Source organism: Dysgonomonas sp. GY75, from assembly GCF_015234155.1.
Lineage (GTDB): Bacteria > Bacteroidota > Bacteroidia > Bacteroidales > Dysgonomonadaceae > Dysgonomonas > Dysgonomonas gadei.
This window is the reverse complement of record NZ_JADCLQ010000012.1, coordinates 701,989-759,659: the sequence shown is the minus strand read 5'-3', so window position 1 is coordinate 759,659 and position 57,671 is coordinate 701,989. Positions and strand designations below refer to the sequence as shown.

Genomic DNA, 57,671 nt, shown 5'->3' with positions numbered 1-57,671 from the left:
GGAACTGACATTGTTGTAATAAAAGAACTCATCGAACTTATATTGAAGAATGAGTTTTTATTTGTAGGAAAATAAATAACATCATTTGGCTTAATATAATAATATTCGGACTGAATTACATCCTGGCTCCTCAGGTCGAATGTTTTTACCTGTGTGTTTCCATCGGGTCCTTTTCGCACTATACTCACCCTGGTAAGATCCATCAGGCCGGTGGTCTGTTGTGATATAGCCAATGCCTGATAAATAGTCATATTATCTTTATATACCTGATAAGACCCTCTTTTATCGTTGGCATAAATATAGAAAAAATTATTGGCCATAGTTACTTTTACCTGTACATCTTTTACTGATTGTTGCATCAGGTTTTGTATAATGATTTCGGCTTCTTGTACGGTATGTCCGGCAACTTTGGCTGTACCGAAAAACGGAAGTATAACAGTGCTGTCTTCGTAGATCGTATATGTTTTCAATACATTCTGGTTGTTGGTAATTACCGTATTGAAAGTGCTTACCAGTTCCTGGTCACTGGATGAAATAGCACATGATATCATATCTCCGACATCCAGTTTGTATTCCTTAAATTCTTGAAGGGGGTACTGTTTGTCAATAGCCTGAAGATAGTTTATCTCTTCGCTCGATATACAAGAGGAGAAAATACCTGAGATGGATATGCAGAATAACAGAAAATATAACGTGTATTTCATATTAAAAAATTCTGAGTATTAATATTATAACTCCGGCTAGTGATGTTATCATGCCGAAAACTCCTGTAAATGATGTGGTTGCCCCCAGGAATTTTCCTTTAGTTTGAGGTACATATATAACATCGTTTGGCTGTATATAATAAAATTCAGTGTCGATAATATCTTTGCTTCTCAGGTCGAATGTTTTGGTGAGTGACCCACTCGCGTTCTGTCTGATAATAGTCACTTTAGAACGGTCACCGTAAGGCCCTATATTAGTCGCTATGGATAGAGCCTGATATATTGTCATGGAAGTACTGGTCATCGTTATTCTGTTTGCTCCGGCTTCTCCCAGTACACTGAAATACCTGTTAGCTAGTGTAACATCAGCCATAGTTCCTTCCGAGAAGGTATTCAGTTTCTGACTGATAGCAGTTTTTATTTGTAGGAGGGTAAGTCCCTGGACATATATTTTTCCAACATAAGGAAAGTTGATAGTACCATCTGCATAAACAGTTGTAGGTCTTATGTTCCATGTGTTTTCCAGACTTCTGATTTCGGAGCCTACACTAACACCTGTCGATTCGTTCATGCCTCTGAATGTATATTGGGGGCTATAACCGGCAAACATATTTGCGGTTTCACGATCCCATGCATATACAATGATGCTTAACTGATCTCCGGGGATGACTTTGTATTCTTCTGCTTTGACCATCAACTGAGGATAATTCAGTTTTATATCTTGCAGCAGGTCTGTTTGCTTGTTGGTTACACAAGAACTGAGACTGGAGATAATACAAAACAGTATTAAAAGTACTTTTGTTAGGCTTTTCATAAATTATATATCCGGTTTCTCAATTTTTATTATCCGAAGGTTTTACTTTGTAATGACAATTTGTCCGCCCTTTTATTAAATTGTTCAGTTTACTCTTTATTAGTTGTTTACGTATGCCTGATATCTTGTCTATAAACAATATTCCCTCTATATGATCGTATTCATGCTGTATGCAACGTGCAAAAAAAGCATCGTATACTTCATCGTGAGAAACAAAATTTTCGTCGAGATATTGTATCCGGATTTTTTCATTCCTGTCTACACCCTCATTGATACCCGGAATACTTAGGCAACCCTCTTCCATTTTTACTACCTCACCTGTTTCTTCAATAATAACCGGATTGATAAATACTTTCTTGAATCCTGAGTAGATTGGATTATCTTCGGCTAAAGGCTCTAAATCGATAACAAAGAGGCGTATGTCCAGCCCTATCTGGGGAGCGGCTAATCCGATACCATCAGCATTGTACATGGTTTCGAACATATTTTCGATAAGTTCTTTCAGATTGGGGTAATCGGATGAGATCTCTCTGCTTTTTTTTCTTAGCACCGAATGACCATACAGATATATGGGTAGTATCATATTTTTTTATTGTTCATTTGTTTTGTAATCGCAGGCTCTCCATATAGCTTTGCAGTATAATGACCGCACTGATTTCGTCTACAAGAGCTTTGTTTTGCCTGTCTTTCTTTCTTAGACCCGCATCAATCATTGTTTTTTGAGCTAAGGCTGATGTAAAGCGTTCGTCGTACATTTCAACAGGGATATCCGGATAAAGATTTTGCAACTTTTTCACAAACGGGCGAATATGCTTCATGTTCTCGGAATATTCGTTATTCATTTGCTTTGGCAGGCCTACTATGATGCACTCTACATCTTCTCTTTCCAAATAGGTCTTAAGATAATCGAACAGAGTATGAGTAGGAACAGTAGTCAAGCCGTTAGCAATAATTTTAAGCGTATCGGAAACCGCTATGCCTGTTCGCTTTGTCCCATAATCTAAAGCCAAAAATCTTCCCATATTAAAAAACAAAGGTAGATAAAAATCTTTATTTATCTCTAATCTAATTAAGTAAATAGTATGAATCTATTCTATTTTGTTTTTTATAACAAGAATAAGAATAGGATTGGCTGTATATCGGGGCGATATCCTGTCTTTCTATCAGTTGTGTCTGTAAAGTTAATTTGTAATAATAGTTTCCGGAGTGTTGATATATTACTCTCTCAGATGTTCAAAGTTACGGCGTTTCAGTTCGAAGTCGCGTCCGAGGTATTTTTCTCTTACTATCTCATTGTTAGCAAGCTGTTCGGCTGTTCCCTGAAACAAAACCTTTCCTTCGAATAGCAGGTATGCCCGGTCGGTAATACTGAGTGTTTCATCCACATTATGGTCGGTAATAAGTATTCCGATGTTCTTATATTTGAGCTTGGCTACAATTTCCTGTATATCCTGCACGGCAATGGGGTCTACTCCTGCGAAAGGCTCATCGAGCATTATAAATTTAGGGTCTATAGCCAGACAGCGGGCTATTTCAGAACGTCGGCGTTCGCCCCCGGAGAGCCTGTCCCCCAAGTTTTTCCTTACTTTTTGTAATCCGAATTCTTCAATGAGGCTTTCCAGCTTCTCCTTCTGATAAGCGGCTGAAGTTTTGGTCATTTCCAGAATAGATCGTATATTATCTTCCACAGTCATTTTCCGGAAGATGGATGCTTCCTGGGCCAGGTATCCGATTCCGTTCTGTGCACGCTTGTATACGGGGAATTTTGTGATCTCCTGTTCGTTGAGGAAGATTTTACCCTCATTTGGCATTACAAGTCCTACAGTCATGTAGAAAGTAGTGGTCTTGCCCGCCCCGTTAGGGCCGAGCAAACCTACGATCTCACCTTGTTTCACGTCTATAGAAACGTGATTGACAACTGTTCTCGATTTGTATCGTTTAACCAGATTTTCGGTACGCAGCACCATGTGCTTCTCCTCCGGTACAGTAATTTCTTCTATTTTTTCCTCCATGCCTGCTTGTAGAGATGCTTAGTCTAATACGGTAACCCAACCGTGAGTGTCGGGTTCATCACCGAGTTGAATTCCTCTCAGTTTGTTATATAATTTTGTGCTCACAGGGCCTGCATTCCCATCTTTGGATATTACATATGATTTGTTTTCGTCTATGTCGTCCACCCTTAGTATAGGGCTTATAACGGCAGCGGTACCCACCTGTCCGGCTTCTTCGAATGTCGCCAGTTCTTCTTCGGTTACTTGTCTGCGCTCCACTTTCATCCCCATGTCTTCTGCCAGTTGCATCAGGCTTTTATTGGTGATGGATGGCAATATGGATGAAGAAAGAGGGGTGATGTATGTATTATTTTTAATACCGAAGAAATTGGCAGGACCACATTCGTCCAGATATTTCTTTTCTTTTGCGTCCAGATATAATACGGCAGAATAACCCATTTCGTGAGCTTTGTTTCCGGCCACAAGGCTGGCTGCGTAGTTTCCCCCTATTTTTATTGTACCTGTACCCAGCGGAGCAGCACGGTCAAATCCGCGAAGAATGGCTACAGGAGTAGGTTTGAATCCTTCCTTGAAGTAAGGCCCTACGGGTGTTACGAATACAAGGAACAGGTATTCGCTAGCTGGTTTTACACCTACTTGTGCACCCATACCCAGTAGTAACGGGCGTATATATAACGAAGCTCCGCTACCATATGGAGGTATGAAGCGTTCGTTTAGTTTTACAGCTTTCAGAACAGTTTCTTCGAATACTTCTACAGGGAGTTCGGCCATCATAATACCATGACACGAAGATTGCATGCGTAAAGCATTGTCGCGCATTCTGAATATGCGGATTTTTCCATCTTTACCCCTGAATGCTTTTAATCCTTCAAATGCTTCTTGTCCGTAATGGAGGCAGGTTGCGGCCATATGAATGTCAATGGATTCGGATGTTGTCTCGGCAGGTGTACTCCATTTCCCATCTTTGTAATAACTTCTTACATTGTAGTCTGTCTTCATATATCCGAAAGACAAATTTGACCAGTCTATAGCATTCATATCAGTAAAAGTTTTAGCATCAATAATAATTGATAGGATTGTTTATTCTCACAAAAATACAATTTTCGGTGATATAAGGATTAAAAATTACTCATTAAGTTTGGCTTTTAATGAAAGAAAGTATTTTATATCATTCATTAAGCCTGCAACTGTCGGTTATGTATTTTCCTGGATGGGCTGTAAGTAGTTTGGGATATGTATCCGGATATTTCCTGCTATTTGCTTCTCTGAAGACTAACGGTGCCGTCGAATAGCCTGTCAATAAATAAGATACCTTGCAGGTGGTCGAATTCATGCTGAAAGATAATTCCGGTGAAATCACTGCCTCGCGACTGTCCCGACAATCTTTCTTTTATCAGTTCTCCTTTTTCGTTGTAATATTCTACATCTATCCATGCATAACGTTTGGTGCTTCCCGACAAATCGGGAACGGAAAGGCATCCGTCACCTTCAAAACAGATGGTTTCGTCGGAGTGATTTACGATGCGCGGATTAATAGCTACCTGGATAGCTTTATCCGAGCGGTCTATTCGTGTAAATAAAAATAAATTCCTGCCTGCTCCGACTTGAGGGGCGGCAATTCCCACACCTGATTCGACAGCCAAAGTGAGTTTTAATCGTTGTATAAAATGCTGCCAGTCTTTGTCGGATGCAATATTTTTTATATTTATATCAATACTTTTTTTTCTCAAAAAAAGAGAATCATCAATGTTGTCCGTCCGGAGTACTCTGAATGGGGTGCCGATACCATGGCTGTTAGTTAATGTTTTTTCTTTAGTCGTCATATTTTTTATTGAGTTACACGCAGAAAGGGCAATGCTTATAAGAAGCATGTATATAATTTTTTTCACTGCATTATTTGTTGAGATTTGATACAAAGATAATAAAATGTCAGTTAATAATATAGATCAGGCTTGAAAAAGCATGTGTTACCTTTTTTGTAAAAAATTATCTATATAATGCAGATAGCAAGTGTATTATATAGGGAAGATGCAGCAAGATGAAAACATTGTAAACGTTGTAACCTTTGTTACTTTCTAATAAGATATTTGCTGATTACCAGTGGCGTATATCTCTCTTGAAAAATAAGCAATTGTAAAAAACATACAATACATATTGAAATATAGACTGAAATAAGAAAAATATATATTATTTTGTGATAATACGGACTATATGACGACATATATAGAAATGAATTACTGATAGATGAAACAAACGGTAAATGTAGACGTGCAGTTTTTGGAAATGATACGCCAGAATGAAGGTATCATTTACAAAGTCACCTCTTTTTATACCGATACAGAGCATCCGTTGGGAGACTTATACCAGGAAGTGGTATTAAACTTATGGAAAGCCTTCCCCTCTTTCAGGGGCGACAGTAAATATTCTACATGGATATACCGGATTGCCCTGAATACATGTGTTTCTTTTTACCGGAGGAGTAAAAAGAATATCAGTTATGTGGATATATCAATGGATATACCCGATGTGGTGGATAATAATGAGGAAATACAGGAGTTGTATAAACTTATAAATCGTCTGGGAAAAATAGAACGGGCATTAGTCTTACTTTATCTTGATGATAAATCTTATAAAGAAATTGCCGAGATAACAGGGCTGACAGTTACCAATGTGGCTACAAAAATAAGCCGCATCAAAGACAAGCTGAGAGATATGTCGAACGAATAAAACGAATCATTATGGATTTGGATAATATAAAGAAAACATGGCAGGAGACGGAGATAAAGCCTTCCATAGATAATGAAAAAATACAAAAAATGATTTCTAATGAAGGCCGGAGCGCATTCAATAGCCTTATCAGATATGAAAAAATAGGTATAATACTGCTTGTTTTATGTATTCCTATGATATTTGCGCTTTCGCTTCGCCACACACCTGTTATTGTGTTTTATTTATTTAGTGTGGTCATCTTCCTGATGTGGCAGGTTTATAAGTTCAAAAAGTTGAGACGGATTAGTTTGTCGGAAATGAGCATTACGGAAATTTCCGGCCATTTCTATTGGTATAGGAAAGCCATACTAAAAGAATTTGTAGCCGGTTTGGTTTGGATAATATTTTTCTTTATTCTGTTTGGCTATTTCGAATTACTTGATGATACGGATTATTTTTACAAACATCTTACTGTACTGATTATTTCAGTATCAATAGGGCTGGTCTTGGCTATAACGATATATAAAATAGTTTATTGGAATAATATAAAGAAGATGGACCTTTCTATAAGGGAAGTACAGGAGTTTGAGAAAGATAATAAATAGGGTATACAAACCGTCAGAAAAGATATTTGCAACCTTTCTATATTGTTTTATCTATATATGGCAGATAACATGGTATGAAGGTTTCCAAAAAGCTAACGGCTATCAGCTAAAAGCTGAAATGGATGTTACCTTTGTTGCTTTTTATAGGCTATAGTCTGATTATAAACCAAATAGGCCTTCGGCTTAATTAATCATAAATATATTACGGATGAGAACTATTACTTCAGCCATTCTTGCAATTATACTGATTATTTCAGTATCCTTCACGGCCTCGGCACAGGCCGGAGATAAATATACAGGGGCTCTCTTGTGGAAAGTGTCGGGTAACGGGCTTAGCGAACCGTCTTATATTCTCGGCACACATCACCTTGCCCATGTGAGTTTTGTTGATAACATTCCGGGCTTGAGGGATGCGATGGCAAAAACACAGCAAACAGCAGGTGAGTTATTGCTGTCGGATGAGGCAGCGATGCAGCAAAAAGTGCAGGCTGCAGCAATGATGCCGGCCGGGGAATCTTATTCAAAGCTACTTTCGGCAGAAGATATTCAAACTCTGGATGAGGGGCTGAAATCTTTAATAGGAGCAGGCCTGGATCAATTCGGGCAATTCAATCCGGGTATGATCTCGATGATATATACCATCACGCTTTATACGAAACTTTATCCTGAGTTTAATCCGATGGCACATGAAGCTATCGACTCTTATGTGCAACGGATAGCAAGAGAGAATGGTAAATCAGTTTTAGGTTTGGAGTCAGTGGATGATCAGATTTATGCTTTATTTGAAGCCGAACCGCTAAAAGATCAGGCGGAGTCTCTGGTTTGTAGTATAAAGAATAGTCATTCAGCTAAGGAGCAATTGGATAAATTGAATGCTTATTATAAAAACGGCGATTTAACAGGTATGTATAATCTGGCTTTCAATAATCCGGATGAACCATGTGAAATTTCACAAACTATGCAAAATGCCATAAATAAAGACCGGAATAATAAGTGGGTGGAGAAACTGCCTGCAATAATGAAAGAAAAATCGAATCTGATTGCTGTAGGAGCCTTACATCTTGCCGGTGAAGAGGGTATACTGAACCAGTTGGCGACAAAAGGTTATACGGTAGAGCCTGTGAAATAATGTCAAATGAGATTGCGTCCTATCCAAAACAGGATAATGACAAGTAGTACTGCATATATCGCCTTCCGGCGATAAAGTGATTGTCTGATGTGGGGATATCTTTCTTTTCCTCCGAAATATTCCAGATATATGCATATCAGAATATAGGGAATTGCTAAGATCAGTAAGGGGTTGGAATTGAATGCTTCTTTGATTTGCAAGTGAAGCAAATGGTGCGCAGCCCGTTGTGAGCCGCATCCCGGACAGTCTAACCCGGTAACCGCATGAAACGGGCATTGAGGAAAAAGGGATGATTCCTCGGGACTGAACAGATAGTAAAGAATGCCTCCGGCAATCAATAATATCACTATCCCCAGCAACCGCCGGATATATGTATATTTTCCTGCGGGTAGTGTTTTTCTATCCATATGTACAGAGTATTACAGCCAGGAAAATACTGATCCTACTATTGCTCCGAATATTACAAGCAGCACATAGCAGGCAGGCAAAAATAAGATTCCGGCCAAAGCCCATTTTTTTGCATTTTCGGCAGCCTGTGTCGCACGATCATATTCTTTGGCATAATAGAGGGATTCCACTTTGGCCGCATAAAATATACCGACAACACTGATCGGTGAGCAACAGAATATAGATAATAGTATTGATTCCACTAACCAGTTCTTAGGCATGGGGAGTATGTCGTCCCATCTCCGGGTATTGTTGTCCTGCCTATAATTTGTTTGTTGGTAGTTGTTTGCAGGTTGAGGGGAGGCAAGGGGTTGCGATTGAGGCTTTGGCTCAGCGGCTACAGTTTCTGCGGGACTTGTTTTTATAGCTGCAGCTTCCGGTTTCCTTTCTTCGGGAAGAGGTATCTTAGTATCGAATAGGAAAGACAATTCGGGTACACTTCCCGCATTTATCCAGTCGGGCATTCCCGAACGCCAAACCAGTGTTTCGGGGCGGATTCTTTTTGAAGGTAAATCATTCGAGGGAAACGGCCCGCACTGTTGTTTCGAGATATCATCTATATAATAATATTTTACCATAATAACTATATCGCTGGTATTGAGTAGTAAGTAATAAGTTTGAGTTTGCCTGTGCCTATTTGAATATTTTGTCAATGCCTACAGTTGGTGCTGCATCCGGAATATCTTCATCAGTTCCTTTGTCGCATACACCGTATCCAGGGGCAGGAGCGAACTGATCCGTTTGTTTGTAGCCCAGTTTAGGATTAGCATAGACCTTCTTCATAAACAAGCCGAATATAGGAAGCGCCATTGCAGCACCCTGTCCGTCGCTTGTACGGTCGAAATGTATGGAACGGTCTTCGCCGCCGACCCAGCATCCGGCTGAAAGCTTAGGACTGAAGCCCATAAACCAACCGTCGGAATTGTTCTGCGTTGTTCCGGTTTTGCCACCCAATGGGGCGGTAATACCATAGTTGCGTCTTACGCGACCTCCTGTTCCTCCGTCGATTACACCACGAAGCATATCCAGCATTTTTACATAGGTGCCCTCACTGAACACTTCGTCGAGTTTGGCTGTGAAGTTTGCCACTACATTACCAGAACGGTCTTCTATATGTGTGACATAAACAGGATTAGCTCTTACTCCTTTGTTCGCAAAGGCTGAATAAGCCGCCACCATTTCGGCAACAGTAACTTCCGGTGTTCCCAGGCACATAGCAGGTACGGGATCGATATGTCCGGTAAGCCCGAATGAACGCAGGAAGCGTGCAAATGCATAAGGAGAAGTCCTGTTCATCAGGTATGCAGTTACCATATTGTCGGAGTTTTGCAACCCCCATTTTATAGTTACCATTTCGCCTATCTTGGCTGTTCTTATTCCTCTTGGCGGATGTTGGCGTCCCATTTCGTCGATTAGCACTTGCTGTTCATATTGCATTTGGTCGCAAGGGGTTACGCCTTCTTGCATGGATAATGCATACAGATATGGTTTTATAGTGGAACCGACCTGACGGCGTCCCATATTTACCATATCATATTGGAAGAAACGGTAGTCGATGCCGCCTACATATGCTTTTACATAGCCGGTATGTGTATCCATAGCCATAAATCCGGCTCGCATAAATCCTTTATGATAACGGACCGAATCCCACGGAGTCATGATAGTATCTATTTCTCCCCTCCACGAGAAGACTTTCATATCTACCGGCTTCTTAAATTCAGCTAATATCTCTTTCTCCGAAGCCCCTGCCTTCTTCATATTCCGGTAGCGGTCGGTTTGCTTCATCGCTCTATATAGTAACGAATCTACTTGCTTAGATACAGAGTATGAGTATGGAGCATAAGAACGTCCTTTCTTTTCTTTATCGAAATCCGGTTGCAGTTCTTTGCTCATATGTTCGGTCATTGCTTCCTCTGCGTATTGCTGCATGCGGGAGTCTATAGTAGCATATATCTTAAGTCCGTCAGTTGCCAGATTGTAAGTACTGCCATCCGGCTTTTTGTTTTTGCTGCACCAGCCATACAGTGGGTTTGTTTCCCAGCTAAGTGAATCTATCGCAAACTGTTCCTGTTGCCATGAGGCATAATTGGACCTGTCGGGTTTTTTAGCATTTAGCGTCAGACGCAGATATTCCCTGAAATAAGGAGCTAATCCATCTTTATGGTCTACCCGTCTGAAATCCAGTTTTAGTGGTATCTGTTTGAGTGAATCGTATTGCTGTTCTGTTATGTAATCGTTTTTGCGCATCTGATCCAGTACGACATCCCTTCGGCCTTTTGTACGCTCGGGTTGCCTTTTCGGATTGAAGTAAGACGGATTTTTACACATGCCGATAAGGGTGGCTGCCTCTTCTATTTTCAGGTCTTTCGGCGTCTTGTTGAAATATACCTGAGCTGCCGATTGGATACCCACGGCATTATTTAGAAAGTCGAACTGATTGAGATAAAGATTTATGATCTCGTCTTTTGTGTAATAGCGTTCGAGCTTTGCTGCAATTACCCATTCGATAGGTTTGCGTAGAAATACACGTACCATCCAGTTTTCTGCCGGAGGAGAGTATAGTTGTTTTGCCAACTGTTGCGTGATGGTGCTACCGCCACCTCCGCTCGATTGCTGAAGTATAACTGTCTTTACTACTGCACGGGTCAATGCATAGGCATCGACTCCCGAATGTGAATAGAATCGCGCGTCTTCAGTGGCAATAAGAGCTTGCACCAAATATGGCGACAGGTCACTATAGTTTGAGTAGATGCGATTGTTTTTAGCTTGTGAATATGTCCCCAGTAATACGGCGTCGGAAGAATATATCTGGGAAGCATATTTGTCTATGGGGTTCTCTAGTTCTTCCACATCAGGCATATAGCCGACGATGCCTGTGGCAATACAGGTGAATAGAATGATAATCAGCGCAATGACGCAGCCGAAAGCTACCCATAGTTTTTTTACTATTTGTTGAGGTGTGTATTTGCCAAGAAACTTCTTTTTCTTCGATTTCGCTTTCTTATCCATATAGTGAGTCTAGGTCTAATCAGTTTGCAAATTTAAGTAAAACGTTTTTAATATTGGAGATAAAAATCCTTAAATGGTTAAATATAGTAATTAGTAAACAGTTAGTAGCAAACAGTAGTCTCGCGTAGAGAGGCCAAGGAGAAAAAAGGTAACAAAGGTAACACGGAAAACAATTAGTAATTAAGAATGAAAAATTAAGAACCAACGGTCAGCAGAGCCAATTAGCTTTTATCAATTAGGAGACTAATGACTTACTACCTAAAGCCCATTACCTGCTAAAAAGGTAACAACCGTAACAGTTTTTTTATGGTTTTTGTAGGGGCGAAACATTTTTCGCCCGCAATGATCAACGGGCGGAAGATATTTGACTCCGTCGATTTGCAATTCGCCCCTACAGTTTTCTCAAAAGGTAACACATGTAACACCTTTTGCTATCTTTCGTAGGGGTGCCCCTTGTGGGTACCCGCTAACCGCAATACCGGGCAACCACAAGGGATTGCCTCTACAGTTTTCAAAAAGGTAACAAAGGTTACACTATTTCTACCTGTTACTTTTTACTCTCTCGGTAAGTCCCTAGGGGATTGAGGGGGTTATCAATACTTCAAAGAACAAGCTAACAGCTAAAGGCTACCAGCTATCCATATAGATAAACTTTCAGCATAAAAACACATGTTTCGAGCGTTTGCCCTTATTACAAAAAAACAAAGCCGGCAAGTCGATTATTATCCGCAGGTCGGAAAAGTATTATTGAAGAGAGGGAGGTATCAATGGCTAGCTAACTGTTCTCTATTACACCGGATCTACATCGTAGTGCAGGAGAATGGCTTTAAACTCTGTATTTGCGAATACAGCCGATTGGTGAAAGAGGATTGTTTCCCTTACTTTCTGTATAGACGCGTTGTTTTCTATCTTCAGCAGAATATTCCGGATATATAAGGACTGAATGCGGGATACCGGTGGTTTGCCGGGGCCGAGTATCCGTCCGCCGAACGATTGCCTTAACGCATGGGCAAATTGGGAGGCAGCATTCTCTGTGAGTTTTTCGTCCCGTCCCCTTACAACGATAGATATAAGCCTGAAAAAAGGGGGGTAGCGAAACAGCTTGCGTTCTTCTGTCTGTGTCTGATAGAACGATTCGTAGTCGTTGTGCTTTACAAAGTTGATAATGGGATGGGAGGGATGCGCCGTTTGCAGCATGACAAGCCCTTGCTTATTCTTACGCCCTGCGCGTCCACTGACCTGAGTAATGAGTTGATATGCTTTTTCATAAGCACGGAAGTCCGGATAATTCAGCAAGTTGTCAGCATTCAGTATCCCAACAATAGACACATTGCCGAAATCCAGCCCTTTCGATACCATCTGTGTACCGATCAGTATATTTGTCCTGTTATCTTCGAATCGGGAAATAATATGTTCGTAAGATTTTTTTCCCCGTGTCGTATCCAGATCCATACGTGCGACAGCCGCTTCCGGGAAAAGAGAGTTCACTTCCTCTTCGATACGTTCCGTGCCATAACCCAGAAATTCAAGTGTCGGCGTTTTACATTCCTCGCAAACATCCGGTACCCGGTATGTAGACCCGCAATAGTGACAGACAAGCATTCGCTGCCCCTTGTGGTAAGTAAGGCTTACATCGCAATGGGAGCAACGCGGTGTCCATGAACAGTTTTTACATTCAAGCAAAGAAGCGAAACCGCGCCTGTTTTGGAACAGTATAACCTGCTCTTTCTTTTCCAAGGCTTCCTTTACTTTGTCTATCAGGGGAGGGGATAGAACCGATTTCATCTGCTTCTTGCGTCTCAGCTCCTTGGTGTTGACAACAGCTATCTGAGGGAGTTCTATGTCCTCATGCCTTTTGGTTAGTTTTACCAAGCCATATCTTCCCGAAAGGGCATTGTGATACGTCTCTATGGAAGGTGTGGCGGTGCCGAGCAATACTTTGGCGTTATACATATTTGCCAATACAATGGCGGCATTGCGGGCATGGTAGCGTGGAGCTGGGTCTTGCTGCTTGTATGAGCCTTCGTGTTCTTCATCTACGATGATAAGTCCAAGATTGGTGAACGGCAGGAAAATGGCAGAGCGTGCACCCAGTATGACCTGCGTTTCTCTGTCTTTTAGTAACTTGTTCCATGTTTCGGCCCGTTCGTTGTCGTTAAACCGGGAATGATAGACGGCGAGCTTATTGCCAAATACCGTTTTCAAGCGGTTGGTGATCTGCGTTGTCAGCGCTATTTCGGGTAACAGGTATAATACCTGTTTGCCTTTGCTTATAGCATCTCTGATAAGCCGGATATATATTTCGGTCTTACCGCTGGAGGTTACTCCATAAAGCAAGGTAGTGTCTTGTTCTTCGAATGATTTTATAATTTCCTCGTATGCCTGTTTCTGATAGTTATTGAGTTCGTAGGCGGATTCGATATTGGTCTCTCCGTAATCGAAGCGGCTGATCTCAATGTCATACACTTCCAGTATCTTCTTCTTTACCAACTCGGATAATACGGCGGGTGATGCGTCGGCATCTTCCAATAGCTGCTTTTTGGGGATAATCTGGCTGTTTTCGTTCAGATGGAGAAAAGCAGTCAATAAATGCTGTTGTTTTTTTGCTCTTCCCAACTCATTGAGTATATCATTGAGTTCGTTATCGGTATATGAATATGGAAGCCTTACTGCAGAAAGAGTTTTTGCGGAATAGGTATTTTGGATATCTTCATTTATATATGCCGCCCCTTTATCCACCAGAGATTTGATGGCGGAGATGGCGTTTGTCAATCCTGCACGCTTTTCTACTTCTGCGATTGTAGACGCTTTTTCAGGCGACAACAAATAGAATACCTTCTGCTCATTTGGAGTAAAAGGTTCTGCCGCTTCAAAGTCGGGATTGAGGAAGACATGAGTCTCACTTTCCAGTTTCAGGGCTGATGGTAGGGCTGCACGGTACACATCACCCAGCGAACACATATAATAAAAGGAAACCCACTCCCAGAATTTCAACTGGAAGGGGGTTACTATAGGGTAGTCCTCCAAAGTGGAGACTATATCTTTGATCGGTGTTTGTTTTTCTACCGATTCGTATGTGCGGAAAACTATCGCCGTGTAAAATTTCTTCTTTCCGAACTGTACAATTACCCTGCTGCCTTCGTAGACCGTATCGGCCAGTTCCGGCGGAATAATGTATGTGTATAGTCCCTGTAAAGGAAGCGGTAATATTACGTCGGCGTATAATGTCATTCGTTAGAATAAGTATGCAAGACTGACTGTCCAGGTTTGTCTATCTACCTTTTTGAAATCTTTAGCAGCTTCCTGATCGTAGGTATCGGTGAACTTATAACGGTAGTTCATTCCCAGATCGAGGTGGCTTAATAAGCTAACACCTGCACCTGCAATAAACCCTGTCTGGAATCCTTTTTGGTCGTATGTCTGATTGTCAAATTTCAGTTCGCCGCCGCCTACTTTCAGATTACCGTATACACCGGCTGAGAAATATATACCGGCAATGCCGAAAATAGAGAATCTTTTCTTCAGACTGATAGGCACAGTCAGATAACTAAGGTTTGATATATCTCCTTGTTTTTCATTGTTTTCTACATTATAACCTTTGTTTCCGTAGGCTAATCCTGTTTCTACGCCAAAACCTGTTAGTGGTACGTTTAGTTCAAGTGTTCCGCCGACTTGAAATCCGACACGGTTTTTTACGTTCAGTATGCTAGAGTTTACTTTATGATCTGCAACATCGATTCCCCCTTTTAGTCCATATCTGATTATTTGGGCAGAAGATGGATTGATGCTAGTTATAAATAAGAGTAATAACAGGCCTAAAGGCAAAAAATACTTAGTTTTCATAATGAATTTCATTTTTAATTATACTATATACTATAACAAATCGGAATATATATAGTTTTATTGTGGCGCAAATATAGGAAAAAGAAAGAGATTTTGATTTCCTCCTTATTTGCGAATGATATGGATATTGAATTAATTTATATCTCGTGATATGTTATTTTGGAATAAGTTGAAAATTACTCTAAAGCATTTGTGAAAACAATTTTATTTTTTGTGTTGTTCTAACTTTATATAGAATATATTGCTAACCCTAAAAAAACTCTATTATGTCCAATCATGATGAAAACTCAAACAATGACTCCTATTTGGATAAAAGGTTAGGAGCACCGATGAAGAAAATCGACGGACTGAGCAGTGATAAGAAGAAAGCTGAGTCAGAGCATCTTCATGCTTTTAGAGAAGATGTAGATAAAGACGAAAATAACCCGGAAAAAAAAGAATAACTTAATAGAATAATTAAATATCATGGATGTATTAAAATATTTTTTTATATCAGTTGGTGTTATATCAATATTGTTGTTTCTTACTTTGTTGATTATAGGCGTAAAGGTTGTTTCTGCTATACTTTTATATATTGTTGGCGCAATAGCCGTAATATCGGCGATCGGATTCATTATTTTCTATATCGGAAAATGGACGGGTAAAAATGAATCAAAATAGGTTCACTCCTACTCAATTGCTTCACCGAACTTGGTTGTATGGAATGGCGAAAAAAAACTCATTTCATAGAGTTTGCTCTGTCCTTGAAGGTAATTCGGTTTGGTTTTGTATATAAGTTAGGCCTTATCAATGCGTGAAGCTAAAAACTAAATAATAAAATAGAGGATAGATTAAATGTTTATCTCTCTTTATTACTAAAATAAAATCGACCGAATATCTGTTTGATAATCAGTCGATCTTTTGGCTTTATTTGTAGCACAGCCGGGAATCGAACCCGAATCTAAAGTTTAGGAAACTTCTATTCTATCCATTGAACTACTGCGCCAACATATTTGCTATTTGCAAATCAGATGCAAAAATAAGAGATTTTCCGACATATGGCAAATAGAATCTATAATTTCACGTTCTTAAAATGAAAACGTATTATGTGAAACCGTACTAATTGAAGATGGATTTAACTATAAAGCTTTATTAACAGGTGTGAATATATGGCAATTGGATACAAAAACGTATCTTTATACCCAAATATCAAATAATATCGACAGCGAAATACATAAGTAGAAACAAAGTTGATTAAAGCGTTGTCTCAATCTACTTACTAGCTATTTATAAACTTAACGGAATAGTAAATAGGTCTGTGACCTAAAAAATAAAAGATAAATGTTTCAAATAAATGATACGATAGTCGCATCGGATATAATAGAAGAGAATTTTTTATGCGACTTATCGGTATGTAAGGGAGAATGTTGCGTGGAAGGAGACTCTGGTGCTCCCCTCGAAGATGAAGAAGTAAAGATAATTGAAGACCTGTTGCCCCAGGTTTGGAATGATTTGTCTCCCGCAGCTCAGGAAGTAATCAAAAAACAAGGTGTAGCATATAAAGATACTGATGGCGATATGGTAACTTCCATCGTCAATGGGAAGGACTGTGTGTTTACTTATTATGACGAGAAAGGAATTTGTAAATGTGCCATAGAAAAAGCCCATCGCGAAGGACGGGTAGACTTTTACAAACCCATCTCCTGCCATCTATACCCTATCCGTTTAGATAAATACAGGGATTTTACGGCGGTGAATTATCATCGCTGGCGGGTATGTAAGGCTGCTGTCCTGCTTGGGAATAAAGAAGGTCTGAAGATCTACCAGTTTCTGAAAGAGCCTCTTATCCGGCGGTTCGGTGAAGACTGGTACAATGAACTTACTTTGGTTGCAGAAGAATATGAAAAGTCAGTTAACAAAATGTGATGGTGTAATTCTTAATTATTCATTCTTAATTCTTAATTAAAACAATGCATCCCCTTTCACAATTTAAATATTGCCCGAAATGCGGTTCAATCCGTTTTGTAGAAAATAACTTCAAGTCGAAGCGATGCGAAGATTGCGGTTTTATCTATTATTTCAACTCTTGTTCGTCTACTATTGCCATTATAATAAATGATGATAAAGAATTACTCGTCGCTACACGGGCGCATGAACCGGTTAAAGGCACGTTGGATCTGCCGGGTGGTTTTGTGGATATGGAGGAAACCGGCGAAGAGGCTGTGGCCCGTGAAGTGAAGGAAGAAACGGGGCTCGATGTGGACACTGTAAGTTACCTGTTTTCCATACCCAATAAATATGTGTATTCAGGTTTCGAGGTGCAAACATTGGATCTTGTATATAGATGCTTTGTGAAGAATACGGAGAATCTGAAAGCCGAGGACGATGTAGCTAGACTCGAATTTATAAAGATATCAGAACTGGACCCCGAATTATTCGGATTGTTATCAGTAAAGGAAGTAATAAAGGAAATACAAAAAATGAATATATGAAAAAACTACTAGTAGCTTTAGGTCTTGCATTAAGTATGCAATTTGCTTATGCACAGAAATCCGTATATACGGAGTTGCCCGGCAGGCTCTTTACTCAGGGTAAGGAGATGTTTCTGGATAATAATTATGTAGGTTGTATTAATTCATTGGAGGAGTTCATGAAGCAATCGAAAGATGCCGAACTTCTGCCTGAGGCCGAGTATATGATCGTCAGTTCCATGTATTATCAGGGAAAGGCCGGGGATGGGACAATGTTGAAAGATTATCTTGAAAAATACCCGTCTACATATCATCGCAACCAAATATGTTTTTTCATAGGATCTACTCATTTTGCCGGAAAGGAATGGCAAAAAGCATTGTACTGGCTTTCGCAGGCAGACATGGATTATCTGGATGTAAAAGAACAGGAAGACTATAGCTATAGAACTGCCTATGCCAACTTACAGGCCGGTAACAGGAATGAGGCAAAACGCCTGTTCGGATTACTTACCCGCAATAGTAGTAAATATGCCGAACCTGCTTCCTATTATCTGGCATACGCTAATTTTCAGGATGGAGAATACGAGCAGGCTATCCCGATTTTCCGTAAGTTGAAAAACAAGGGAGAATATAAAGAAAGCGCTACCTTCTTTTTGGTGCAGACTTCATATTTGCAAGGTAATCTGAGTGAAACCATTGCCGAAGGACGCGATTATATTGCGACTTACCCGGGTAGTACGAATACGGCAGAGGTGTACCGTCTGTTGGGAAACAGTTATTACCGTCAGGGAGATGCCCGGAACTCGATTGTTAGTTATGAGAAATATCTGGAAAGTGCGACTTCTACCTTCCGGGATGATATGTATCAACTGGCAGAAGCCTACTATCAGACAAGTGCTCATGGCAATGCCATAAATGCATTGAAACGGGATGTGGCTTCGACGGATGACTTACTCGGACAAGCAGGTTATATGCTCTTAGGACAATCGTACCTGAAAGTAAATGATACGCCGAATGCTATTATGGCGTTCGATGCTGCTGCACGTACCCGGTTTGATAAAACAATAAGTGAAGAAGCCTTATATAATTATGTAATGTTGATGAATCGTGGCGGCGGCTCTGCTTTCGGGCAGGCTATAACAGCTTCTCAACGCTTTCTTACAGAATATCCGTCATCGAAATATACAGATGAGGTGAATGAAGCACTGGCAAGCACGTTGCTGTCTACAAAGAATTACAATACAGCGCTTTCTGCAATCAATAGTATACAAACTCCGGGCAGGCAGATTCTGGACGCAAAACAATTGATCCTTTTCCAATTAGGTGTGCAGGAATCTATCGACGGACAATATGATGCTTCCGAGCGTGACCTGAACGCTGCCATCAATATGGGTAATTATAATGCCGAAGCACGGAACGAAGCTTACTTCTGGCGTGGCGATCTGGCTTATCGTAAAGGTGACTATCCTGCTGCCGCCCGCGATTATTCTTCTTATATTGCACAGGCATCCACCAAACAACAGAACTATCCGCTCGCTTTATATAATCTGGCATATACTGATTTTCAGCAAAAGAATTACAGCAAGGCACTGACTAATTTCAAGAAATATATATCTGCGGAAACCAATCGCCAGTCACCAAACTATCCGGATGCATTGAACCGTATAGGAGACTGCTACTTATATAACCGTAATTTCTCTGATGCCGAAAGCTATTATTCGCAGGCAGTAAATGTAAATCCTGCAAATGCGGATTATTCCGAATTCCAGAAAGCATTTGTGCTTGGTTTGCAACGGAACTATAACGGAAAAGTTTCTGCTCTGAATAATATGATGACAAAATATCCTAATTCTCAATATTATGACAATGCATTATTTGAAAAAAGCCGTGCATTGGTGATGCTGAATAAAGAGCCGGAAGCAATCTCCGTCCTTGAAAAGCTGCTGAAAGAATATCCTAAATCAAATCTGGCACAAAAAGCAGGAGTGCAATTGGGACAATTGTATTTCAATACAAATAACCCTCAGAAGTCGATAGCTGCATATAAGGAAGTTGTAAATAATTATCCTAACTCGGAGGAGGCCCGTACAGCCATACAGAGTATGGAAGGGGTATATAAAGATATAAACGATATCGGTTCTTACGCATCTTATGTAAACTCTCTGGGTAAAGGTACTATCTTATCTGCAAGCCGTCAGGATTCGCTAACCTATCTTGCCGCGGAAAACGTATATATGAAAGGTCGTAAAGACGAATCTAAAACTGCATTGAACAGATACCTGCAAACGTATCCGAATGGTGTGTTTGCGAGTGATGCCCACTTCTATCTGGGAAGTATGGCATTCGAAGCCAAAGACTTTACTTCGGCATTGGGTAACTTCAAGGAAGTGATAAACAGTAATAATCCGAAATACATTGATGACGCATTGATATATGCTTCGGGGATCGAGTTTGACAGAAAAAATTACGAAGCGGCATATGGCGCATACGAACACCTGAACATGGTAGCCTCGAAGAGTGAAAATAAGGATGTTGCCCAACTGGGTATGTTGCGTTGCGCTTACCTGATGAAGAAGGACAAGGATGTTGTCGCTGCTGCCGATAAGTTGTTACAGAATAAAGCGTCCGGAAATGTAGCTAACGAAGCCCGCTTCTACAGAGGTCAGTCGTTGAAGAATCTGGGGCAGTCCGAAAAGGCTATTGCGGATTTACAGGAAGTGGCAAAAGATACCCGTAGCGCATTTGGAGCAGAATCCCAATATCTGTTGGCTGATATATACTATCAGGCCAAATCGTACGACAAAGCAGAAAAGCAGATACAGTCTTTTATGAAAGAGGGTACCCCGCACGAATACTGGATGGCCCGTGCTATTGTGGTATTGTCGGATGTATATGCGGCTAAAGGCGATAAATTTCAGGCTCGTCAGTATCTCGAAAGTTTGCAGGCAAACTATAAGGGACAGGAGACTGATTTGACAGAAATGATTTCATCACGTCTGGCAGCTTTGAAGTAATTATGAAAATGTACAAAATTGAAAAACGAAGAACAATGAAAACATTATATAAATCTGTTTTTGTCATAGCATTAGGTATTATAAGCCTGACCGCAACAGCCCAAAAAGATTCGACCCTGATCCGTCAGGTACTGCTCGAACGCGATTATAATCCGACATTACAGGATGCATCGAAGGTAAATACACAACCTTCTATTTATTCTCCGGTAATAAAAGCAAAAGAACTGAAATTTGTGAGTACTGTGCCGCAAATAACACTGACAAATAATAAATTGGGAAGTGCTGCTCCAAGTGATATAAACACAGGAGTAGATTATAGTAAGAAACGCGGTTACCTTATATTGGGAGCAGGGAATAATTCGAATCTGGAAGGTGCATTCGGATACAGACTTGTCAATGGAGATAGAGATCGTTTGGATATATCTGCAACTCATAGCTCTACTAGTGCAAATGTAGACTATATAAATGCCGATCCGTATACAATGGATGAGGCAAAAGCAAAATATTCGGCAAGTAAAGTAAACCTGAAGTATCAGCATATGTTTGATCCTTCGGTATTGTGGTTCGACGCATCATTTTATAATACTTCGTATAATTATTACGGCAATCCGTTTATTCCCAATGCTCCTTATCCATATGGCTACGGCTCTGGTTACGGCTCCGGCTACAATCCATACGACTCCTATATCGCAACATATCCGTTCGATATGGATTCTCGTCAGAATGTAGATGTATTCATCATCGGAGCGGGACTTAAGTCCAGTGATAAGAACGAGGGTATATTGAAATATAAGGGAGGAGTGCGTTATCAGAATTTTAAAAGTAAATATGGTATTTTTACATCTGAAAAAGGGTCGAAAGGTGGGCAACTGGATTTGGATGCAGACTTTTATACCGAATTCGGCTCTGACAGGAGTATCGGAGTAAAAGGATTCATTATGAATCAATCGTTCAGCAGTAAGAATGAAATTATAGAGAATGCTTTCCACGACTTTACCAACATTACGGCTACTCCTTACATCAAATTCCAAGGAGGTAACTGGAATGCCGATCTGGGGGTAAATGTGAGCGGAATGTTCGATACCAAGACAAAATTTATGGCAAGTCCGAATGTAAAAGCCGCTATCCATATTAATGATGTGAATACGTTCTACGGAGAGGTGACCGGAGGAGTGAATAACAATACTTACCTTGAGATTTTACAAGAGAACAGGTATGTAAATCCCATTGCGCGAGTAGAATATTCGAAGACTTTATTCGATGCGCGTCTGGGCTTTAAATCGGGAGTTATTAGCGGTTTCGAATTCGATATATTTGCGGGATATAAAAAGACAGATAAAGACCATTTATATATAGCTCAATCTCCATATGACCTGCTGGTTGGAGTGTCTTATCCTTCCGATATGAAGATTTGGGGTAATGTAGGGACGCCTTTATATGCCAATATAGGTACAGGTCATGTGGGCGGACTATTGAAAACAAAGCTCATTCCGTATACAGACTTATCCGCTAAAGTTACAGCTTACTTTTACGATGTGAAGTATGCAAACGGAAATGTGACATTGATAGATAAAGACTTGTATTCGGAGAAGAAAGCGTGGGGACGTCCGACATTTACAGCTGAACTGAATGCTGAGATTAAACCGATCGATAAGCTGACATTCTCTTTGAACTATGTATATGCCGGTGGCCGTAAAACAGTCTATAGCAACTACATGATACCGGTACAGGAAGTCATAAAAATGAAGGATATAAATGAACTTAATTTCAGGGGTGAATATCAGGTGACAGATTGGTTGTCTGTAAATGCAAGAGTAAATAACCTTTTATTCCAGAAGTATGAATTACAATATGGTTATGCACTGCAAGGATTTAATGTTTTGGGAGGATTGAGCTTCAAGTTTTAACGAGACAGCATTCATTCCCCATTAGACAACATTGATAATAAATATGAATCTTTATAACAGAAGAGCCGCAAGATTAATCTTGCGGCTCTTCATTATTTCATGTTCTGAATATTATCAGAACTCAGCATTATTTGGTGTCCGTGGAAAAGGAATCACATCACGAATATTAGCCATACCTGTAATAAACAGGATTAGACGTTCAAATCCTAAACCGAATCCTGCATGAGGAGCTGTTCCGAATTTACGGGTTTCCATATACCACCAGATTGGGTCTGTATTCATATTCAGTTCCTTAGTACGGTTTACCAGCTTGTCATAATCAGCTTCACGTTCCGATCCTCCGATGATTTCACCAATCTTAGGGAATAGTACATCCATACCGCGCACAGTCTTACCGTCTTCATTCTGCTTCATGTAGAACGATTTGATTTCCTTCGGATAATCAGTAAGTATGACAGGGCGTTTGAAATGCTTTTCTACCAGATAGCGTTCGTGCTCCGATTGGAGGTCTGCACCCCAATATACCGGGAACTCAAATTTGTGTCCGCTCTTCTCCAGTATTTCCACACCTTCAGTATAAGTGAGACGGACGAAATCATTAGCAGTAACAAAGTTCAGACGTTCTATAAGTTCTTTGTCAAACATTTCATTAAGGAAAGCAATATCATCCTTGCAATGCTCAAGCGCATAGCGAATCAGATACTTCAGGAAGTCTTCCGCTAAATCCATATTGTCATGGATGTCATAGAATGCAACTTCGGGCTCTATCATCCAAAACTCAGCCAAATGGCGGGGTGTATTCGAATTTTCGGCACGGAATGTAGGGCCAAATGTATAAATAGCGCCCAGAGCCATCGCTCCAAGTTCACCTTCGAGCTGTCCGGATACAGTCAGGTTTGTCTGGCGACCAAAAAAATCTTCTGTATAATCAACTTGTCCGCCTTCTGCGCGGGGAACATTATTGAAATCTAATGTGGTTACCTGAAACATCGAGCCTGCGCCTTCAGCATCTGAAGCTGTTACAATTGGCGTATGGAAATAGAAGAATCCCTTATCGTTGAAATACTTGTGTATAGCATAAGACATATGGTGACGAATACGGAATATTGCTCCAAATGTGTTTGTGCGTGGACGCAGATATGCTATCTCACGTAAAAACTCGAGAGAATGTCCCTTTTTTTGCAAAGGATATGTTTCAGGGTCAGCGGTTCCGTACACTTCAATTGTGTCGGCTTGTATTTCTGCGCTTTGTCCTTTCCCTTGCGATTCTACCAATGTACCTGTGACATGGATACAAGCTCCGGTCGTTACAGGTTTGAAAAAGTCATCTCCAAACTTCTGTACATCAGCTACAATCTGCAGATTATGGATTGTCGATCCATCATTAAGGTGGATAAAGTTTACATATTTATTACCACGGATGGTACGTACCCAACCTTTTACATCAACTACTGACCCAAACTGAGGGTCTTTAAACAAATCTACAATCTTTGTTCTGCGAATACTCTCCATTTTTATACAAGTTACTAGCTACGAGTCACAAATTATGATACGGAGTCATTGATAGTGTATTCCATTCATAATTTATGACTCATAATTTATAATTTATTCAAATGCTCCCATACGAAGCATGTTCACTTCTTTTTCTGACAGGTAGCGCCATTTTCCACGAAGTACATTCTTTTTGGTAAGACCCGCAAAATATACACGGTCCAGTTTCATTACCTGATAACCAAGCTTCTCGAATATGCGACGTACAATACGGTTGCGACCCGAGTGTATTTCTATACCGACCACGTTGAGAACATCTTCTGCCTGATATGCGATTGAATCGGCATGTATTTCACCATCATCAAGTTCTACTCCATCGGCAATAGCCTGCATGTCTTCAATAGCTACATCGCGGTCGAGTGTTACCTGATAGATTTTTTTCTTCTTAAATTTCGGATGCATCAGTTTAGAGGCTAAGTCTCCGTCATTGGTAAGCAAGAGTACACCTGTTGTGTTTCTGTCCAGACGACCAACCGGATAGATACGTTCCGGACAAGCGTTTTTTACCAGGTCCATAACTGTCAGACGGTTTTGAGGGTCATCCGATGTTGTTACACAATTTTTCGGTTTGTTCAGAAGAACATATACTTTGCTTTCGAGACGTACCGGCTTATCCTGGAATGTTACAAGGTCACCACGGGTAACTTTAGCTCCCAGTTGATCCACAACCTCACCGTTAACCTTCACTACACCTGATGTAATATAAGCATCAGCTTCGCGACGGGAACAAACTCCGGCATTAGCAAGATATTTATTTAGTCGTAGAGGAGTATTCGGGTCTATATTTTCCTTGTACTTAACTGGCTTTACCAATTTCTTTACTCCACCGAAAGAAGGGCTGTAGCCACCACCGGCTCCACCTCTGTTGTCACGATTTCCGGCCGGACGACGGTCGTAGCCTCCTCCACCTCTGTTGTCGCGGTTACCATAAGATGAACGGTTGTCTCCGCCTGAATAACCTCCTCTGTTATTAGAGTAGCCACCTCCTCCGCTTCTGTTACCGGAATAGTTACCTCCACCTCTGTTTCCAGAATAGTTGCCTCCACCCCTGTTGTCGGAATATCCACCTCTGTCTCCGGACTGGCGGTTCTGATTTCCATACGAACTATTTCCGTATGAACGGCGTTCTCCGCCTTCATTCCTATCATAAGAAGGCCTGGATGGTCTTTCTGAGTTATAAGAGCTACCTTGGCGATCTTGTCTGTCGCCACCGGTTTTATAAGGATTCCGATCCCTGGAGTCGCGGTCAGTATTCACATCATAAGCTTGTTTGCGAAGATCACCTACACGCGCACGTTTCTTTTTTACAGGTTCTGACCCGTTTTCATTGTTTTCTGATGATGAGTAGCCCTCCCGGCTTTCTCTATCATTTCCATTGTCTGTCACCATTTTTTCCTTTTTGTTTAAATAATATACAAATACTTCTTTTATAACCTCACGGTTAAGTTCATTTTATACACCTGTGTAAGAATGCGGTGTAATTTTTCTCAGTTCATTTTTCACGGTTTCACTTACATTCAGTCCCTCAATAAATTCGGCGATAGATTCTGCCGTAATTGTATTGTTGGTTCTGGTAAGAGCCTTCAGTGCTTCGTAGGGTTTTGGGTATCCCTCCCGGCGTAATATTGTTTGAATTCCTTCAGCGACAACAGCCCAACAGTTTTCCAAATCGTTATATAAGGCATCTTTATTTAATAACAATTTATCCAAACCTTTTTGTGTACTCTGTATAGCTATTACAATATGTCCCATAGGCACACCTACATTGCGCAAGACTGTAGAATCAGTCAGGTCGCGTTGCAGGCGGGATACGGGTAGCTTAGAAGACAAATGCTCTAATATAGCATTTGCAATTCCCAGATTTCCTTCCGCATTTTCAAAATCTATCGGGTTTACCTTATGCGGCATAGCCGATGAACCTATTTCACCTTCTTTAATTTTTTGTTTGAAATATTCCATCGAGATATATTGCCAGAAATCCCTGTTCAAGTCGATCATGATAGTGTCGATTCGTTTCAGAGCATCGAAGACTGCGGCCAGATTGTCATAGTTGGATATTTGTGTTGTCCATTCTTCTCTGACAAGTCCCAGTTTTTCTGATACGAATTTATTTCCGAATGCTTTCCAGTCGTATGACGGGTAAGCTACATTATGTGCGTTGTAATTTCCTGTTGCTCCACCGAATTTAGCAGATAAAGGAATACTTTTTAGTAGTTGTAGTTGGCCTTCGAGCCTACTCGCAAATACCATTATCTCTTTTCCCAAACGGGTAGGAGAGGCCGGCTGTCCATGAGTTTTTGCCAGCATGGCTATATCAGCCCATTCGTTCGCCTGATTTTTTAATTTGGCGATAAGACCCTCAAGCATCGGATAATAAACATCATTCAATGCATCTTTTATCGAAAGCGGGATAGAGGTATTGTTTATATCCTGTGATGTAAGGCCAAAGTGTATAAATTCTTTGTATTGCTGTAAACCTAATTTATCAAATTCTTCTTTGATGAAATATTCGACAGCTTTTACATCATGGTTGGTAATTTTCTCAGTATCCTTGATGCGTGTCGCATCACTTTCTGAAAAACCGGTTACGATATCTTTCAGTTTTCCAAAAACAGCCTTATCTATATTTTCCAGTTGAGGGAGAGGTAATTCACATAGTGCGATAAAATACTCTATCTCTACTAATACACGATATTTAATCAATGCATATTCTGAAAAATAATTAGCTAGTTCTTCTGTTTTATTACGATAACGTCCATCTATCGGTGAAATGGAAGTTAGGGGTGTTAATGTCATTACGTTGCCAGAAATTTTGTGTTTTTAATCAACTTAGAAATTTATTTTCGATATCACTATTTACTTATAATTATTATACAAATATATAACAAATATATATGTGCAAGTGTTTTTACAAAAGGAAAATATTCATTTTTTTATCTTTTTTAAATAGTTTCTTGTTCCTCATCGGTAACCCTTGTTAAAAATCAAGATATTTAGTCATTTCTTGCACTAAATCAGAGGAGAAAAAATCTTGGAACAGGTTTTTCGAAAAAAACGAATATCTCTTTCATCCCCTTTAATAATTGTTCAGAGCCTCTACTATCCGGTGCAGTTCGTCATTCGTCAATGATGCATATAGCGGCAGGCTTAATACTTCATTTTGCAGTTGTTCTGCTACAGGCAGATTTAAACCTGCCTGTCCGGAATACGCAGGCTGTTGATGTATTGCTACGGGATAATGTATCTGAGTCTGGATGCCTTTATTGTATAAGTATAGCTGAAGCCGTTCGCGATCGTTTGTCCGGATTATATATAAATGAAAAACGTGGCTTAAGCTATCTTTATTGTCCGGTAATATAATATTTACATTCTTTATATTTGCAGAGTAATAGGCTGCGATCTCTTTCCGCCTTTGGTTATCTATATCCAGATATTTTAGCTTTACGGATAATATTGCAGCCTGTATCTCATCGAGGCGCGAATTTAGTCCCTTATATTCATGCATATATTTTTTGTCGGAGCCATAATTGGATAGGCTGCGGACGATCCGGGCCAGTTCTTCATCGTCAGTTGTTACAGCCCCTGCATCACCCAAAGCGCCAAGGTTCTTCACCGGATAAAAACTGAATGCTGCTGCATCTGCTAAGCTTCCTGCCTTTTTGCCATTGTATACTGCACCGTGTGCCTGCGCAGCATCTTCTATCAGTTTCAGGTTGTGCTGTATTGCGATTTGTTTCAATTCAGCCATCGCTGCAATTTGCCCGTATAGATGGACTGCTATAATTGCCTTTGTTCTGGATGTAATCTTTTCTATTACAGATTCGGGAGCAATATTGTAAGTCGCGATGTCGCAATCGGCAAAAACCGGTATGAGTCCACACTGAGATATAGCCAAAGCCGTTGCAATGAATGTGTTGGCGGGGATAATTACTTCGTCCCCTTCCTGCATTACGCCTTGCTCCATATAAGCCATTAGTATCAGGCGGATAGCATCAAGTCCATTGCCTACACCTATACAGTGCTTTACTTTGCAATAGGAGGCAAACTCTTTTTCAAAACTGGATTTTTCCTCTCCCAGGATATACCATCCTGAGTCTATCACACGCGATACAGCTTCTCGTATTCCGGATGCGTAGCGCTCGTTTTCCCGTTTTAGGTTGAGAAAAGGAATTTCCATATAGAAACTAATTAATAATGAACAATTAATAATTCGCAGCAATTCAACTTTCAACTCAAAAAGTAACAAAGGTAACACAGAAAACAATTAATAATTAAGAATGAAAAATTAATAATTATCTTGTCTTGCTGAGCAGAGCGAAGCATCTCGTCAGGGAACAGTCATCAGTTAAAAAAAATTATCTCGTATCTTGTTTACTTGTATCTCATTTAACTTTTAACTTACTACTTGTTAAAAGGCAACAAAAGTAACACTGTTTTCGCTTATCTTTTACTCTCTCTGTAAGTTCCCCTTGGGGGATTTAGAGGGCTAAAACCCCAACATTACCTTAGCATTTTGTATTGCCGCATCCGTAACAGTGGAACCACTCAACATCCGCGCTATTTCTTCCAGCCTTTCTGCATTATCCAACCTGTCGAGATGGGTCGTGGTAGATAGTTCATTATCCGATTTATATACCTTATAATGCGTCTTACCTTTGGCTGCTATCTGCGGCAAATGGCTGATCGCAATCACTTGCATCTTTCTTCCAAAGTCGAGCATGATCTGTCCCATTTTATCGGCTATTTCGCCTGATACGCCTGTGTCTATCTCATCGAATATGATAGTCGGCAGGGCTGTTGCACCTGCAATCATCGACTTGAGGCAAAGCATCAGGCGTGATATTTCACCACCCGAAGCTACATCGGCAACCGGTTGTAGTGGCGCATTTTTATTTGCTGAGAACAGAAATAGTATTCTGTCTATTCCGTATATGTTAGGATGTTCTTCGGCAGTAATCTCGCATTTGAACCTGATATTCGGCATGCCCAGATTCGCTACCTTTTCTACCAATCCTTTTTCCAGTTCTGGTGTGATTGCCTTACGATGGTCGCTCAACTTTTTGGCGAGGGTGAGCATTTTATCATATTTTTCAGAAACTTCTTTCTCCAAAGTTTCAACCTGCTGGTCCGATGATTCTATTTTTTCCAGTTTCTGCGCCAGTTCTTCATATAATTCCAGTAAGCCCGAAACTAAAGATACATGATGTTTCTTTTGCAATGAATAAATCAAATCGAGCCGCGATTCGATGTAAGCCAGTCGTTCAGGATTGAATTCTACATCGTTAGCCGACCGTTCCAACTCGGAAGACAGATCTTTGAGGTCTAAATAAGAAGTCTCCAAACGTTGGTGAATTTCGTCCGCTTTCGGATATACTTTAGCCAGCGGGTGTGATGTATTCAGGCTTTCTTTCAAAGCTGCAACAATGCCTCTTTCGTCTTCCGACAGCAATGTATGTATCTTGTACAACGCCGATTTTATATCCTCGGCATGGTTTAGGGTCTCCTGTTCGGCTTCCAGTTCTTCCTGTTCTCCTTGTGTGAGGGCAGCTTCGTGTAGTGCCTGATATTGGAAGCGGAGGTAATCTTCTTCCTCTTTACTCTTTCTGATGGTATCTCGTAGTTCTGCCAGAGCCTTTTCAGTTTGCTTATATTGATGAAAAGCCTGCTGGTATTCTTTCAATAAGGCTTTATTACCTGCTAATGCGTCCACTACCTGCATCTGAAAACGGCTATCCGATAATAACAGGTTCTGATGCTGTGAATGTATATCTATCAGTTGGCTACCCAGCTCTTTCAGATCGTTCAACCCTACAGGTGAATCGTTTATAAAAGCACGTGATTTTCCTGTGGAGAGTATTTCCCGGCGCAGTATATAACTGTGCGGGTCGTATTCGATACCTTTCTCCTCGCAAAAGTCTTTAAGATCATAGGCCGATACATCGAAAGCTCCTTCGATAATACATTTGCTTTCGCCTTGTTTGATGGCTTTTATATCGGCTCTCTGCCCGAGGATAAGCGATAAGGCTCCCAGTATGATTGATTTTCCTGCACCCGTCTCTCCCGTAATGACAGAAAAGCCTGATTCGAAATCTATTTCGAGACTGTCAATCAGGGCATAATTTTTAATATAAAGCGATTTTAGCATGGCTAAAGATAGTTATCATTTATCAAATTTCACATTCAAAACTACAATCTCTGATATAGTGCCTATACGGAACTGAGGCCCTGCAAGGCCTAGCCCTGATGATACATAAATATGTGTATTGTCTTTTTTCTTATATCCGTATGGTATTTCGTACATCGACCTGTATTTCAGGTGTTCAGGTATAGTCCCGGTGTTATATATCGCCGAAGATATGGACATTATCGTGTTTACCGGAAAGAACTGTCCGTTATGTGTATGCCCGAATACAGCTATATCCGCTCCGGCATCGGATTCTTCATACAAACGGTGGGGTTCGTGGTTCATAACAATGATCGGCAAATCTTTGTTTACACCCTGCATGAGTTCGGGTAATTCTTTTCTGGTTGTGCACTTATCGTCTTCGCGGCCCACCAGATAGAACGAATCGGCAATCAGTATTGTTGTATCCCGTAATACTGTAAGTCCTGCGTATTTACTCAACCAAAGTATTTTTTCGTCTTTTTCCTCACCCAAGTCGATATATTCATGGTTCCCCGTTGAAGCATAAACGCCATATGGGGCTTTCAGCCGCAGAAATTCAGTTTCCATCCGTTGTTCGTACAGTGATTTTACGTCATAGTCGATGATATCGCCTACCAGCAGGATAATGTCCGGTTTCTGCTCCATAATCTTATCCACATACATGGATACGATATTTTTATCGATGAGATATCCGGCATGTATATCTGTGGCAACTACGATGCGGAGATCTTTTATATTTGGTGAATGTTTATCGACAGTCAGGTACATTTCTGTTACGACCGGATTGTGGAAACGATAGTTGCCATAACCCATCACACTGCAAACCAATAGGAGAGAGGCACAAAAGTAAATCAGCCGGGGCTTTTTCGCTTTCAGGTCTATTGCGAATATTTTTTTCTTACGATTGATATACTTTACCAAGTCGTATAGTAGCAGTAAAATGGTCATATATATAGTGAAAAGCATCCAGGTAGTCCCTACCCATGCAAAACTATGAAGGGCATCGAAAGGCAACAAACCTGTTCCGGAGGTAAAGAATCCCATGAAATAAATTGCCAGTTCAGCAATATAGATAGATGCATAAGGAATTTTGATGTATTTCTTATCAGGCAATCCTTGCCAGCCACGCCAATAGATATAGGCGCTGAGAAATATCTGAACAATAATTGCATTAAAAAATACTCTCATTCCTTTGTTTTTAAATCGATGACCACATATTCCGATTGTGTTCCGATGCGGAATTTACCACCCCAGATACCGATACCCGAGCTTATATATATGTTGGCATTTCCTTTTTTTACAAAGCCGTGGTCTTTTTCGTATATTGCATTCGTAATAGCAGAGATAGGCCAGACTTGTCCCTGATGTGTATGCCCGGATATTTGCAAATCGATGCCGTATGCTTCAGCTTCTTCGAGATGGTAAGGCTGATGGTCGAGCAGGATAAGGGGCTTTGACTTGTCGAGGCTGTCTACTAATACGTTCAATGGTTTGCGCCATTCGTTCGACCTGTCGTCGCGCCCGATGACGTAAAAACTGTTGTTAACCAATTCGGCCGTGTCGCGTAAGAGATGGATACCTGCTTTCTCATAAAAGTCGAGACTGTTTTTGAGACCGCTGATAAATTCATGATTTCCCAGACAGGCATAAACCCCCATAGGAGCTTTTATTTTATGAAAGCTTTCGGCAAAGTTGCCTTCGTTCAGAGGGCGTACACTATTATCTATAATATCTCCGGCAATGAGAACAATATCCGGATTTTCAGCATTTATTGTATTTACCCATCCCTCAAATTCCTTTTTTCCTATGCCATAACCCAGGTGCAAGTCACTAATGGCTACTATCCGCAAGGGTTTAACAGATGTAGAATCTCCCAGGGTTTTATATATCTGTACAGGCAGTTCTACACGGACTTTCCATTGATATTTCAGGTATCCGCAAATCATCAGTAGGGTAATAAAACCTACCATAAAGCCCAGCCCTACCCAATTTTCTTTTGTATAGCGGGTAATCGCATCGCTCGGCATAAAATGAAATAGCTGATTGGTAAGCCCGAATAAATCTTTTACCAGCATTACGATAAGGAAATACAGGAGGATGAAAAACCAGGCGGTGCCTACTTTGTATAAAAAAGATGTCATCCATACAGGCAATACATCCCCGGCAAGAAAAGATATAAAAAAGGATGAAACGGCTACGACAGCAAACGAAACGAGAGTTACCCGTCCGATGGTATTCGGAGGCATAGCTATCCAGATATGATGGAAGACATAGAAATTTGCTAAGAGGTATATGATGAAGATTATTATGAACATGATCGGTTTCATTCAGACTTTATAGAATAGTTTTGAAATGTACAAAGATATATAATCCTGTTTATTACGGAATATTTATGATAAAAAAAGAGTAGCCGGAAAAGACCACTCTTTTGTAATTTATATACAGTTTCCTTCAGTTAATTACGTCTGCCTCCAAGGGCTATCATAATATAATAAAGTAATGTAGCCAAAGAACCTATTGCGGCAACAACATATGTATAAGCAGCCCATTTCAAAGCATCTTTAGCCATGTCATGGTTATTCATATTAGTTACGCCGGCAGTATTGAGCCATGCTAAAGCTCTCTGACTGGCATTGATTTCTACAGGTAATGTAACAAAACTGAATATGGTAGTCAGGGCAAAAAGACCAATGCCTATCCAGATAAGAGTAGGGAATGTCTGTATGAAAATGATTCCGGCTAGAATAATCCATGTCACCCATGATGAAGCGAAACTGACAACAGGTACAAGAGCCGAGCGCATTTTCAACGGACCATAGGCATGTGCATGCTGTACAGCGTGCCCGCATTCGTGGGCGGCTATCGCGGCGGCGGCTACACTATTGCTGGCATAAACCCCTTCACTCAGGTTTACAGTCTTATTGGCAGGGTTATAGTGGTCGGTAAGCATTCCTTGAGTGGAAACGACTTTAACATCATATATGCCGTTGTCGTGAAGCATCTTTTCAGCTACGTCCCGTCCGGTCATCCCGTTGGTCAAAGGGATTTTAGAATATTTATTAAATTTACTTTTCAGCATTTGCGAAACAGCAAAACTTGCGACCCCAACCAGTATCAATATAATCCAACCTATATACATATTTATATCTTTTTGTGAATATTCTTTTTATGATATATGAAACAAAAAATGTGCCAATAATGTTTGTTGGCACATTCTATATTCTTAAAAAGGGTTTAATTACCTTATTATAGTCTGTTCCCTGTCAGGTCCTAACGAAACTATCTTGATTGGAACCTGCAATTCTTTTTCCAAAAATGAGATATAATGCTTGAACTCGGCCGGAAATTCATCTTCCTTTTGCATTTTAGTCATGTCTGTTTGCCATCCTTTCATATCCACATAGATCGGCTTGATTCTCTCGTCTACTTCGAAAGGGAAATCCGTAACTTTCTCTCCGTTTATTTCGTAGCCGATACATGCTCTGATAGTCTCGAATGTGTCCAGAACATCACTTTTCATCATTATCAGTTGGGTAACACCATCTATCATAATGGCATAGCGCAAAGCTACCAGGTCTATCCATCCGCAACGGCGCGGACGTCCTGTTACAGAACCGAACTCAAACCCGAATTCACGGAGTTTATCTCCTGTTGCATCGAATAATTCGGTTGGGAACGGGCCACTGCCCACACGGGTACAATATGCCTTGAATATACCGTACACTTCACCTACCGACTGTGGTGCTATGCCCAGCCCGGTACATGCTCCTGCTGATATGGTATTGGACGATGTAACAAAAGGGTATGACCCGAAATCTATATCGAGCATTGTGCCTTGTGCACCTTCGGCCAGTATTTTCTTCCCTTGTTTTACAGCGTTGTTGATATAGTGTTCGCTATCTATAAATGTAAACTCTTTAAGTTTTGCTACACCTGCAAACCATTCTTTTTCTATTTCGGCCAGTGCGCTGATATCATGGCCATATTGCTGCAATATTCTTAGGTGTTTAGATTTCGCAGTGTTGTATTTCTCTTCGAAATTATGCAGTATATCACCTACACGCAGACCGTTTCGACTGATTTTATCTGTATATGTAGGTCCGATACCCTTGCCGGTAGTGCCTATTTTGGAATCTCCTTTAGCTGCTTCGTAGCAGGCATCGAGCAATCGGTGGGTTGGTAGTATAAGGTGTGCTTTCTTGGAGATAAGAAGGCGCTTTGTTAAATCATGGCCGGATGATTCCAGCGATTCAATTTCTCCTTTGAACAAGGCCGGATCAAGTACAACACCATTTCCTATGATATTGATTTTGTTTCCCTGGAAAATACCTGAAGGTACAGAACGAAGGACATATTTCTTTCCTTCGAATTCCAGTGTGTGCCCTGCATTTGGCCCACCCTGAAAACGGGCTACAATCTCGTAGTGGGGTGTGAGTACATCCACTATCTTACCTTTTCCTTCGTCGCCCCATTGCAAACCTAGCAATACATCTACTTTCATTTCTTTTTAATACGTGTATTTTTATTTTCTGTTAGTTTATTCTTTTTTTCTTCTGCCTTTTTTGCCCGCATACATTTATTGCATATGCCATATATATACATGCTATAATAGCTGATCTTGAATCGTTGCAATTTTTTTTGCTGAGTGGGAGTAAAGAGATTTCCATTTTTATGTTCTTTTACTTCCCCGCAATTCAGGCAAATCAGATGGTCATGATTCTCATTGCCATAGGCCCGTTCGTACTGAGATACATTAGCTCCAAACTGATGTTTTACGACCAGACCGCAGTCCAACAGCAATTCGATAGTGTTATATAATGTAGCACGGCTGACCCTGAAGCTGGATTGCTTCATGGCATTATACAAAGAATCCATGTCAAAATGTCCTTTCGTAGAATAGATATGCTCAAGTATGGCATATCTTTCCGGGGTTTTACGATGTTTATGCAGACCGAGATAGTCCGTGAACTCGCTTTTGACTTGTTCCTTTACTTTTGAATTATCCATTTATCGAAAAATCTGATATGAACAAAAATACATCTTTTTAATAGAATATCAGGCAGTATGAGGAAGAAAAAGTTATTAACTATTTAGAATTTGTCTAATAAAGCTTCCATGAGGTCTGTTTGGGCCGGGAAATAGAAATCTTTTTGAGTATGAGTGTATTCAAATTAAAAAGAGAACTCTCACGAGCTCTCTTTTTAGAAAGGAAATCAAAAAGAATATTATAATAAATATTCAGGTTAGTATGTATTTGCTTATTCGTCCAGTGGTTCGTCCACTGTGTATTTGTATTCTATATTAAATGTTTTTGTTTCTCCTCCAAAATCTTTGGATGTTATCTCAAACGTAACTTTGTCACGCCCTGCGATTTTGTAAGGTGTAAGATCGAAACTTGCATAACCTTTAACCGGATATCGTGATGGTTCGTCACCATTTATATTATGTCTGAATTCTAATTTTACAATATCTTTGTCTACTGATAAGTCCGGTTCTGCCGATATCATATTGATCATATGCGGCTTGTTTTCTCCGGTATTGTATCCGAAATTGATATTCAGATATCCGCCGCCTTCCCAAACGGAATATACTTTGATAGGATCATTCCCAATACTGTCTTGTTTTACCTGATCGTCGGGGGCTATATAAATAACGCCTTTGGTCAGTACATCATAATAATCGTTCAGTCTGATGTAATGGTCATAACCATCTTTCTCATCGGAGAGGATAGTATAGTTTATTATCGCTCTGTCGTACTTAGGTTTCAAGTTAAGACCTACAGGAGCGGCCACCCAGAGTTTGTCACCATTATCCCGTACGAAGGAATAAGTATTGTCATCTATCTTTTTTACTGTCACTATGTCCTCCCAGTAATTACCAAGAGAATATCCATCGTCATCAAGACATGAAGAGAATCCTAATGCTAAGACAGAAGATAGAATCAGTGCTGAAAATAGTTTCATATACTTTCTCATTTTTTTATTTAATAAAATTGGTTGATTAATTCTAATAAAATTGCTCACATATATTAGATGCGCAATTTGTATGCCATGTTGCATGGAGAAGTCAAAATAAATGTTAAGAATTTTCTTTTGCTGTAAGAAAATGACGGATTATCTTTTTTGCCTGAAGAATTCTTTTAACAGAAAAGCGCATTCTTCCTCCAGAATGCCGGATATTATAGATGTTTTGTTATGCAGTATATTTGGCGAGAAAAGGGAGTATCCTTTTTTTTCGTCTTTGGCTCCAAAAACTACTTTAGGTATTTGTGACCAGAGAAGTCCCCCGGCACACATTGGACAAGGTTCTAATGTGACATACAGCGTACAATTTGTCAGATATTTACCTCCAAGGAAATTTGCTGCGGCAGTAATCGCCTGCATTTCGGCATGTGCGGTGACGTCATTGAGAGTTTCTGTCAGGTTGTGGGCTCGTGCAATAATTCTGTTTTGGCATACAATAACAGCTCCGATGGGCACTTCCTTCTTTTCGAAAGCAATCTGCGCCTCGTTCAGGGCTTGCCTCATATAATGTTCGTCGGTGAGAATCTCAGTCATCGGCGCATCTCATTTTCACCGAAAAGCGTAGGGTAATCCTGATCGAGATTTTTCAGGACATGGGCGATGAGAGTTTCCCTGCACCAGCGGGAACGATTAGCAATCTTATATTTTTTTATATAAGAGGAGATAAGTGCATATTCTTCTTCATTGAGCGAAAAAAGAAGATGTTTAGTCCTGTTGCTATGAGGCCCTTTCTTTTTTAGTTTCATTACCGCAAAAATAAGGACTTATCCCAATATGTGAAAGGATTTTCGAGAGAATATTTTGTTTTGGCGATGTAGTTTAACTTTAGTCTTCAAAATTGATGCGTAACTGGATCGCTTCGCCCCATCCCATTTCATCTTCATTGTTTTTCAAACCAAGTCCGATTAACCTCACTTTAGGTGATAAATCTATATTTTGAAGGAGCTCGAAGCCGGCTTTGTAGAAGGATTCATAGTCTGCCACTGACGCTGGAAAAGTCTTACTTCTGGTGATCGTTTTAAAGTCGGCATACTTTATTTTTAAAGTTACTGTCCGTGCTTTGAATTTCTTTCTTTCAATGTCGTGAAATGCATCCCGGGCAACTTCATCCAGAATTAAGGCCAACTCTTCGAGATTATCGATATCATGTTCAAAAGTAGTTTCTGAACTCATTGATTTTCTTATCCGTTGCGATTCTACCGGGCGGTCGTCTATAGCCCGTGCATTTTGGAAATAAATATGTCCTGCTTTCCCGAAAACGGCTATTAATTCATTTTCGGAACGTTGTTTCAGATCCCATCCGTTTTTTATACCTAATTGATGCATCCGTTTAGCAGTGACTTTACCCACTCCGAAAAATTGTTCGATAGCTAATGTTTCTACAAACTGTTCTGCATTTTTAGGCCTGACAACAAATAACCCGTCCGGCTTATTCTGGTCTGAGGCTATTTTGGCAAGAAACTTATTGAATGATACTCCGGCTGAAGCAGTTAGTCGGGTGGCCTCTAATATTTTTTGTTTGATCTCTTGTGCTATCTGTGTTGCAGATGGAATATTCTTATTGTTTTCGGTCACATCCAGAAAGGCTTCATCGAGAGACAAGGGTTCAACGAGGTCAGTGTATTCATGGAATATTTCCATTATCTGCCGGGATACAGACTTATAGACATCGAAACGGGCGGGAACGAATATCAATTGAGGACATTTTCTCAATGCCGTTTTAGAAGCCATTGCCGAACGCACCCCATACCTCCGGGCTTCATAACTGGCCGCAGCAACGACTCCCCTCGGCCCTGAATATCCTACAGCCAAAGGTTTTCCCCTATACTCTTTATTATCACGTTGTTCGATAGAAGCATAGAAGGCATCCATGTCTATATGGATTATCTTACGCATGCTTAAAAATAGATCATTTTTCTATTCCAGGGTGATCCGGTTTACCTCAATGTCTTTATTCAAGAATATTGTCGCGGCTTCTGAGAATTTTTGGGGCGATTCTGTTGTATAATATTTTGTTACACTGCCCTTGGTACATACTTTGTCCATTTCGGGGTGGCGATGCAGATAATCTTGCAGACTACGGGCGATATATTCGCCTTGGGCTATGGCTGTTACACCATCCGGCAGGAATGATTTTATTTTATTCAGAAGAATAGGGTAATGGGTACATCCCAGTATAAGTGTATCTATCTGCGGGTCTTTAGAGAGGATATTTGAGAGATTCTTCTTGATGAAGTAATCCGCTCCTTCATTTTCATACTCTCTGTTTTCGACCAGAGGCACCCACATGGGGCATGCTTCGCCTGATACTTTAATATCCGGGAAAAGTTTATTGATTTCTATAGAATACGATTCGGATTGTATGGTTCCGGTCGTACCTAAAATCCCAACATGCCTGCTTTGGGTTATAGGCCCTATAATCTCGGCCGTGGGGCGGATAACACCCAATACCCTTTTATCCGGATCTATGTGAGGCAAATCTTTCTGTTGGATTGTGCGCAGAGCCTTTGCTGATGCTGTGTTGCATGCCAGTATTACCAGATTGCAACCCATATCGAACAGGCTCAGTACGGCTTGCTTGGTAAATTCATATACAACATCGAAAGAGCGCGAGCCGTATGGGGCACGCGAATTATCCCCGAGGTAACAATAGTCGTATTCAGGCATTAACGACTGTATCTCAGAAAGAATGGTCAATCCCCCGTAGCCTGAATCAAACACACCGATAGGTCCAACTTTAAGCATATATAATGATTTAGTGATTCAAAGATAGAAAATAATTAAGAATGGATAATAATTAATCAAGAATCCTTTTAGCCTTCATTTATAGCCATTCTTTAGCATTCGTTAATTGCAGGTTGATAAACTGTTTTCACTTTTTGAGTATTCTCTCTAAGTAGGCAATATCTAACAAATTCACAGTTTCAAAATTTCCTTTATAGAACACGCCGTAATTATTGAAGACACAAGGTAATTCCTTTGCTTTTTGTAGTGTATCTATCTGGATTAGGTATGCGGGAATGTTATTCGTTTCACAATACTGTTTTATCATCTCAATGTTTTGACAGATAAAAGGGCATTGCATATCATAATAGATTGTTAACTCTTTATTCCCAATTTTTTGACTCTTAGCATTCTGGGTGAATTTTGGAGTTGTTCCGTCAAAAGAAAGTGCAAGCAATTCATACCCATTATCAGTGGTGTCAACAACCTCAAAGCCAAATTTCTTTGCAAATGATTGGTCGGAAAGCCATGATTTCTGCTTTTTGGCTCCAAGCATGCAAATGCCGGATTTGCCTTTTTCTCTGGCATCAGCCAAGCAATATTCCATCAGGAATTTTCCATACCCTTTTCCTTTATCACTACCTAAAACCCATAAACAATACACATAATAATAGTTGTCTCCTGTTACGGGAACCCAGGCTGTTTCGAGAGGGGCGTATTCAATAAAGACGGTGGCCTTTGCATTTAGCTTTCTAAATACATGCCCTTCATTTAGCCGGGCAGAGAGCCATTGTCGCTTTGCTTCAACGCCCTGATGTTCCTTTTTGCTTCGGATAATGCAGCAAAAATGCTCAGATGAAAGATTTTCTGTTGTTATGTTTATAAAATCAGTATCCATGTGTACTATCTCAAATTAGATATTATTAGTTAGCAGGTTGTAATTGTGTGACTCTGTTATTATTTCACATAGATTATGAGGTATAAATATAGTGAATTTGTACAAACTAGTTAATGCCACCACTAGAAACAATAAATGCCTCTGTACACAGAAGCATTTATTGTTATTATTTGTATGCTATAGTTTTACTTTACTCCCAATTTTTGTTTTACCAAAGCGGTTGCATTTGTAGCATCCGGTGTAACAAATGCTATGGCCGGATTAGCCAGATCATAAATGCAAACAAAGCCTTGCTCTATTCCTACCTGATATATGGCATCTTTTACTTTCTTGCGTAAAGGTGCGATCAGGATCTGTTCCTGATTCTGGATATCGTCTTGTGCTACTTTCATAAAGTTGTTTATCTGGCGTTCCAGCTCATACAACTCCTGCATACGGCGAAGACGTACATTGTCCGCCATCGAGTTCTGATATGAAATAAAATCGGAATATTTTTTATTATAATCATTCTGCATCACTTGCAGTTCGTCTTTGTACTTTTTATTCAAATCATTGATTGTATTTGTGGCAGTTACCTTATCGGGTATTGCTTCCAGAAGTTCATTTGAATTTACAAAGGCTATTTGCTGCACAGTCTGGGCAACAGTATTCTCCACAAAAAGGAGTAAAAGGGCAATAATTGAAATTAAAATGATTTTTTTCATCACGATAATTGCTGTTTTGTAGTAACACAACTTATATAATCTGACGAAGAAACGGATTAACCTCTAAACCTGTTGATAGTTGTGTGTTTCGGTGGCATGGTTAGTACCACCGACTTTCAAGGCAAGATTGCTTGTCAACAACTATCAATTGGTTTTTCTTAGGTTATTTCATAATTGGTACAAAGATATGTAATATTTTTTAATTACAATGTTTTCTTTACCTCTATTTCTTCAAAAGGTTCAATAACGTCACCTATTTTTATATCATTATAATTATGGATATTCAAACCGCACTCATATCCGGCCGCAACTTCCTTCACATCGTCTTTGAAACGTTTCAGTGAACCCAGTTCTCCGGAGTAGATAACAATACCATCGCGTATGAGTCGTATTTTGTTGGCTCTCTTGAGTTTACCCTCTTTGACCATACATCCTGCAACTGTACCGACTTTTGTGATCTTGAACACCTCGCGTACTTCCACATATCCGGTTAATACTTCTTTTATTTCAGGAGAAAGCATACCTTCCATAGCGGATTTGACCTCTTCGATAGCATCGTATATAATAGAATACAAACGAATTTCAACGCCGTCTTTTTCTGCTGCCCTGCGGGCTGCCTGTGAAGGGCGCACCTGGAATCCGATAATAATGGCATCGGAGGCTGCAGCCAGTACAATATCCGATTCGGATATCTGACCAACAGCTTTATGGATTACATTTACCTGTATTTCTTCAGTCGATAATCTGATCAGGGAGTCTGAAAGGGCTTCTACCGAACCGTCCACATCACCTTTAACGATTACATTCAACTGCTGGAAGTTTCCGATAGCGATGCGGCGTCCTATATCGTCGAGTGTAAGTATCTTTTGTGTTCGGAGACCTTGTTCGCGCTGCAATTGCTCGCGTTTTGTTGCAATTTCACGAGCTTCCTGCTCTGTTTCCAGCACATGGAATATGTCTCCTGCCTGTGGTGCGCCATTCAATCCTAGTATCAGAGCCGGAGCTGCCGGAGCTGCTGCATCTATGCTGGCATTACGTTCATTGAACATTGCTTTTACACGGCCGAAGTATGTTCCTGCAAGAACAATATCTCCTTTCTTGAGAGTACCGTTCTCAACAAGTACTGTGGATAAGTATCCTCTACCTTTATCCAGGGAAGATTCAATAACCGAACCTGTCGCTCTTCTGTTAGGATTTGCTTTCAGGTCAAGTAATTCTGCTTCGAGAAGTACCTTTTCCAATAATTCATCTACCCCTAAGCCTTGTTTAGCTGAAATATCCTGAGACTGGTATTTTCCACCCCAGTCTTCTACCAGATAATTCATTCCGGCAAGGGTTTCCTTTATCTTTTCGGGGTTTGCACCCGGTTTATCTATTTTGTTTATCGCAAAAACGATAGGCACACCAGCCGCAGAAGCATGATTGATTGCCTCTACCGTCTGTGGCATGACATTGTCGTCGGCAGCCACAATGATAATTGCGATATCTGTCACTTTTGCACCGCGCGCACGCATCGCCGTAAAGGCTTCGTGTCCGGGAGTATCCAGGAATGTGATACGGCGTCCCGATTTCAGTTTAACGTTGTATGCCCCGATATGCTGGGTGATTCCCCCTGCTTCGCCGGCGATAACGTTGGTCTGACGGATAGTGTCGAGTAATGAAGTCTTACCGTGGTCTACGTGTCCCATTACTGTAACAATCGGCGCACGAGGTTCCAGATCTTCTGCATTATCTTCCTCTTCGTTGATGGCTTCAACGACTTCTGCACTTACATATTCTGTTTTAAATCCGAATTCTTCAGCGACGATATTGATAGTCTCCGCATCCAGACGCTGATTGATTGACACCATGATACCGATGCTCATACAAGTGGAGATAACTTTCACTACTGGAACATTCATCATGTTTGCCAGATCATTCGCTGTTACGAATTCTGTGATTTTAAGGGTTTTGCTTTCTTGCTCCTGCATTTCCAGTTCTTCCTGGTATTTTTGGGAGAAAGCATCACGCTTTTCTTTTCTGTACTTTGCACCCTTGTTTTTTCCACCTTTTCCGGTCAGACGGGCTAATGTTTCTTTTATTTGCTTTTGAACGTCTTCTTCGTTCACAGCCTGCTTAACGATAGGTTTACGCAGATTATGCTTGGTACGGTCGCCACCACCATGATGCTGCCCGCTGCCCGCTCCGCCTTGAGGAGGAACTCCTTTTTCAATATCTACTTTACCTCGCTTTATACGGTTGCGTTTTTTCTTAGCGGCATCTTCTGCTTCATCGCTACTTGCTTTCCGTTTTTTTGCTTCTTCGTCGGTTTCTTTTTTCAACAGACGAACGGTATTTTCTTTTACCTTTTTCTGATCTTGTTGCTCTTTCTCAAGACGTTCTTTTTTCTTCTCTGCTTTTGTCTTCTTGGCAGGACGAGTCTTGTCATTGATCGAACTAAGGTCGATGGAACCTTTAACCACAATATTCGATTTGATTGTAGTTTTGTTGAGTCTGAAAATATCGTCCTCTTCTTTTTCTTCTTCAACTACCGGTGGTGTTACAACCGGAGTGGAAACTTTCGGCTCTTCTTCTTTTTTTTCTACTATCAACACAGGTTCTTCTTTTACTTCTTCTTTTTTAATGACAGGTTCAGGTTCGGGAAGAGGTGTAGGCTCGGGGAGAGGTGTCTCTACCTTTGGCTCAGCAACAGGCTCAACAACGACTACTTCCGGTTCAATGACCACTTCTTCTTTTACCTCTGTCTTTTTAGGTTTGTTTAGTGCATCCAGATCTATTTTATCCACAACTTGTAAATGTGGTTTGAAAGATTCGGGAACTTCTGTTACAATTTCTTCAGGTTCTTGTTTTTTAGGAGCAACATCCTCTGCTTCTTTAGGGGCCAGAACCTCTCTCTCTCTTTCTTTACGATTTCTGAGAAGAGCTTCAAGGTCAGCATTATTACCGAATTCTTTCACAAGTAATTCATGTTGTTCACCGTCAACTTTTGCATTGGGATTTGATTCTACATCAAATCCTTTTTTATGCAGGAATTCAACCAGACTGCTGATCCCTACATTCAAATCTTTGGATATTTTTATTAATCTTATAGACATATTCTCTTTTTAAATCAAAAAAATGGACAGTGAACCCGTAAATATTCTTATAATTTGCATGAATGGTAAATTCTGCCGGGATGCTCCGGATACAAAAGTATTAAGAAATCAGCGAATAACCAAATCAGGACTTACTTTCATCGTCAAATTCTGCACGCAAAATATCTAATATTTCGTCCACTGTATCTTCTTCAAGGTCTGCTTCTTGTATAAGCTTGTCCCTGTCTGCTGCCAGTACATTCTTGGCTGTAACACAGCCGATTTTCTTCAATTGGTCGATAACCCAACCGTCAATTTCATCGCGGAACTCATCCAGATAGATATCTTCTTCGTCAAAGTCGTCAATGTCACGATATACATCGATGGTGTAACCTGTGAGCATGCTTGCCAACTTGATGTTGAAACCTCCTTTACCGATAGCCAGGGATACTTCTTCGGGACGAAGCAGCACTTCGGCACGTTTCTCTTCCTCATTCAGTTTTACAGAGGTTATTTTGGCCGGGCTAAGGGCGCGCTGGATATACAAACTCATGTTAGGCGTATAGTTGATGATATCGATGTTTTCGTTACGCAACTCACGAACGATACCATGTATACGTGAACCTTTCATCCCCACGCAGGCTCCGACAGGGTCGATGCGGTCGTCGTATGATTCCACGGCGACTTTTGCTCTTTCTCCGGGTATGCGGGCAATGTTCTTTATTGTTATCAATCCGTCGTTTATTTCAGGCACTTCAATCTCAAGCAGTCTTTCGAGGAATACGGGAGATGTACGTGATAAAATAATCTTAGGGTTGTTATTCTTGTTTTCTACTCTTTCTACCACTGCGCGTACATGTTCGCCTTTGCGGAAGAAGTCGCTTGGTATCTGTTCTGTCTTGGGCAAAAGAAGTTCTTCTTTTTCATCATCGAGAAGTAGTATTTCTTTTTTCCAAATCTGATATACTTCACCGGATACTATTTCACCGATTTTTTCTTTATAACGGTTATACAGGCCCTCTTTCTGGAGTTCCAGTATTTTCGAAGTCAGTGTCTGGCGCAGATTCAGGATAGCACGACGGCCAAAGTCTTCGAAGAAAACTTCGTCAGTAACATCTTCGCCTACCTCAAAATCTTCATCTATTTTTCGGGCTTCCGTAAGAGATATCTGAGTATTTTCATCCTCTAATTCGCTATCTTCCACAATTGTACGGTTGCGCCATATTTCAAGGTCTCCTTTATCAGGATTGATAATAACATCATAATTGTCATTCGATCCGAAGAGTTTTGCTATTACATTGCGAAACGAGTCTTCAAGAACGCTTATCATTGTCATCCTGTCGATATTTTTCAGTTCCTTAAATTCTGAAAAAGTATCGATCATACTAATAACTTCCTTTTTAGCCATAACAGTTATTTAAATCGTATTAAGTATTTTGTATATTTCACTTCGTCATAGGCAAATGAAAGATCTTCTTCCAATGCCGTTTTCTTTTTTGCACCTTCCGGTTTTACCATTTTGGTAATAGTTATTACAAATCCGTTGTTGTCGGAAGTTTTAAGTACGCCGGAAAGTTTTTGTCCTGCTTTTGTAAGAACTTCGACTTCGTTACCCTCATTTTTTTTATATTGACGGGGTATCTTGAAGGGAGATGTAACACCGGCAGAACCTACTTCCAATTCGAAATCTTCGGCTTCTCTATCCAATCTGGACTCTATGTCACGGCTGAGCGCAATGCAATCATCGATGCCGATACTATCATCGCTGTCTATTTCCACAACAATAATATTACCGGGTCTGACAGTAACATCTACAAGAAACATCGGTGTTTCCTGCAAAAATTTGTCCGCTACATCTTTTATAAAATCTTTATCTATCATTTGTTTTTAAGAACAACAAAGAGGAAGCCACGGCCTCCTCTCCCTCTATTTCGATTACAAAAGTAGTGAAAATAATTTTTTATACCAAATTTTGATAATAAATAACTTAGCATCTTTACTTTTCTTATCCGTGATACAATATTCAAGCGCCACTTTGTTTTCTGTTTACTGCTTTTACACCTTTTATTTTAGCTATACGGGAACACAATGTTTGTAAATCGTTCACATCATGTACATAAACAATTATCCGTCCTTCGAATACTCCATCATTAGACTCAATGTTCATTCCTTTGATATTTAATGATCCGGCAGTGATAACCTTAGTTATATCATTCAGCATTCCCATCCTGTCTATACCTGTAACAATAATAGAGGTAAGAAAAGGAAATTGCGTATAACTGCCCCATTCCAGATTTACAATTTTGTCTCCGTGGCTGGCTTTCAGTTTCAGCCCTACCGGACAATGTATGCTGTGTACGTCTACCTCGTTATCGTCATTCAGATAACCGAATACTTTATCTCCTGGTATAGGATTGCAGCAGGTAGGCATTCTGAAGTTTTTATTAAAAGAATCTTCTTCGAGGATATATGTTTTTTTAGGATTTATTTGTTCGTATTCCAGCGGCTTTTCGGCTTTGTCTTTATCTGCCTTTTTTACAGCATGGAAAGCCTGCTTCATATATTTGACTAAAACATTATCGGAGTTTTGTTTTTTTAAGGTCAATAACTTTTCTATTTTTTGAGGAAGGGAAATATCGTTATTGCCGATTGCGTAGTATAAGTCTTCTTTAGTCTGTTTCTGATAATAATCCAGCATCTGGTCCATGATTGCAGGAGTCAACTCAATTGTTGTACCTTCGAGTGCCTTGATTAAGAGTTCTTCACCTTGTTTGGCGACTTCTCTTTTATGCTTCCTGAGAGCATATTCTATCTTCGTACGCGCTTTGGCTGTTGTTACCAGACCAAGCCACTCGTATTTTGGCACTTGTGATTTCGAAGTAAGGATTTCGACCTGATCCCCGCTATTTAGTTTCTCACTGAGAGGGACCAGCTTATGGTTGACTTTAGCACCTATACAATGGTCTCCGATGTCTGAATGCAGATCATAGGCAAAGTCAAGGGCTGTTGCCCCTTGCGCTAAAGTTCTTATCTCTCCTTTTGGTGTGAAAACAAAGATCTCCTGTGAGTATAGATTTAGCTTTATCGTGTCAAGGAAGTCCATCGCATTCGGACTCGGGCTTTCCAATATTTCTTTAATGGTTTTCAGCCATTTATCCAGTTCTGTATCTTCTTCTATTTTTCCTTCTTTGTATTTCCAGTGTGCGGCGAATCCTTTTTCAGCAATGTCGTCCATGCGCCGGCTGCGTATTTGTATTTCTATCCATTGCCCGTCAGGGCCCATTACGGTGAGGTGTAGTGCCTGATATCCGTTTGCCTTTGGGCGGCTCACCCAATCCCTGATTCTGTCGGGGCGAAGTTTATAAATGTCTGTTATGACCGAATATATATCCCAACATCGTTTTTTTTCATCTATGCCCGGTTCATTCTCAAAAATGATACGGACTGCGAAAATATCATATATTTCTTCAAATGGAACACCTTTCGCCTGCATTTTATTCCAGATGGAATAGACCGACTTTTCGCGTGCTCTGATCTCGTATTTAAAGCCGAGTTCGTTAAGTTTGTCAACCACAGGTTTGGCAAAATGCTGATAAACATCCGATCTTATTTTATAAGTTGCCTGTAGTTTATATTGGATATCCTTATATACCTCGGGGTTTTCCCATTTGAAACTGAGCTCTTCCAGTTCTGTCTTTATAGCGAACAGGCCCAAACGATGGGCCAGTGGAGCGTATATATACATTGTCTCTCCTGCAATCTTATACTGTTTGGCAGGAGCCATGGAGCCCAATGTGCGCATATTATGAAGGCGGTCTGCTATTTTGACCAGTATCACACGTATATCATCCGACATGGTGAGCAATAGCTTGCGGAAGTTTTCGGCCTGAGCTGATACATTCTCTCCGAACATGCCGCTCGATATTTTAGTGAGTCCGTCTACGATCTGCGCTATTTTATCTCCAAAGAGCACTTTCATGTCTTCGACAGTGTATTCCGTATCTTCCACTACATCGTGCAGCAATGCTGCGCAGATGGATGTTGATCCAAGTCCGATCTCACCACAGACAATACGGGCTACAGAAATAGGATGTAGTATATAAGGCTCTCCAGAACGACGACGCGCACCCTTATGGGCTTCCTTTGCGAAAAGAAAAGCTTTTGTTATAATTTCGACTTTACGCCTATGGTTAGTCTTTAGGTAATCGTCGATAAGAGCATTAAATTCCTGCTCGATTAAAATATCATCCTGAGTATGCGTATCCTCTTTTGCCATAAGTTTTGAGTAAGGAAACAAAAATAGTAAAATCAATTTTAATTAAGAGCTATTCGCATCATAATAAAAATTGATTTAACCATTAGATTATTTTATAATTACTTACATATTCGTTGCAGTAAGTGATTTATTTTCTGTATTGGCTTGCGTTCCATCACTGGTTTGAACGCTGTTATTCTGTTCGGGAAGAAGTATCAATAGGCGTTGTCCTACCTTTGCCATATTGGATGATAGCTTGTTCCATGTTATGATGTCTTTTTTAGTGACATTGTAACGGGCTGCAATTTGAGTGATGGTTTCCCCTATTTTTACTTTGTGATAAATTATTTTTGAATCATCAGCATTTTTTCTGTCCGAATCGTCAGAGTCGGTCGTAGATATTCTGACGCGAGGTAGTGTGGATTCGTCGCGCACAATTTTCTTTAAATAACCGTCAATCAAATCCGCAGTGTAGGTTGAATCAATGATTACTGTTGGTAGTTCCGGTTCAGGAAGTTTCACAGCTTCTTGAATTTCTACATATTCTATCTTCTGTATTTTTAGTTGTTTTCCGGCAATTAGTTTGTTTGAGCGGTTCCAGCCTTTTAGTTCGGTGACTGATACTCCGTTCTTTTTTGCTATGCCTGCCCATGTATCGCCTTTACGTATCTTATAATAAGTAGTAGTTTCTTTCGGAACGGAAACAGTTCTGGTTAAGCCTGATACAGAAACGACTGTGGTGTCGGATGATGTATTGCTTGATGCCAGTAGTTCTTCTGAGGATGGTTCCTCCGGCTTATAAATTTTCAGGCGTCTGCCTACTGTTAATTTGTTTGAAGCAAGATTGTTCCATTGTTTTATCTGGCTGGATGTAACTCCATACCGGCTGGCCAGGCGTGCTAATGTATCTCCTCTTTTGACTCTGTATGTGATTGCGTTGCCGGCAGCTCTGTTACCACCCACTGCGTCAACACCTGCTACTTTACGATGAGTCAGATACTGGTCAGCTTTATATGTATAGATATCATCTTTCTTATCCAGAAATAAGGAAAGTTTATCGATAGGAAGGTTCAAAGAATAGTGTTTGTAATCGCCCGGTATGATGTCGCTCTTAAACTGAGGGTTGAATTGACGTAAATCATCTACCGATACGTTCAGGTTGTCTGCTATCTGTTGGAAATGAACATTCTTATCAATCATCAGAGAATCTATCGAAGCCGGGTTTTTACATTCGGCAGGGCAGATATTATGCTCGTCGTAATAATTCATTATATATGTAGCTGCTATAAAAGCCGGAACATAGCCTCTCGTCTCCCGTGGCAGGTAGGGATAGATAGCCCAGTAATCAGTTTGTCCTCCACTACGGCGGATTGCTTTGTTTACATTACCCGGACCACAGTTGTAGGCTGCAATTACCAGATTCCAGTCTCCATAGATTCCGTATAAGTCTTTCAGATATCTGGCTGCTGCATCTGTCGATTTAAGAGGGTCGCGGCGTTCGTCTACAAGGCTGTTTATCTCCAGGTCGTACATCTTACCTGTAGGGGCCATGAATTGCCATAAACCTGTAGCACCGACTCTGGAGCGAGCGATCGGGTTAAGGGCTGATTCGATTACCGGAAGGTATTTAAGTTCCAGAGGTAAGCCTTCTTTGTCCAATGCTTGTTCGAAGAGAGGGAAGTAGTATTTACCCTGCCCCAGCATATAGCTGACCTGATTGCGGCGACGACCTGCATACATTTCTATATAGTCGCGCACAACGGGGTTAAATACCAGCTCCATCTTAGTCGGTAAAGAATATAACCTGTGTATATAAACAGAATCATTGAACAATACGGCACTGTCGTCATTCGAACGGCAATCATCACCATATTTTACATTATTACTCCAGTTTTTTAGCAGTTCATCGTAGTTGCGTTCCATGTCTGCCGGATATATTATCGACCTGTCGGTTATTGTATCACGTGCCGACAATTCTTTACGACCGGACTGTCCGAATACGATAAATGTACTGGAAAGGAAAAGCCCTGTGATTATTAGTTTTTTCAGCATAAGTGTTCCTTTATGGTATTTGCAGAGCTTCACATAAAGTGAGATTTCTGCAAGTTTAAAAATTTATACTACATTGAAGCCCTACCGAGGCTTTAGAATAAGATGTCGGTGGCCAGAATACTGGTGTAACTCTCATGGAGAGATCCGGTGACATATCAAAATCATACAATTGCGCATCTACATAAGCATCGATCATGCATAGCGCATACACACCCACGGCCGCGATAATGGCCAAGTCCCTGTTTCTTCTATAGAAATCCTTTTTGCTCTTCAGAGCCGATTGTAGTCTGTCGCGGCCATAGTCGTCGACAGTTTGTCCAGGTCTTAAATAATTCGTATAACTGGTACCGGAACCTGTTACTAAATCCCGGAATGCCTGATTGTAATCATTGTATACCCGCCCATTCCATGTAATGGCATAAGTGAGTCCGAGCGCTCCTCCATATACAATCGGCAGTTTCCAGTACTTGCGATTATAAAATTGTCCTAATCCCGGAAAAATAGCAGAATATATGACTGCTTTTTTCGAATCGGGTTTAAATTCATGTTTACTTATTGTAATTACCGAATCCACTAAAACCACAGCTTTCTCGCTTATCAACGGTTTTATAGTATCGGCGGGTAAACGTTTGCCGTCTGAACGAAGCACTGAATCCTGAACTTGAGGTTCTTGTGCATTCAGTGGAAGCAGCATCCCTCCTAATATGCACCATATACAAATAAATAAACCTCTCCTCATATATAATATTACGGAAAATACCTCGTTTTATTTTTTCAATTGGTCAAATATCGAAATAATCCTCTCCAGCTCTTCTTCCGTTTTGAACGGAATACTTATCTTCCCCTTTCCCTTATCGTTACAGGTGAGTTGTACCTTGGTGGAGAAGAATTTCGATAAGTGAGTCTTAAGTATCTCAAATTCTTCGGGAGTAGCTTTTTTTACTCCTGATTTTTTAACTGTTTCTACTACTTTTTCTTCTTTGAGCAAGTCTTCCAGCTTTTCCCCTTTGGCTATTGCTCTTACGTATTCTTCTACTTTCCTTACAGATAAACCTTCTTCAAGTATCAGTTCGTAAACTTCCAATTGTGCCGCAGCGTCCTCTAGTGTGACCAGAGTACGTGCATGCGCCATATCTATTTTCTTGTCTCTGATACCCATTTGTATCTCAGCCGGTAATTTTAACAGGCGCAGATAATTGGCTATGGTCGTTCTCTTTTTACCAATGCGCTCACTGAGGCGCTCCTGTGTGAGATCATATGCTTCGATAAGATTCTGGTAGGCCAGTGCAATTTCTATGGAGTTCAGGTCTTCACGCTGGATATTCTCTATCAGTGCCATCTCCATTACAGTTTCATCTTCGGCTGTACGGATATATGCAGGGATTGAACTTAATCCGGCAATTGAAGATGCCCTGTAACGTCGTTCTCCTGCTATGATCTGATATAAATCATCGTCTATCTTGCGCAATGTTATGGGTTGGATAACTCCTATCTGACGAATAGATGCTGCCAGTTCCTGCAATGCTTCTTCATCGAATACATGCCGGGGCTGATCAGGGTTTACCTGTATTTTGGATAACTCTATTTCGTTGATTGAAGAGGAGCCTTCGGTTTTTACTTCATCAATGGTAATAAGGGCGTCCAACCCTCTTCCTAGCACCATTTTCTTAGCCATAACAATTTATTAAGTATTTAATCAGGAAAGCAAAGTTAAGAATTTTTCTCAATAAGTTCTTGTGCCAGCTGCATATGATTTACAGAACCTTTCGATGCTGCATCATAAACAAGCACCGGTTGGGCAAAGCTTTGCGATTCGCTAAGCTTCACATTCCGCTGTATTACAGTAGTGAAAACCAGTTCCTGGAAATGGCTTTTCACTTCTTCATATATCTGGTTGGCCAGACGCAAACGAGCATCATACATGGTGAGAAGGAAGCCTTCTATTTCGAGGGCGGGGTTCAGCTTATTTTTAATTATTTTTATTGTATTAAGTAATTTACTGATTCCTTCCAGTGCAAAATATTCACATTGTACAGGTATAATGATCGAGTCTGCCGCAGTAAGGGCATTTACGGTTATCAGTCCTAATGAAGGAGAACAGTCTATCAGAATATAGTCATAATCAGGTTTGAGCGGAACAAGAACTTCCCGCAATTGCTTCTCCCTGTTTTCCACATTCAGCATTTCCAGTTCAGCCCCTACCAGATTGATATGGGATGGTAATACATAAAGCCGTTCTATCTCTGTGGATACGATCGCTTCTTGCGGAGAGGCTGCGCCGATCAGGCATTCGTAGATAGTCTTATTTACTTTTTTAATATCAATGCCCAAACCCGAAGAGGCGTTGGCCTGCGGATCTGCATCGACTACCAATACTTTTTTCTCAAGAGCTGCCAAAGATGCCGCCAGATTGATTGTAGTTGTTGTTTTTCCTACGCCGCCTTTTTGGTTGGCTAATGCGATTATTTTTCCCATAAAAAGCTATTAATATTTTTTTGATGACAAATTAAATAATAAAAAACAGGAAGTGAGTGTTAAATTTGTGTAACAATGTATATCTTGTTGAAAAGTCTGCCTGATTGTTAATAAATAAGGGCAATAAATATGATGTGAGTTTACGAAATAATATTGAAATACAGGCATCTTCATACTTCAATTGCAAGTAATTTTTCCACACTGTTTAGCCATCCCTTATAATCGAACCTCGATACTGCTTCGTCCAGATGCGAGCTGTATTTAAGAGAGAGTGCTGGGTCGTCCAATACCGATTTCATCCCCCGGTAAACGCCTTCTGCGCTATTGTCTACCAGTATCCCGTATTTGCCGCCGTCCACGATGTCGCGCGGTCCCCCGCAGTCGGTTGTTATCACAGGAGTTTTTAGAGCCATCGACTCCAGCAATACCAGAGAGAAGCTCTCACGTTCCGATACGCATAAAGACCACTTGCTTTGCAGAATATAAGGAAAAGGATTGTCTATCCTGCCTTTGAGTGTGATCATTCCATTTATTTCTTTTTCTATCAGTTCTTCCCTCATTGTCCGGTTATCCATTTCATCGCCTATTATATAGACATGGAAGTTGTAGCCCTCATCTTTGAGCCGTATAATGGCGTTGATAAGCCTGTCGATCCGTTTTTCAGGGGAGGTTCTTGTTATAAGTATGAAGTTGGTTTCATTTTGCGGTAAGTCTATGATTGGTTCTTTCGCCTTTTCTTTTACTTTGGTCAGGTCGATGGCGTTGTACAATACGCTGATATCTTGTTTTGGAATATTTCCGTCATGTAATACGGATAGATAAGTGTTCTTTGCAGCATCGGACACACATATAACTTTGTCGAAACTGTTATAAGACCGTTCTACACGTTTTATTTGTTTTTTATTCAGCCACACCGAAACTTTTTCCCTGAAAGACCTGGTTTCATATTTTCTTTTATAAATGATGTTATGTATCCAGAGTATTTTAGGAATGTTCATTTTTGCAAAAATGCGGGCGAAGAATGTTTCCTTAAAACAAACAATTTCATCATACTCACTTTCGGAAATACCTTTCTGCCTGGCAAACATGCGGGGGAAGAAAATCATTATATTTTCCCATATTTTTTTTTGAAAATGAGGGAGACCATCCGGGTATAGATATTTTATAGAAACAGCCGGAGATACCTTACACAGCAATACATCCTTATCGGATGGCTCCGGTAAAAGAAGGGTGATTTGCGCTTTAGGCGCCAAATGATTAAGAAGGTCGACCAGTAGTATCTCCGTACCACCCATCACAAGACTGTCATTGAAAAATAATATACGTTTCATTAGCCCTCCGGAGTATTCATTCTAAGAAATTATTCTGGCAACACTTTCTACCCAGTAGTCTTCACTGTTGAGACAGGGGATAAAGGTTAATTGCGCCCCTCCTTTATCGATAAAGAGTTCCTTTGCTTTTATATTGATATCGTATAGTGTTTCCAGATTGTCGGCAGCAAAACCCGGTGCCACGACCAGCAGTTTCTTCGTTTTTTCCGCTGCCTGTTCTTCTATGACTTCGTCCAGGCTTGGGCCAAGCCATTTTTTGCCCATTGCCGAATGATATACCTGTCTGGTTCTTTTCATTTCCATATCCAGCTCTCTTAAAACAAGACGGACAGTTTCTTTGGTCTGATAAACATAATCGAATTCTTTCCCTTTTTTCCAGCCCTCTTCTACATGGGAAAGAGGCAGACTGTGGAATGTGAATATCAATTTGTCGAAACCTTCGGCTATGTATGGCCTGATACTTTTTACCAGAGATGATATATATGCCGGATGCCGGAAATAGGGTTCTATTACTCTCAACCGGAAAGGGTATGGCCGTTTGAAAAAGATTCTACCCACTTCATCCACTACCGTTTTGTAAGAAGATTCTGCATACTGGGGAAATAATGGCAATACAACAACCTCATGTAGCCTGTTGTTTTTAGCCATTAGCCTTTCCAGTGCCAATTGCACATCGGGCTGCCCATATCTCATCGCCACCTCGACAGGCAATTCTGTCAGGGTTTCAAGTTTTTTTGCCAGGGATTTAGCATGGTCGAGCAGGGGTGAATCTTCCTTTGTGTGATCCCATATCATCCTGTAATGAGCTGTAGAACTGAATTGCCTTAAAGGAATAATAAGCCCGTTGACCAGAATAGGACGGAACCAATCGGGTACGGTCATGACATACGGATCGGAAAGCATTGCCCTGATAAAGAACTTCACATCCGGTCGTGCACATGTTTTAGGGCTACCTGTGTTTACTAATAATACTCCCTTCATAATTTCCTTAAATACAAATACCACAGATTTCCGTTTTGCTTGAAAATATGTGGTATTCCTATTGTTTTATATTTTCAATTGCCTTTAGACATACGTTTCGAGAAGCAATACATTCCCTTCCGGACTGATTGCAACGCTTTTGGTATCGGCCGGAATGAGGATTGTTTCACCTTGTTTTACAGACAGGTCGTTTCCTTTATCGTCTTTGATACTGCAAGCTCCCCCCATACAGATATAAGCGACAAACGAGTCGATATCACTGTAATCTCTGGTAATATCTTTAGTTACCTCCAGAAGATTCGTGGTAAAGTATCGGCACGATTCCAACCTTACAGGTTGGTTTTCCGCTCTTGTATAGGAGTTTTTATAATTATCGTATAACTTAAAATCTATCGCGTCCTTCGCCAGTTCGGTATGGAGTTCGCGTCCGTTACCGTTCGCGTCTTTACGGTTGTAGTCGTAGATACGGTATGTGATATTAGATGTTTGCTGTATCTCGGCAATAAATGTTCCGGCACCGATAGCATGTACGCGTCCTGCGGGGAGGAAGAATACATCGCCTGCTTTTACATCATGCTTAGCCAAAGAGTCTACAAATGTATTGTCTTCGATGCTTTTAACGTATGATTCCGGAGTCATTTGCTTTTCGAAACCTGAATACAGGAATGCCGATGGTGTCGCGTTTATAACATACCACATTTCCGTTTTTCCGAACGAATCGTGTCTTTTCTTTGCCAGTTCATCGTCGGGATGCACTTGTATAGAAAGATTGTCGCGGGCGTCAATAAATTTGATAAGCAAAGGGAATGTGTTGCCGAAAGTTTCGAAATTCTTTTTCCCTACCAACTGAGCTTTGTAAGTATCTATTATTTCACTCAGGTCTTTATTCTCCAGTTCTCCGTTAGCGACTACCGAAACGTTGCCTTTTACACTGGATATTTCCCAGCTTTCGCCGATGCCGTCCTGTTCGGGTGTTACACCTTTAAACTTACATATTTCATCTCCACCCCAGATAATGGATTTAAGGATGGGTTTAAACTTTAATGGATATAAATTCATCTTATTACACGTTATATTAAAATTCTTATGCAAAAGTAATCAAACTTTGTCTATTTCGCAGCGTTTCGTTTCTTCTATTGAACAGCGAACAGCCCTGAATGTTTATAAAAGATTAAAAACGCTCTGTGCCGAACAAAAACGGACCGGTAATTTTCATTATCCGGTCCGTTAGTCATTTATCCGTTAATTTATTTTCTTTAATACAAATGCAGTCCGTGCCGGGATATATAGTTTCAGCCAGCCTTTACCATCCTTGTGATACAATTCGTCGGAAACAGTGAAATGCTCGATGGAGTCATCAGTCAGGCCATTACCTCCGAAAACGGGTGAATCCGTATCCAATACTACCTTGTATTTTCCTTCAGGTGCAAGAAATCCGTAATCGACAAACGATTGTCCCGGATTGAAGTTGAATACAAATATATAATCCTCTCGCATAAAGGCTAATATCTGGTCTTCATCCTTGTCCCACAGCCTGATAACAGGGCTTTTCTGGAATCCTTTAATACTACTGATCAGGGCGAGCATTGCTTTGTCGAAGTCGCCCAGATAATGATATTTGAGGTCGTGATTATCAGCCAGCCACCATTGCCTGCGTGCATATTTGTATGACCAGCCGTTGCCTTCACGGGGGAAGTCTACCCACTCGGGGTGTCCGAATTCATTCCCCATGAAATTGAGATAGCCGCCATTGATAGTCGATGCTGTAACAAGACGGATTATCTTATGCAGCGCAATACCTCTGTCTGTCTGATACGAGCTGCCATAATGCTTCGACATATACCAGTACATGTCTGCATCTATTAGCCTGAAAATAATTGTTTTGTCTCCTACCAGAGCCTGGTCGTGGCTTTCGGCGTATGAGATTGTCTTTTCGTCTTCACGCCTGTTGGTCAATTCCCAGAAGATACCTGTCGGATGCCAGTCTTCGTCTTTCCGTTCTTTGATTATTTTAATCCAGTAGTCGGGTATATTCATCGCCATACGGTAATCGAATCCGTAGCCACCATCTTTGATCTTGGCTGCCAGTCCGGGCATCCCGCTAACCTCTTCGGCTATAGTGATTGCTTTAGGGTTTACCTCATGTATCAGTTTATTGGCTAAAGTGAGGTAGCAGATCGCATCCCCGTCCTCATTACCGTTGAAGTAATCCTGATATCCTGTAAAGTTGTCACCCAGTCCGTGACTGTAATATAGCATCGAGGTTACCCCGTCGAACCGGAATCCGTCGAACTTGTATTCCTCCAGCCAGTATTTGCAGTTCGAAAGCAGGAAGTGCATGACCTCATCTTTACTGTAATTGAAATTCAGCGAATCCCAGGCCGGATGTTCCCGCCTGTCCCCTTCATGGAAGTATTGGGAGTATGATCCGTCGAAACGTCCCAGGCCTTCCACTTCATTTTTTACGGCATGGGAGTGTACGATATCCATAATGACGGCGATACCCATTCCGTGCGCATCATCTATCAGATGTTTCAACTCGTCGGGAGTGCCGAAACGGGAAGATGCTGCGAAGAAACTGGAGACATGGTATCCGAATGAGCCGTAGTATGGATGTTCCTGAATGGCCATTATCTGTATGGTATTATAACCGTCCTCTTTAATGCGGGGGAGGATATTCAGTCTGAACTCTTCGTATGTGCCGACCTTTTCCGATTCGGCTGCCATGCCTATATGGCATTCGTAAATCAGCAGCGGGTCGGTTTTTGGCTTGAATGTTTTTTTCTTGAACTCA

Annotated in this window: 48 protein-coding genes, 1 tRNA gene and 1 pseudogene (2 of these 50 only partly in view); 8 read left to right on the top strand and 42 right to left on the bottom strand. The window is 40.6% G+C overall.

All coding sequences use genetic code 11. The features are described from left to right. From IR083_RS08735 to def (IR083_RS08705), 7 genes are all read right to left on the bottom strand, one after another. On the bottom strand, window positions 1-704 hold the 5' portion of the coding sequence (locus IR083_RS08735) for a polysaccharide biosynthesis/export family protein (protein ID WP_194223981.1). The gene continues 43 nt to the left of window position 1, outside the view; only the first 704 of its 747 coding nucleotides appear in the window; its start codon is at window positions 702-704; its stop codon lies off the left edge, out of view. 1 nt (window position 705) lies between these two features. After that, window positions 706-1,518, bottom strand: coding sequence for a polysaccharide biosynthesis/export family protein (locus IR083_RS08730; RefSeq protein ID WP_006798836.1), 813 nt, complete (start codon window positions 1,516-1,518; stop codon window positions 706-708). A 19-nt stretch (window positions 1,519-1,537) separates the two neighbouring features. After that, entirely contained in the window at window positions 1,538-2,101 is a 564-nt protein-coding gene (def, locus tag IR083_RS08725; RefSeq protein WP_006798835.1) for a peptide deformylase, read from the bottom strand. 13 nt (window positions 2,102-2,114) lie between these two features. Further along, window positions 2,115-2,540, bottom strand: a complete 426-nt coding sequence (ruvX, locus tag IR083_RS08720) for a Holliday junction resolvase RuvX (protein WP_006798834.1) — start codon at window positions 2,538-2,540, stop codon at window positions 2,115-2,117. 195 nt (window positions 2,541-2,735) lie between these two features. Next, the gene (gene lptB, locus IR083_RS08715) at window positions 2,736-3,530 is read right to left on the bottom strand and encodes an LPS export ABC transporter ATP-binding protein (RefSeq protein WP_006798832.1); all 795 of its coding nucleotides are present in this window, start codon (window positions 3,528-3,530) and stop codon (window positions 2,736-2,738) included. Window positions 3,531-3,548: 18 nt separating this feature from the next. Next, window positions 3,549-4,568, bottom strand: a complete 1,020-nt coding sequence (locus tag IR083_RS08710; RefSeq protein ID WP_006798831.1) for a branched-chain amino acid aminotransferase — start codon at window positions 4,566-4,568, stop codon at window positions 3,549-3,551. Between the two features lie 215 nt (window positions 4,569-4,783). Continuing rightward, the gene (gene def, locus IR083_RS08705; protein WP_194223980.1) at window positions 4,784-5,353 is read right to left on the bottom strand and encodes a peptide deformylase; all 570 of its coding nucleotides are present in this window, start codon (window positions 5,351-5,353) and stop codon (window positions 4,784-4,786) included. 421 nt (window positions 5,354-5,774) lie between these two features. On the opposite strand from def (IR083_RS08705), the gene IR083_RS08700 reads away from it, so the two are divergent. The 3 genes from IR083_RS08700 (at window position 5,775) to IR083_RS08690 (ending at window position 7,973) form a co-directional block, all read left to right on the top strand. Continuing rightward, on the top strand, window positions 5,775-6,257 hold the full coding sequence (locus tag IR083_RS08700) for an RNA polymerase sigma factor (RefSeq protein WP_006798828.1): 483 nt from the start codon (window positions 5,775-5,777) through the stop codon (window positions 6,255-6,257). An 11-nt stretch (window positions 6,258-6,268) separates the two neighbouring features. Next, complete coding sequence (locus IR083_RS08695) at window positions 6,269-6,844, top strand: hypothetical protein (RefSeq protein ID WP_006798827.1); 576 nt, start codon at window positions 6,269-6,271, stop codon at window positions 6,842-6,844. A gap of 208 nt (window positions 6,845-7,052) precedes the next feature. Then, complete coding sequence (locus tag IR083_RS08690) at window positions 7,053-7,973, top strand: TraB/GumN family protein (RefSeq protein WP_194223979.1); 921 nt, start codon at window positions 7,053-7,055, stop codon at window positions 7,971-7,973. 2 nt (window positions 7,974-7,975) lie between these two features. Here the strand turns inward: IR083_RS08690 and IR083_RS08685 are convergent, their stop codons facing one another. From IR083_RS08685 to IR083_RS08665, 5 genes are all read right to left on the bottom strand, one after another. Continuing rightward, window positions 7,976-8,380, bottom strand: coding sequence for a DUF2752 domain-containing protein (locus IR083_RS08685; RefSeq protein ID WP_194223978.1), 405 nt, complete (start codon window positions 8,378-8,380; stop codon window positions 7,976-7,978). 12 nt (window positions 8,381-8,392) lie between these two features. Next, entirely contained in the window at window positions 8,393-8,998 is a 606-nt protein-coding gene (locus tag IR083_RS08680; protein WP_006798824.1) for a GYF domain-containing protein, read from the bottom strand. Window positions 8,999-9,053: 55 nt separating this feature from the next. Further along, window positions 9,054-11,429: a transglycosylase domain-containing protein gene (locus tag IR083_RS08675; RefSeq protein ID WP_006798823.1), complete on the bottom strand. Its 2,376-nt coding sequence runs from the start codon at window positions 11,427-11,429 to the stop codon at window positions 9,054-9,056. 789 nt (window positions 11,430-12,218) lie between these two features. Continuing rightward, window positions 12,219-14,660 carry a primosomal protein N' gene (priA, locus tag IR083_RS08670; protein WP_194223977.1) on the bottom strand — a complete coding sequence of 814 codons (2,442 nt, stop codon included), beginning with the start codon at window positions 14,658-14,660 and terminating at the stop codon, window positions 12,219-12,221. 3 nt (window positions 14,661-14,663) lie between these two features. Continuing rightward, the gene (locus IR083_RS08665) at window positions 14,664-15,272 is read right to left on the bottom strand and encodes a porin family protein (RefSeq protein ID WP_006798821.1); all 609 of its coding nucleotides are present in this window, start codon (window positions 15,270-15,272) and stop codon (window positions 14,664-14,666) included. A gap of 266 nt (window positions 15,273-15,538) precedes the next feature. Here IR083_RS08665 and IR083_RS08660 point away from each other — a divergent pair, with 266 nt between their 5' ends. Next, window positions 15,539-15,715: a hypothetical protein gene (locus IR083_RS08660; protein ID WP_006798820.1), complete on the top strand. Its 177-nt coding sequence runs from the start codon at window positions 15,539-15,541 to the stop codon at window positions 15,713-15,715. Between the two features lie 470 nt (window positions 15,716-16,185). Here IR083_RS08660 and IR083_RS08655 read toward each other — a convergent pair. Next, window positions 16,186-16,257 (bottom strand) — tRNA-Arg (locus IR083_RS08655). Between the two features lie 335 nt (window positions 16,258-16,592). Between IR083_RS08655 and IR083_RS08650 the strand changes: the two genes are divergently transcribed. Genes IR083_RS08650 through IR083_RS08635 form a run of 4 tightly spaced genes read left to right on the top strand, consistent with a single transcriptional unit; the run spans window position 16,593 to window position 22,643 of the window. Beyond that, window positions 16,593-17,177 carry a DUF3109 family protein gene (locus IR083_RS08650; protein ID WP_006798818.1) on the top strand — a complete coding sequence of 195 codons (585 nt, stop codon included), beginning with the start codon at window positions 16,593-16,595 and terminating at the stop codon, window positions 17,175-17,177. A 44-nt stretch (window positions 17,178-17,221) separates the two neighbouring features. Further along, window positions 17,222-17,743 carry an NUDIX hydrolase gene (locus IR083_RS08645; protein ID WP_194223976.1) on the top strand — a complete coding sequence of 174 codons (522 nt, stop codon included), beginning with the start codon at window positions 17,222-17,224 and terminating at the stop codon, window positions 17,741-17,743. Next, window positions 17,740-20,736, top strand: a complete 2,997-nt coding sequence (locus IR083_RS08640; protein ID WP_194223975.1) for a tetratricopeptide repeat protein — start codon at window positions 17,740-17,742, stop codon at window positions 20,734-20,736. Before IR083_RS08645 ends, IR083_RS08640 begins: the two co-directional genes overlap by 4 nt. 35 nt (window positions 20,737-20,771) lie before the next feature. Further along, entirely contained in the window at window positions 20,772-22,643 is a 1,872-nt protein-coding gene (locus IR083_RS08635) for a hypothetical protein (RefSeq protein WP_194223974.1), read from the top strand. A 114-nt stretch (window positions 22,644-22,757) separates the two neighbouring features. Here the strand turns inward: IR083_RS08635 and asnS are convergent, their stop codons facing one another. The 29 genes and pseudogenes from asnS to IR083_RS08490 form a co-directional block, all read right to left on the bottom strand. Next, the gene (gene asnS / locus IR083_RS08630; RefSeq protein ID WP_194223973.1) at window positions 22,758-24,155 is read right to left on the bottom strand and encodes an asparagine--tRNA ligase; all 1,398 of its coding nucleotides are present in this window, start codon (window positions 24,153-24,155) and stop codon (window positions 22,758-22,760) included. A 93-nt stretch (window positions 24,156-24,248) separates the two neighbouring features. Next, window positions 24,249-25,583: a pseudouridine synthase gene (locus IR083_RS08625; protein WP_006798813.1), complete on the bottom strand. Its 1,335-nt coding sequence runs from the start codon at window positions 25,581-25,583 to the stop codon at window positions 24,249-24,251. Window positions 25,584-25,646: 63 nt separating this feature from the next. Beyond that, window positions 25,647-26,990, bottom strand: coding sequence for an adenylosuccinate lyase (gene purB / locus IR083_RS08620; protein ID WP_194223972.1), 1,344 nt, complete (start codon window positions 26,988-26,990; stop codon window positions 25,647-25,649). Between the two features lie 280 nt (window positions 26,991-27,270). After that, window positions 27,271-28,371, bottom strand: a complete 1,101-nt coding sequence (locus IR083_RS08615) for a DegT/DnrJ/EryC1/StrS family aminotransferase (RefSeq protein WP_194223971.1) — start codon at window positions 28,369-28,371, stop codon at window positions 27,271-27,273. A gap of 309 nt (window positions 28,372-28,680) precedes the next feature. After that, window positions 28,681-30,339 (bottom strand): DNA repair protein RecN, encoded by a 1,659-nt coding sequence (gene recN / locus IR083_RS08610; RefSeq protein ID WP_194223970.1) that lies wholly within the window; start codon window positions 30,337-30,339, stop codon window positions 28,681-28,683. A gap of 15 nt (window positions 30,340-30,354) precedes the next feature. Beyond that, window positions 30,355-31,548, bottom strand: coding sequence for a metallophosphoesterase (locus IR083_RS08605; protein WP_194223969.1), 1,194 nt, complete (start codon window positions 31,546-31,548; stop codon window positions 30,355-30,357). After that, window positions 31,545-32,675 carry a metallophosphoesterase gene (locus IR083_RS08600; RefSeq protein ID WP_242052389.1) on the bottom strand — a complete coding sequence of 377 codons (1,131 nt, stop codon included), beginning with the start codon at window positions 32,673-32,675 and terminating at the stop codon, window positions 31,545-31,547. The genes IR083_RS08605 and IR083_RS08600 overlap by 4 nt, the downstream gene beginning before the upstream one ends. A 140-nt stretch (window positions 32,676-32,815) precedes the next feature. Beyond that, window positions 32,816-33,499 carry a zinc metallopeptidase gene (locus tag IR083_RS08595; RefSeq protein WP_199343203.1) on the bottom strand — a complete coding sequence of 228 codons (684 nt, stop codon included), beginning with the start codon at window positions 33,497-33,499 and terminating at the stop codon, window positions 32,816-32,818. A 99-nt stretch (window positions 33,500-33,598) separates the two neighbouring features. Further along, the gene (locus IR083_RS08590) at window positions 33,599-34,861 is read right to left on the bottom strand and encodes an adenylosuccinate synthase (protein ID WP_194223968.1); all 1,263 of its coding nucleotides are present in this window, start codon (window positions 34,859-34,861) and stop codon (window positions 33,599-33,601) included. Continuing rightward, window positions 34,858-35,367: a Fur family transcriptional regulator gene (locus IR083_RS08585; RefSeq protein ID WP_194223967.1), complete on the bottom strand. Its 510-nt coding sequence runs from the start codon at window positions 35,365-35,367 to the stop codon at window positions 34,858-34,860. The genes IR083_RS08590 and IR083_RS08585 overlap by 4 nt, the downstream gene beginning before the upstream one ends. Before the next feature lie 251 nt (window positions 35,368-35,618). Further along, window positions 35,619-36,323, bottom strand: a complete 705-nt coding sequence (locus IR083_RS08580) for a NigD-like protein (protein WP_194223966.1) — start codon at window positions 36,321-36,323, stop codon at window positions 35,619-35,621. Window positions 36,324-36,473: 150 nt separating this feature from the next. Next, a complete protein-coding gene (locus IR083_RS08575) occupies window positions 36,474-36,917 on the bottom strand; it encodes a nucleoside deaminase (protein ID WP_006798803.1) in 444 nt (147 codons plus the stop codon). After that, entirely contained in the window at window positions 36,914-37,129 is a 216-nt protein-coding gene (locus IR083_RS08570; protein WP_044215505.1) for a hypothetical protein, read from the bottom strand. The genes IR083_RS08575 and IR083_RS08570 overlap by 4 nt, the downstream gene beginning before the upstream one ends. 79 nt (window positions 37,130-37,208) lie before the next feature. Then, window positions 37,209-38,279 carry a DNA polymerase IV gene (dinB, locus tag IR083_RS08565; protein WP_194223965.1) on the bottom strand — a complete coding sequence of 357 codons (1,071 nt, stop codon included), beginning with the start codon at window positions 38,277-38,279 and terminating at the stop codon, window positions 37,209-37,211. 21 nt (window positions 38,280-38,300) lie between these two features. Next, on the bottom strand, window positions 38,301-39,128 hold the full coding sequence (gene murI / locus IR083_RS08560; RefSeq protein ID WP_006798801.1) for a glutamate racemase: 828 nt from the start codon (window positions 39,126-39,128) through the stop codon (window positions 38,301-38,303). A gap of 127 nt (window positions 39,129-39,255) precedes the next feature. Next, on the bottom strand, window positions 39,256-40,005 hold the full coding sequence (locus IR083_RS08555) for an N-acetyltransferase (RefSeq protein WP_194223964.1): 750 nt from the start codon (window positions 40,003-40,005) through the stop codon (window positions 39,256-39,258). A gap of 185 nt (window positions 40,006-40,190) precedes the next feature. After that, window positions 40,191-40,709 carry an OmpH family outer membrane protein gene (locus IR083_RS08550; RefSeq protein WP_194223963.1) on the bottom strand — a complete coding sequence of 173 codons (519 nt, stop codon included), beginning with the start codon at window positions 40,707-40,709 and terminating at the stop codon, window positions 40,191-40,193. Window positions 40,710-40,912: 203 nt separating this feature from the next. Next, entirely contained in the window at window positions 40,913-43,804 is a 2,892-nt protein-coding gene (gene infB, locus IR083_RS08545) for a translation initiation factor IF-2 (protein WP_194223962.1), read from the bottom strand. A 124-nt stretch (window positions 43,805-43,928) separates the two neighbouring features. Next, the gene (gene nusA / locus IR083_RS08540; RefSeq protein ID WP_006798797.1) at window positions 43,929-45,191 is read right to left on the bottom strand and encodes a transcription termination factor NusA; all 1,263 of its coding nucleotides are present in this window, start codon (window positions 45,189-45,191) and stop codon (window positions 43,929-43,931) included. A 5-nt stretch (window positions 45,192-45,196) separates the two neighbouring features. Then, the gene (gene rimP, locus IR083_RS08535; protein ID WP_006798796.1) at window positions 45,197-45,664 is read right to left on the bottom strand and encodes a ribosome assembly cofactor RimP; all 468 of its coding nucleotides are present in this window, start codon (window positions 45,662-45,664) and stop codon (window positions 45,197-45,199) included. 142 nt (window positions 45,665-45,806) lie between these two features. Then, complete coding sequence (locus tag IR083_RS08530) at window positions 45,807-48,059, bottom strand: RelA/SpoT family protein (protein ID WP_194223961.1); 2,253 nt, start codon at window positions 48,057-48,059, stop codon at window positions 45,807-45,809. 774 nt (window positions 48,060-48,833) lie between these two features. Further along, window positions 48,834-50,087: pseudogene (locus tag IR083_RS08525) on the bottom strand (transglycosylase SLT domain-containing protein); the annotation flags it as partial. A 58-nt stretch (window positions 50,088-50,145) separates the two neighbouring features. Beyond that, window positions 50,146-50,829 (bottom strand): DUF5683 domain-containing protein, encoded by a 684-nt coding sequence (locus IR083_RS08520; protein ID WP_194223959.1) that lies wholly within the window; start codon window positions 50,827-50,829, stop codon window positions 50,146-50,148. A gap of 27 nt (window positions 50,830-50,856) precedes the next feature. Continuing rightward, window positions 50,857-51,765 (bottom strand): ParB/RepB/Spo0J family partition protein, encoded by a 909-nt coding sequence (locus IR083_RS08515; protein WP_006798792.1) that lies wholly within the window; start codon window positions 51,763-51,765, stop codon window positions 50,857-50,859. Between the two features lie 35 nt (window positions 51,766-51,800). After that, on the bottom strand, window positions 51,801-52,565 hold the full coding sequence (locus IR083_RS08510) for a ParA family protein (protein WP_006798791.1): 765 nt from the start codon (window positions 52,563-52,565) through the stop codon (window positions 51,801-51,803). Between the two features lie 170 nt (window positions 52,566-52,735). Next, entirely contained in the window at window positions 52,736-53,896 is a 1,161-nt protein-coding gene (locus IR083_RS08505) for a glycosyltransferase (protein WP_194223958.1), read from the bottom strand. Window positions 53,897-53,917: 21 nt separating this feature from the next. After that, window positions 53,918-54,877 (bottom strand): ferrochelatase, encoded by a 960-nt coding sequence (hemH, locus tag IR083_RS08500; RefSeq protein WP_044215495.1) that lies wholly within the window; start codon window positions 54,875-54,877, stop codon window positions 53,918-53,920. Window positions 54,878-54,961: 84 nt separating this feature from the next. After that, window positions 54,962-55,936: a type I phosphomannose isomerase catalytic subunit gene (locus IR083_RS08495; RefSeq protein ID WP_006798788.1), complete on the bottom strand. Its 975-nt coding sequence runs from the start codon at window positions 55,934-55,936 to the stop codon at window positions 54,962-54,964. 183 nt (window positions 55,937-56,119) lie between these two features. Further along, window positions 56,120-57,671, bottom strand: partial view of an alpha amylase C-terminal domain-containing protein gene (locus IR083_RS08490; RefSeq protein ID WP_194223957.1) — the 3' portion only. The gene runs 455 nt beyond the window's last position; the window shows 1,552 of its 2,007 coding nt (coding positions 456-2,007); its start codon lies off the right edge, out of view — the gene reads right to left on this strand; it ends in the stop codon at window positions 56,120-56,122.

What these genes read in the sequence shown, in the direction of transcription:
- rimP (WP_006798796.1), bottom strand. Translation starts at nt 45,664, where the DNA reads ATGATAGATAAAGATTTTATAAAAGATGTAGCGGACAAATTTTTGCAG.
- IR083_RS08625 (WP_006798813.1), bottom strand. Translation starts at nt 25,583, where the DNA reads ATGGTGACAGACAATGGAAATGATAGAGAAAGCCGGGAGGGCTACTCA.
- IR083_RS08520 (WP_194223959.1), bottom strand. Translation starts at nt 50,829, where the DNA reads ATGAGGAGAGGTTTATTTATTTGTATATGGTGCATATTAGGAGGGATG.
- IR083_RS08675 (WP_006798823.1), bottom strand. Translation starts at nt 11,429, where the DNA reads ATGGATAAGAAAGCGAAATCGAAGAAAAAGAAGTTTCTTGGCAAATAC.
- asnS (WP_194223973.1), bottom strand. Translation starts at nt 24,155, where the DNA reads ATGGAGAGTATTCGCAGAACAAAGATTGTAGATTTGTTTAAAGACCCT.
- IR083_RS08595 (WP_199343203.1), bottom strand. Translation starts at nt 33,499, where the DNA reads ATGTATATAGGTTGGATTATATTGATACTGGTTGGGGTCGCAAGTTTT.
- IR083_RS08570 (WP_044215505.1), bottom strand. Translation starts at nt 37,129, where the DNA reads ATGAAACTAAAAAAGAAAGGGCCTCATAGCAACAGGACTAAACATCTT.
- IR083_RS08530 (WP_194223961.1), bottom strand. Translation starts at nt 48,059, where the DNA reads ATGGCAAAAGAGGATACGCATACTCAGGATGATATTTTAATCGAGCAG.
- IR083_RS08645 (WP_194223976.1), top strand. Translation starts at nt 17,222, where the DNA reads ATGCATCCCCTTTCACAATTTAAATATTGCCCGAAATGCGGTTCAATC.
- IR083_RS08730 (WP_006798836.1), bottom strand. Translation starts at nt 1,518, where the DNA reads ATGAAAAGCCTAACAAAAGTACTTTTAATACTGTTTTGTATTATCTCC.
- infB (WP_194223962.1), bottom strand. Translation starts at nt 43,804, where the DNA reads ATGTCTATAAGATTAATAAAAATATCCAAAGATTTGAATGTAGGGATC.
- def (WP_006798835.1), bottom strand. Translation starts at nt 2,101, where the DNA reads ATGATACTACCCATATATCTGTATGGTCATTCGGTGCTAAGAAAAAAA.
- IR083_RS08615 (WP_194223971.1), bottom strand. Translation starts at nt 28,371, where the DNA reads ATGGAAATTCCTTTTCTCAACCTAAAACGGGAAAACGAGCGCTACGCA.
- IR083_RS08505 (WP_194223958.1), bottom strand. Translation starts at nt 53,896, where the DNA reads ATGAAACGTATATTATTTTTCAATGACAGTCTTGTGATGGGTGGTACG.
- IR083_RS08680 (WP_006798824.1), bottom strand. Translation starts at nt 8,998, where the DNA reads ATGGTAAAATATTATTATATAGATGATATCTCGAAACAACAGTGCGGG.
- def (WP_194223980.1), bottom strand. Translation starts at nt 5,353, where the DNA reads ATGACGACTAAAGAAAAAACATTAACTAACAGCCATGGTATCGGCACC.
- recN (WP_194223970.1), bottom strand. Translation starts at nt 30,339, where the DNA reads ATGCTAAAATCGCTTTATATTAAAAATTATGCCCTGATTGACAGTCTC.
- IR083_RS08515 (WP_006798792.1), bottom strand. Translation starts at nt 51,765, where the DNA reads ATGGCTAAGAAAATGGTGCTAGGAAGAGGGTTGGACGCCCTTATTACC.
- IR083_RS08700 (WP_006798828.1), top strand. Translation starts at nt 5,775, where the DNA reads ATGAAACAAACGGTAAATGTAGACGTGCAGTTTTTGGAAATGATACGC.
- priA (WP_194223977.1), bottom strand. Translation starts at nt 14,660, where the DNA reads ATGACATTATACGCCGACGTAATATTACCGCTTCCTTTACAGGGACTA.
- IR083_RS08555 (WP_194223964.1), bottom strand. Translation starts at nt 40,005, where the DNA reads ATGGATACTGATTTTATAAACATAACAACAGAAAATCTTTCATCTGAG.
- IR083_RS08600 (WP_242052389.1), bottom strand. Translation starts at nt 32,675, where the DNA reads ATGTTCATAATAATCTTCATCATATACCTCTTAGCAAATTTCTATGTC.
- IR083_RS08590 (WP_194223968.1), bottom strand. Translation starts at nt 34,861, where the DNA reads ATGAAAGTAGATGTATTGCTAGGTTTGCAATGGGGCGACGAAGGAAAA.
- IR083_RS08695 (WP_006798827.1), top strand. Translation starts at nt 6,269, where the DNA reads ATGGATTTGGATAATATAAAGAAAACATGGCAGGAGACGGAGATAAAG.
- ruvX (WP_006798834.1), bottom strand. Translation starts at nt 2,540, where the DNA reads ATGGGAAGATTTTTGGCTTTAGATTATGGGACAAAGCGAACAGGCATA.
- IR083_RS08665 (WP_006798821.1), bottom strand. Translation starts at nt 15,272, where the DNA reads ATGAAAACTAAGTATTTTTTGCCTTTAGGCCTGTTATTACTCTTATTT.
- IR083_RS08575 (WP_006798803.1), bottom strand. Translation starts at nt 36,917, where the DNA reads ATGACTGAGATTCTCACCGACGAACATTATATGAGGCAAGCCCTGAAC.
- IR083_RS08510 (WP_006798791.1), bottom strand. Translation starts at nt 52,565, where the DNA reads ATGGGAAAAATAATCGCATTAGCCAACCAAAAAGGCGGCGTAGGAAAA.
- IR083_RS08650 (WP_006798818.1), top strand. Translation starts at nt 16,593, where the DNA reads ATGTTTCAAATAAATGATACGATAGTCGCATCGGATATAATAGAAGAG.
- IR083_RS08495 (WP_006798788.1), bottom strand. Translation starts at nt 55,936, where the DNA reads ATGAATTTATATCCATTAAAGTTTAAACCCATCCTTAAATCCATTATC.
- IR083_RS08640 (WP_194223975.1), top strand. Translation starts at nt 17,740, where the DNA reads ATGAAAAAACTACTAGTAGCTTTAGGTCTTGCATTAAGTATGCAATTT.
- IR083_RS08690 (WP_194223979.1), top strand. Translation starts at nt 7,053, where the DNA reads ATGAGAACTATTACTTCAGCCATTCTTGCAATTATACTGATTATTTCA.
- lptB (WP_006798832.1), bottom strand. Translation starts at nt 3,530, where the DNA reads ATGGAGGAAAAAATAGAAGAAATTACTGTACCGGAGGAGAAGCACATG.
- IR083_RS08635 (WP_194223974.1), top strand. Translation starts at nt 20,772, where the DNA reads ATGAAAACATTATATAAATCTGTTTTTGTCATAGCATTAGGTATTATA.
- IR083_RS08550 (WP_194223963.1), bottom strand. Translation starts at nt 40,709, where the DNA reads ATGAAAAAAATCATTTTAATTTCAATTATTGCCCTTTTACTCCTTTTT.
- IR083_RS08660 (WP_006798820.1), top strand. Translation starts at nt 15,539, where the DNA reads ATGTCCAATCATGATGAAAACTCAAACAATGACTCCTATTTGGATAAA.
- purB (WP_194223972.1), bottom strand. Translation starts at nt 26,990, where the DNA reads ATGACATTAACACCCCTAACTTCCATTTCACCGATAGATGGACGTTAT.
- nusA (WP_006798797.1), bottom strand. Translation starts at nt 45,191, where the DNA reads ATGGCTAAAAAGGAAGTTATTAGTATGATCGATACTTTTTCAGAATTT.
- IR083_RS08605 (WP_194223969.1), bottom strand. Translation starts at nt 31,548, where the DNA reads ATGAGAGTATTTTTTAATGCAATTATTGTTCAGATATTTCTCAGCGCC.
- IR083_RS08585 (WP_194223967.1), bottom strand. Translation starts at nt 35,367, where the DNA reads ATGGATAATTCAAAAGTAAAGGAACAAGTCAAAAGCGAGTTCACGGAC.
- murI (WP_006798801.1), bottom strand. Translation starts at nt 39,128, where the DNA reads ATGCTTAAAGTTGGACCTATCGGTGTGTTTGATTCAGGCTACGGGGGA.
- IR083_RS08685 (WP_194223978.1), bottom strand. Translation starts at nt 8,380, where the DNA reads ATGGATAGAAAAACACTACCCGCAGGAAAATATACATATATCCGGCGG.
- IR083_RS08710 (WP_006798831.1), bottom strand. Translation starts at nt 4,568, where the DNA reads ATGAATGCTATAGACTGGTCAAATTTGTCTTTCGGATATATGAAGACA.
- hemH (WP_044215495.1), bottom strand. Translation starts at nt 54,877, where the DNA reads ATGAAGGGAGTATTATTAGTAAACACAGGTAGCCCTAAAACATGTGCA.
- IR083_RS08580 (WP_194223966.1), bottom strand. Translation starts at nt 36,323, where the DNA reads ATGAAACTATTTTCAGCACTGATTCTATCTTCTGTCTTAGCATTAGGA.
- dinB (WP_194223965.1), bottom strand. Translation starts at nt 38,279, where the DNA reads ATGCGTAAGATAATCCATATAGACATGGATGCCTTCTATGCTTCTATC.